This is a genomic window from Caulobacter segnis (assembly GCF_023935105.1).
Taxonomy (GTDB): Bacteria; Pseudomonadota; Alphaproteobacteria; order Caulobacterales; family Caulobacteraceae; genus Caulobacter; species Caulobacter segnis_B.
On record NZ_CP096040.1, the window covers coordinates 943,495 to 999,503 of the forward strand.

Consider the following 56,009-nt stretch of genomic DNA (forward strand, 5'->3'; position numbering starts at 1 on the left):
CTCGATGCTGCCGGTCGAAATGTCGGCCGACACCGTTGAGCGTCCCAGCGTCAGGGCGCTGATCGACAACGGCCTGTTGGCCGGGACCCCGCTGGACGATGGCGCGGTCCGCCTGACGCCGACCCCGCAGGCGGCGCGATGGTTTCAGGAGCGGCGCTCCGGAGACGGCCGGCCCGTGGCGCTGGAACTGTGTTACGCCCGTCGCCAGGTCACCCGGGTGTGGAGCGCGGTCGATGGCGCGGGACAGCCGGCCGCCCGGCTGCACTACGCCTTTCGGCTGGTCGATGTCCCGGCCTGGGCGCGTGACGCGCGGATGAGCGCTGCCTTCCCCTTCCTGACGCGCGCCCTGTCGGAGGAGATCACCGCCGATGAGACCGTGCCCTACCGCGACGGCCATTGGGACCTGACCCTGTGGGAGCCGACAATCCGGCTCGAGGGCGACGTCATTGATGGCTTTTTCCCCTGAGCGTGTAGGGGAGGCGCTCCGCGCCCAGGCCGATTTCACGCGGGCGTTCGCCTCTATCGACCAGGGTTAGTGCGGCTGGCCCCACTGCGCCGCGCGCTCGCGGACCAGGTCGCGCATGAACTGGTCGAGATCGGCCAGGCGGCGGTCCATCTCGGCCACCGGCACGCCGTTCCAGACCGCATGGTCATAGGCCGAGCGCGCCTCGCGCAGGCTTTCGCCCGCCTGGTAGCGCTCGGTTATGTAGAGGGTCTCCAGGAGCTTGGTCGGGCGGTCGATCTTCTCGTGCTTCATCGACCAGTAGCTGACCATGTACTCGGTCAGGATCCCATCGTCCGAGGTACTTACCATCGTCCGTCTCCCTTTACGCTGGAGCGGAAATAGGAAGACCGGACGATGGTTCCAGAGGCGCGTCCGTCTATTTCCCGCCCGCGTAGTCCTTGATCAGGGCGTAGAGGAAATCGCGGCCGTCATAGAGTGACTTGACCCGCATGCGTTCGTTCAGGCCGTGGATGCCGTCGCCGTCCGAGCTGCTGAAAAGGCCCGAGACGCCATAGGTCGGGATGCCGCCGGCATTGGTGTGGACACCGTCGGTGGCGCCGGTCAGCAGGATCGGCACGACCGGCACGCCGGGCCACAGCTTCGCGGCTTGCTTCTCGATCGGGCCCATGATCGCCGGGGTCAGGGGCGGGGGCGGCGATACGGGGTTTGGCTCGTGCGCCAGGGTCACGGTGACCGGCGCGCCGGCCAGTTCCGCCAGTTTTGCTTTGACCTCTTCTACCGGCGTGCCTGGCAGGATGCGGCAGTTGACGTTGGCGGTGGCGCGCTGGGGCAGGGCGTTGGGCGCGTGGCCGGCGCTGACCATGGTGGCCACGCAGGTAGTGCGCAGCATCGAGTTCCACATCGGGTCGGCCGTGACCGTCTTGAGCGCCGCCGGGTCATTGATATCGGCCACCAGGGCTTTCATCGCCGTCGCCTGCTCGGGCGAGACGCGCGCCTGCATCTTGGTGAAATAGCCGCGCGTGGCGTCGTTGAAGCGCGGCGGGAAGCCATAGGCGCCGATCCGGTCCAGCGCCGCCGACAACTGATAGATGGCGTTGGCCGGCACGGGGCGGCTGGAGTGGCCGCCGGGATTGGTCACGGTCAGGGTGAAGTCCTGATAGACCTTCTCGCCGCCCTGCACCTCCAGCACGACTGGCTTGTCGTGCTCGTCCAGCAGCCCGTCGGCGCCCTCGTTCAGGGCGAACTCGGCGTCGACCAGCGGACGGTGGTTCTTCACCAGGTCCTCGATGCCGTTATAGGCCTCGCTCTCCTCGCCGCAGGTCAGGGCCATCTTGATGTCGCGCTTGGGCTTGAAGCCCGCCTGCTTCAGGCGGACCAGGCTGTCGACCCAGATGGCCGCCTGGGCCTTGTCGTCCGACGTGCCGCGTCCGAAGAAGTAGCCGTTCTCCTCGACCAGCTTGAACGGGTCGCGCGTCCAGTCGGCGCGGTTGGCCTCGACCACGTCGATGTGGGCCAGAAGCAGCATCGGCCTGGATTTCGGATCGGTCCCGTGGAGGATCGCGACGAGAGAGCCCTCCTTGGGGTGGCCGTCGGCGACCACCACCTTGACGTCGGGCTCGGGAAAGCCCGCCGCCTTCAGCCGCGCGCCCATGGCCTCGGCGGCGGCGGTGCAGCTGCCGACCGACAGGGTGGTGTTGATCTCGACCAGCTCCTTGTAGAGGTCGCGGAAGGCCAGTTGGTCCGGGCGGACGGTCTTGGGGGGCTCGGCCGTCTGCGCCGCCGCGCCGGTCGCGAGGGCCATCAAGGCGCCAGCCGTCATCCACACCGCCCGTTTCATCCGTACTCTCCCCAATGAAGCTTGGGCGCGAGGAGAGCTTGCCGATGTCGGTCGCGCAAGGGGCGTCGTTTACCGCTCATTAGCAATACAGGGGCTTTTCCTCGCGGGCGGATCAGACGATGTTGCGAGAACACATGATGAACGCCATTCGTATTCTCGGACTTGATCCAGGCCTCCGCCGCACCGGCTGGGGCGTCGTCAGCGTGCTCGGCTCGCGGGTGACGCACGTGGCCCACGGCGTCATCGCGCCCGACGAGAAGGCCGCCTTTTCCGATCGCCTGCTCTGCCTGTTCGACGGGATTTGCGCGGTGATCGAGCAGTACGCGCCCGACGAGGCGGCGGTCGAGGAGACCTTCGTCAACACCAACGCCCAGTCGACGCTGAAGCTGGGCCACGCTCGCGCCGCCGCCATGATCGCCCCGGCTCGCGCCGGCCTGCTGGTGGCGGAATATTCCAACGCCATGGTCAAGAAGGCGGTGGTCGGGACCGGCGGCGCCGACAAGGCCCAGATCGCCTTCATGATCGCCCGCCTGCTGCCGACCGCCGGCTCGCCGACGGCCGACGCCGCCGACGCCCTGGCGGTCGCCATCGCCCACGCCCACGCCCGCACCGCCCGGAGGGTGGCATGATCGCCAGAACGCTATGATTGGAAGACTGCGCGGCGCCGTCGCCGAGGTCGGCGAGGAAGAGGCCCTGATCGACGTCATGGGCGTCGGCTATGTCGTCCGCTGCGGCCACCGCACGCTGCAGCGCCTGCCAGCGCTGGGCGACGAGACGCTGCTGCACATCGAGAGCCAGTGGAGCGAGAGCGCGGGTCTGCGACTCTACGGTTTCGCCACGCGCGAGGACCGCAAGGCCTTCGTGCTGCTGCAGGCGATCCAGGGCGTGGGTCCCAAGGCCGCCATGGCCGTGCTGGACGTGCTGTCGCCGGCCGAGCTGGCCTCGGCGGTTGCGCGCGAGGACAAGGCCGCCGTCGGCCGCGCCAATGGCGTGGGCCCTAAACTGGCCTTGCGCATCGTCACCGAACTGAAGGACAAGCCGATCACCGACGGGCCCGTGCTGATGGCCGCGCCGAGCTCGGCCGCGTCGCCGTCCGCTCCCGCCAAGCCGGCGCCCACGGGCGACGCGGTCGCCGCCCTGATGGGGCTGGGCGTGGCCGAGGTGAACGCCCGCCGCGTGGTGGAGGCCGCCGCTGACCGCCTCGGCGAGGAGGCCACGGTCCAGGCGCTGATCAAGGCCGGCCTGCAGGAGCTCGGGCGATGACTCGCGTCATCTCCGGCGAGCCCCAGCACGGCGACCTGGCGCCCGCCGATCGCGCCCTGCGGCCCCAGACCCTTGCCGAGTTCGTCGGCCAGGAGCAGGCCAAGGGCAATCTGCGCATCTTCATCGAGGCGGCCAAGGGGCGGGGCGAGTCTCTGGATCACGTGCTGCTGTTCGGTCCGCCGGGGCTGGGCAAGACCACCCTGGCTCAGATCGTCGCCCGCGAGCTGGGCGTGAACTTCCGCGCCACCTCCGGCCCGGTGCTGAACAAGCCCGGCGACCTGGCGGCGATCCTGACCAATCTCGAGCCCAACGACGTCCTGTTCATCGACGAGATCCATCGCCTGTCCTCGAACGTCGAGGAAATCCTCTATCCGGCCATGGAGGACCACGTGCTGGACCTGGTGATCGGCGAGGGGCCCTCGGCGCGCTCGATCCGCATCGACCTGGCGCCGTTCACCCTGGTGGCCGCCACCACGCGGGCCGGCATGCTGGCCACGCCGTTGCGCGACCGGTTCGGCATCCCGATCCGGCTGGAGTTCTACACCCCGGCCGAACTGCGCCACGTGCTGCTGCACGCCGCCCGCAAGATGGGCGCGCCGCTGTCCGACGACGGGGCCGACGAGATCGCCAAGCGCGCCCGCGGCACCCGCGCGTCGCTGGCCGCCTGCTGCGTCGGGTGCGGGACTTCGCCACCGCCGACGGCGCGACCGTCATCGACCGCAAGGCCGCCGGCCTGGCCTTGGCGCGTCTGGAAGTGGACGAGGTCGGTCTCGACAGCCTGGACCGCCGCTACCTGCGGGCCATGATCGAGCACTATGGCGGCGGCCCGGTGGGCGTGGAGACCATCGCCTACGCCATCGCCGAGGCCCGCGACGCCGTCGAGGACGTCATCGAGCCCTATCTGATGCAGCAGGGTTTCATCCAGCGCACCCCGCGCGGCCGCATGGCGTGCGGCAAGGCCTATCTGCATCTGGGCCTGACCCCGCCCGCCGCCCCGCCAGGAACGGCGCAGGGAGGGTTGTTCGACGAGTAGGCACACACACTTGCAATATCGCCAGCGATATCCATAATTCTCTATTATGCGTGTGGTGCTCGACACGTCCGCGATGGTCGCAGCGATCCGAAGCAATCTCGGTGCTTCCAATCGGCTCCTCGCGGCGGCCTTGGAGCGGCGGATGAGTTTGCTGGTCTCGACGCCGTTGTTGCTGGAGTACGAGGCGGTCATGACACGACCGGAACACCTGGTCGCCTCTGGCCTCGATGCGGAGGAGATTGGCGTCCTGCTTGACACGGTTGCCGCGACCGCCGAGCCGGTGCGTCTAGCGTTTCTTTGGCGTCCCGCCTTGCGGGATCCCGATGACGACATGGTGCTGGAGACCGCCGCGAACGGCCAAGCCGACGCCATCGTGACGTTCAATAGGCGAGACTTCGAGCCGGTCGCCAGGCGTTTTGGCTTGGCGCTATGGTCGCCGGGCGAGGCCTTGCAACGATTGGAGGCGGTACGATGAGGAAGAGCAATTTTGCCTTGCGCCTGCAGCCGGCGCTTCTGGATGAAGCCCGTAAGCTTGCCGAGGCCGAAGGCGTGGCCTTGAACCAGTTGATCAATGTCGCGGTGGCGGAGAAGCTTTCGGCCCTGCGGACCGAAGCCTATTTCGCCGAGCGCGCCGCACGGGCCAACGTGCCCAAGGCTCTGGAGATCCTGGGACGCGCCGGAGCGGGCAAGGCTCCGGTCAAGGGTGACGAACGCTGAGCATGACGACCCCGCCCGAACCCACAGCTGGCGTGTTCTCCGGCCGCGAGCACCAGCTGCCCGTGCGGATCTATTACGAGGACACCGACTTCTCGGGGATCGTCTATCACGCCAACTATCTGCGCTATCTGGAGCGGGGGCGCAGCGACTTCTTCCGGCTGGTGGGTATCTCGCACACCGAACTGGCCGAGCAGGACACCGCCTTCGCCATTATCCACATGACGCTGGACTTCAAGCGCTCGGCGCGGGTCGATGACGCCCTGGTGGTGCGCACGACCTACGACCGGGTGAAGGGCCCGCGACTCTATGTGACCCAGAGGATCACGCGCGGCGACGATGTCGTGCTGGAGGCGAAGGGCGAGGCGGTGTGCATCAGCCTGAGCGGCCGTCCGCGCCGTCCGACCGCCGAAATGCTGGCCCAGCTTTCGCCCTGGCTGGCCGAGCAGCCGGGCGCCTGACAGGAAAGCGCGGGCTTTTTTCGGATCCCTCTAGGTTCGTCATAGTTTCACCCAAGCGCCGCTTCATGCCATACGGCGCTTATCCTCTGTTCTGATCAGACGCCCCAACGGAGCCATATCCCGCATGGACGCCTCGGCCGCCGCCCCCAATTTCTCGTTCTTCGCGCTGTTCATGCAGGCCGACTGGGTCGTCAAGGGCGTGATGATCGGCCTGATCCTGGCCTCGCTGGGCTCCTGGGCCGTGATTCTGGACAAGCTGTTCCGCTTCACCACCCTGAACCGCGCCGCCGACCGCTTCGAGGAGCAGGTCACGGGCGGACGGTCGCTGGAAGACGTCGCGGGCGAGGCCGGCGCCAATCCGCCCCACGCCCTGCCGCGCATGCTGCAGGCGGCGCTGAAGGAATGGCGCGACGCCAAGGCCAAGGGCGCGATGAGCGAGAATCAGGCCGCCTTCCTGGTCGCCCGCATCGACCGGATCCTGGACAACCAGATCGCCCGCGAGACCAGCAAGGTCGAGGAAGGCCTGGGCAGCCTGGCCATCGTCGCCACCGCCAGCCCGTTCATCGGCCTGTTCGGCACGGTCTGGGGCATCATGCATGCCTTCCAGAACATCGCCCTGTCGAAGAACACCTCGCTGGCCGTCGTCGCCCCGTCGATCGCCGAGGCCCTGTTCGCCACGGCCGTGGGCCTGATCGCCGCCATCCCGGCCTATATCGCCTACAACAAGTTCTCGACCGACGCGGGCAAGTACGCCGGCCGCCTGGAAGGCTTCGCCGACGACCTGTCGACCGCGATCCAGCGTCGCCTGTCGGAACGGGTCTGATCCCATGTCGATGTCGTCGAGCGACGCCTTCGCCACCAACAGCGGCCGCGGCCGCGGCCGCCGCCGTCGCGGCCGCCGTTCGCGCGGGGCCCTGTCCGAGATCAACGTCACGCCGCTGGTCGACGTGATGCTGGTGCTGCTGATCATCTTCATGATCAGCGCTCCGCTGCTGACCGCCGGCGTGCCGCTGGAGCTGCCCAAGACCGAGGCGGCCGCCCTGCAGAACCAGGACGAGCCGATCACCGTCTCGATCAACCGCGAGGGCAAGATCTTCGTCGGCGAGACCGAGATCCCGTTCGAGAACCTGGCGCCGCGCATCAGCGCGATCGCCGGCGACGGCTATGACAAGCCACTGTTCGTCCGCGCCGACGGCGGGGCGACCTACGCGGTCGTCGCCCAGGTGATGGCGGGGCTGTCGAACGCCGGGTTCAACAAGATCAACCTGATCACCGAGACGGGCGGTCCGTCGTCGGGCGCCCCCTCTTCCAGCGCCGCGCCGCGCGACGCCCAGCCGGAGGGCGCGGGCGGCTCGCGGCCGGCCCAATAGGCGCGGGCATGAGCGCCCGCCGCGAACATCAGGTCTCCCCGGCGCTGCTGGGCTCGATCGCGCTGCACGGCGTCGTGGCGGCGCTGATCGCGTTCGGCCTGCCTTGGAAGTCGTCCAAGCCGATCACCATTGGCGAGTCGGTGCCGGTGACCATCGTCACCAACGGTCCGACCAATGTCCGCCCGGCCGAGGAAGCCCCGGTCGAGCAGACGGCCCAGACGCCGGATCCGACGCCCGAGGCCACGCCGCAGCCGCCGGCCCCGACTCCGGCCCCGACGCCAACCCCGGCCCCCGCGCCGCCGCCCAAGCCGACGCCGGTCCCCAAGCCCGCGCCGACCCCGACGCCGGCCAAGCCGACGCCGCAGAAGAAGAACGACAACGACTTCTTCGCCTCGCTGGAAGCCTCGATCGCCAAGACCAAGAAGGCGACGGGCAAGCCGACGGCCAACGCCCCCAAGGGGCCGGCGCGCGCGGAGACCTCGGTCTCGGCCCGTCCGGCCATGGGCGCGGCCACGGGTCTTTCCGCCGCGGCGCTCGGCCGTCTGCAGGGCGAGGTGCAGGATCGCTGGAACCCCAACTGCGAGGTCGAGGGCGGGGCCAACGTCAATGTCCGCGTGGTGTTCGTGATCGGCCCCGGCGGACGAGTCGTCGGCCAGCCGGAGTCGCCGGGCACGTCCTCGCCCGACCCCGTCGTCAAGGCGGCCTCGGACCGCGCCATCCGCGCGCTGTTCGCCGCCTCGCCGTTCGCCTACCTGCCGTCCGACCTGTACGGTCAGAAAATCGCCCTCAACTTCAACGCAAAACAGGCCTGTTCGCGTTGATGTCGGGATCGAAGGAGAAGGAAACCCGGATGCGCCTGAAAGCCCCAAAGGGTGTGCGAGTTCTGCTGATGGCCGCCGTCGTGCTGCTGGGCGGCGCGGCGTTCGCCGCTCCGGCCGCCGCGCAGATCGAGGTCGATATCAACGCCGGCGCCGTCAAGCCGCTGCCGATCGCCATTCCCGCCTTCTCGGGCGCCACGCGCGGCGCCGAGATCTCGCAGGTCATCTCGGGCAATCTGGAGCGCTCGGGCCTGTTCCAGCCGCTGAACGTCGCGGGCGTCGCCGACAAGCTGCAGGACGTCAACGTCCAGCCGCGCTTTCCCGACTGGCAGGCGACCGGGGCCCAGGCCCTGATCAACGGCCAGGTCACGGTCGGCGCCGACGGCGGCCTGCGGGTCGACTTCCGCCTGTGGGACGTGTTCAGCCAGCAGCAGCTGCTGGGCCTGCAATTCTCCTCGACGCCGGACAACTGGCGTCGGGTGGCCCACAAGATCAGCGACGCCGTCTACGAGCGCCTGACGGGCGAAAAGGGCTATTTCGACACCCGCGTGGCCTTCGTCGCCGAGAGCGGCCCCAAGCTCTCCCGCGTCAAGCGCCTGGCGATCATGGACCAGGACGGCGCCAACCCGCAGTACCTGACCGACGGCTCGTACATCGTGATGACGCCGCGCTTCTCGTCGACCAGCCAGGAACTGACCTACATGGCCCTGCGGCCGACGGGGTCGTCGATCTACCTGCTGAATCTGGAGACGGGCCGCCAGGAGACGATCGGCAAGTTCCCGGGCATGGTGTTCGCGCCGCGCTTCTCGCCGGACGGCAGCAAGGTGGCGTTCTCGGTCGAGAAGGCTGGCAACAGCGACATCTACATGATGGACCTGCGCAGCCGGTCCTCGAACCGCATCACCACCGACCCGGCCATCGACACCTCGCCGTCGTTCTCGCCGGACGGGACCAAGATCGCCTTCAACTCCGACCGCGGCGGTCAGGCCCAGCTCTACGTGATGAACACCGACGGCTCGGGCGTGCGCCGCATCTCGTACGGCGGCGGCCGCTACACGACCCCGGTCTGGAGCCCGCGCGGCGACTTCATCGCCTTCACCAAGCAGACCGGGGGCGAGTTCCACATCGGCGTCATGCGTCCCGACGGCAGCGACGAGCGCCTGCTGACCACCAGCTATCTGGACGAGGGCCCGACCTGGGCCCCCAACGGCCGCGTGCTGATGTTCTTCCGCGAGGGCTCCAGCGGCAATCCCAAGCTCTGGACGGTGGACATCACCGGCCGGATCCTGCGGCCGGCGGCCTATAGCGGCGCGGGGTCCGACCCGGCCTGGTCGCCCCTGCTGGACTGATTGACGCGAAGGCCTGGCAACCTGAGCCTTGCGTGAGCGTTCTTGCCCAGACGACGGCGCCGCCAGCGTGGTGGCGCCGCAAGTGCATCCGCGTGATCTGACGAGCATCTGACATCATTGTGAGGATTGGTCAGACATTTGTAGGGTCCATTCCAGGCGTTGCGCAGGTATGGATCAGGTCCAGAGTTCGTAGATTTCCGTAGATTGAGGAGAAACTGGATGAGCTTCGACACCCAGCGCGCCATTAGACTGGCGCTCGTCGGCGTGGCCGCCGCCTCGCTCGCCGCTTGCGCTTCGCGTCCGAAGCCCCAGCCTGTCGCGCCGGCCGCCCCGGAACCGCCGCCGGCCGCGCCGAGCACGCCCTACACCCCGCCGCCGGCCCCGCCGGTTTCGAGCGGCGTGCTGCCGGGCTCGGTGCAGGACTTCGTCGTCAATGTCGGCGACCGAGTCTATTTCGACACTGACGAATACTCGGTGCGCGCCGACGCCCAGCCGGTCCTGGCCGGTCAGGCCCAGTGGCTGAACCGCTACCCGGCGGTGAAGGTTCGCATCGAAGGCAACGCCGACGAACGCGGCACCCGCGAATACAACCTGGCCCTGGGCGCTCGCCGTTCCAACGCCATCCGCGACTTCCTGATCGGTCAGGGCGTGGCCGCGGCCCGCATCGAGACGATCTCGTTCGGCAAGGAGAAGCCGATCGATCCGGGCACGACCGAGGAGGCCTGGGCCAAGAACCGTAACGGCCACACGGCCATCACGGACGGCGCCCGCTAATCTCGCGCTACAACGGGGCGGCCCTGCGAACGCAAGGCCGCCCTAGTTTTGTCTAGTCCCTATCGGTAGATCACGGTCATGAAGCTGAAATCCGCCCTGCTCGCCGTCCTGTTCGCTTCCAGCGCCGCCGTGGCGATGGCCCAGACCCCGTTGCCGGAAGCCGATCCGTTGGACGACCGTTCGGCCAAGCGCGTCGAGCGCATGGAGAAGGTGGTCCGCGAGCTGCGCGCGATCGTCTTCCAAGGCCGCGACACCGGCAAGCCGGTGGTGGTGCAGCCGGCCGAGACCGATGCCCAGATCGCCGCCCTCAACGACCGGGTCACCGACCTGGAGCAGACGCTGACCAAGCTGAACGGCCAGAACGAGGCCGCCAATTTCGAGTTGACCAAGGCCAACCGGGCCGCAGCCGACCAGAAGGCGCGCGCGGACTCGCTGGAGCAGCGTCTGGCCGCCCTGGAAAAGACCGTGGCGGATCTGCAGGCCGCCGGCGCCGCCCAGGTCGCCGCGCCGTTGGCCGGCGGGACGCCGCCGCCGCCCGCGCCGCCAGCCGACCCGGCGGTGGCCTTCAAGCAAGCCAAGGACCTGCTGCTGGCCGGCGACTACGCCAACGCCGAGCAGGCCTTCTCGGCCTATGTCAACAACTACCCCGACGACGCCAAGACGCCCGAGGCGCGCTACTGGTGGGGCGAGACGCTGTTCGTGCGCGAGTCCTATGCCGACGCCGCCAGCGCCTATATCGGCGCGATCCGCGGCTGGCCGAAGACCAGCTGGGGCCCCGACGCCACCCTGAAGCTGGCCCGCTCGATGGTGGCGCTGAAGAAGACCACCGAGGCTTGCCGTACTCTGGACGAGCTGCCCAAGCGCTATCCCAAGGCGCCGGCCCAGGTCACCTCCCGGGCGGCCTCGACCCGCGTCGCGGCCAAGTGTTCCTAGATCCGGTCCGGGCCGTCCTCGACCGGCGGCTCGACCCGACCTCCGCCGCCCCGCTGGCCGTTGGCTTTTCGGGGGGCGGTGATTCCCTCTTCCTGTTGAAGGCGGCCGTGGACTGGGCGCGGCCACGCGGCCGGCCGGTGCTGGCCCTGGTCGTGGATCACGGCTTGCAGTCGGGCAGCGACCGCTGGACCACCGACGCCGTCGCCAAGGCGCGGACGCTGGGCGCGGAGGCGCGCGCCCTGACCTGGACCGGCGACAAGCCGACCACCGGCCTCCCCGCCGCCGCCCGCCGCGCCCGTCACGCTCTGATGGCCCAGGCCACCCGCGCGGCCGGGGCCAAGGTCCTGCTGCTGGGTCACACCGCCACGGATCTGGCCGAGGGCGTGGCCATGCGGGCCGAGGGCTCGACGGTCCCGGATCCGCGTGCGTGGTCGCCGTCGCCGGTCTGGCCCGAGGGACGAGACGTCTTCCTGCTGCGGCCGTTGCTGTCGCTGACCCGCGAGGCGATCCGCCAGGCCCTGGCCGCCGAGGGCGAGACCTGGCTGGACGACCCCGCCAACGCCGACCTCCGCTACGCCCGGGCGCGAGCCCGTGCGGCCGGGGCGGGCGAGATCCCGTCGCCCGAGACGCCTTGCCTGGCGCCGCCGGTCTTCTCCGTCGACGCCGCCGGAGTCATCCGCTTGCCGCGCGACGTCGCCGCCGCGCATCTGGCCGCCGCCCTGCTGTGCGCCGCCGGAACCGAGCGGCCGCCGCGCGGGGAGCGGCTCGAACGCCTGGTCCAGCGCCTAAGGTCCGGCGAGGCCTTCGCCGCCACCCTGTCGGGCGCGCGGGTCGAGGCTGGGCTGGATGTGCTGGTCTGTCGCGACGCCGGCGAGACCGCGCGGGGCGGTCTTTCGTCGCTGGCGTTGGCGTCCGGCGAAACCGGCGTCTGGGACGGACGTTGGGAGATCACCGCGGGCGACGCGCCGCTGACCATCATGGCGTTGAAGGGCGCGCCGCGGGCTTGTCCCCGGACCAGCGCTTACGGCTGACGGGGGTTGCGGCCCCCGCGCGCCCGGCCTCGCCGCTGGTTTCGCGACAAGGCGTCGCTCCGGTCACGCCCGTGCTTGACGGCTCGGACCTTGCAGTTGAAGGAGGAGCGCGCGCGCGCTTGCTCGTTCCGGATCGTTTCAGGGCCGCGATCGGCCTTTGTGACCAAGAATCCGTGACCTGATGTCACGTGCATGGCGTAAGCGCTCGCGACCCCTTATCTTGGTGGGTCGAGACCTATCGTTGGGAAGACGAAGCGTATGAATTTCCGGAACCTGGCCATCTGGCTGGTGATCATCGCGGTGTTGGCGGGCGTCTTCGTCGTCAGCCAGAACCAGCGCACGCGCAATGGCGGCGAGATCAGCTATTCGCAGCTCCTCAAGGACGTCGACGCCGGCAAGGTCAAGTCGGCCGAAATCGCAGGCCAGACGGTCGTCGCCAAGACGGCCGACAACAAGGTGCTGACGGTCAACGCGCCCATGAACTCGGACGAGCTGGTCAACCGCATGGTGGCCAAGAACGCCGACGTGAAGTTCAAGAGCGGCTCGATCAGCTTCCTGGCCATCCTGGTCCAGCTGCTGCCGATCCTGCTGGTCGTGGGCGTGTGGCTGTTCTTCATGCGTCAGATGCAGGGCGGAGCGAAGGGCGCCATGGGCTTCGGCAAGTCCAAGGCCCGCCTGCTGACCGAGAACAAGAACCGCATCACGTTTGAAGACGTCGCGGGCGTCGACGAGGCCAAGGAAGAACTGCAGGAGGTCGTCGACTTCCTGAAGGATCCGGCCAAGTTCCAGCGCCTGGGTGGCAAGATCCCCAAGGGCGCCCTGCTGGTCGGCCCTCCCGGCACCGGTAAGACCCTGATCGCGCGCGCCGTCGCGGGCGAGGCGGGCGTGCCGTTCTTCACCATCTCGGGTTCGGACTTCGTCGAAATGTTCGTCGGCGTCGGCGCCAGCCGCGTCCGCGACATGTTCGAGCAGGCCAAGAAGAACGCCCCCTGCATCATCTTCATCGACGAAATCGACGCCGTCGGTCGCCATCGCGGCGCCGGCCTGGGCGGCGGCAACGACGAGCGCGAGCAGACCCTCAACCAGCTGCTGGTCGAGATGGACGGCTTTGAGGCCAATGAAGGCATCATCCTGATCGCCGCCACCAACCGTCCCGACGTGCTGGACCCCGCGCTGCTGCGTCCGGGCCGCTTCGACCGTCAGGTCGTGGTGCCGAACCCCGACGTCGCCGGCCGCGAGAAGATCATCCGCGTGCACATGAAGAACGTGCCGCTGGCGGCCGATGTCGACGTCAAGACGCTGGCCCGCGGCACCCCGGGCTTCTCGGGCGCCGACCTGGCCAACCTGGTCAACGAGGCCGCCCTGACGGCCGCCCGCAAAAACCGTCGCATGGTCACGATGCACGACTTCGAGCACGCCAAGGACAAGGTCATGATGGGCGCCGAGCGCCGCTCGATGGCCATGAGCGACGCCGAGAAGAAGCTGACCGCCTATCATGAGGGCGGCCACGCCCTGGTGGCCCTTCGGGTTCCGGTCGCCGATCCGGTCCACAAGGCCACGATCGTGCCGCGCGGCCGCGCCCTTGGCATGGTCATGCAGCTGCCCGAGGGCGACCGCTACTCGATGAGCTACGACATGATGACCTCGCGCCTGGCCATCATGATGGCCGGCCGTGTGGCCGAGGAGCTGATCTTCGGCAAGGAGAAGATCACCTCGGGCGCGTCCAGCGACATCAGCGCCGCCACCAGCCTGGCTCGCAACATGGTCACCCGCTGGGGCTTCTCCGACCAGCTGGGCACCGTGGCCTATGGCGATAACCAGGACGAGGTGTTCCTGGGTCACTCGGTCGCCCGCACCCAGAACGTCTCGCCCGAGACGATGATCACCATCGACGCCGAAGTGCGTCGCCTGGTGAAGGGCGGTGAGGACGAGGCTCGCCGGATCCTGACCGAGGAGCTGGACCACCTGCACTCGGTGGCCAAGGCCTTGCTGGAATACGAGACCCTCTCGGGTGACGAGATCATCGGCGTGATGAAGGGCGAGCTGCCCAAGCGCGACGAGGAAGAGACCAAGGAAACGATCGCGGCGCCCTCCCTGGTGCCGCTCTCTCCGGGCGCCGGCGCTAGCGTCACGGCCTAGAAACTCCGCATTCAAAGGATCAAGCCGGCTCGCGAGAGCCGGCTTTTTTCTTGGTGGGAACTCTAGTGGCGATCGCGACTTTCCCCAAGCTGGACGGGCAACCCCGAAGCGGGTCGATCGTTCAAGCTTGGCTGAATGCGCGGGTCTGGGGGCTCTGCTATTGGAAACCATGACCACCGCCGACGAGTCTTCGGGCTCGCATCCCAAATCGCTTTCCATCCCCGCGTTCCTGATGGGCGGCGGGGAGATGGGCGCGGTTGTGGCGGCGCGGGACTGGTCCGACACGGCGCTCGGCGCGCCGGAGGCATGGCCGTCGGCGTTGAAGGTGGCCATTGGCATGACCCTGGCCTCGCCGATCTCCTCCTTCCTGGCCTGGGGAACGGATGGCGCGCTGCTGTTCAACGACGCGGCCCGCGCCCTGCTCGGCGCCGACACCGCGCCTGGCGCGCGGTTCGCCGACGTCTTTCCGATCGCCCCTGGCCTGCCGATGCTGGCCCGCGCCCAGGCGGGCGAGAGCGTCGTGCGCGAATATGTCGGCTTCACCCGCGCCAGCGGCGAGGCGGCTTGGTGCAATCTGATGTTCTCGCCGGTGCGTGACGAGACCGGCGCGGTCGCCGGGGTTCACGTGCTGTGCAACGACATCACCGAGCGCGTCCGCCGCGAGCAGGCTCACCACGAGGACGAGCGTCGCTATCGCGCCCTGTTCGAGTCGATGGACGAGGGCTTCTGCGTCATCGAATTCTTCGACGGTCCCCACGGGCCGCTCAGCGACTACGTCCACGTCATGGCCAACGCCGCCTATGAGCGCCATGCCGGCATTCCGAACGTCGTCGGCCAGAAGCTGCGCGAGATGGTGCCCGACGAGGCCGACGCCTGGGTGGCGCGCTACGGCGCGGTGCTGCGAACGGGCCAGTCGATCCGCTTCGAGCAGGAACTGGTGGCCACTGGCCGGCATCTGGCGCTGTCGTCGTTCCGCATCGAGCCGCCCGAGCTGCGCCAGGTCGCCGTGCTGTTCCAAGACGTCACCGCCCGCAAGCAGGCCGAGGCCGAGCTGAGGCTGCTGAACGAGACGCTCGAGGCTCGGGTCACCCAGGCCCTGGCCGAGCGCCGCCTGCTGGCCGACATCGTCGAGGGCACGAACATCTTCGTCCAGGTCGCCGACATGGAGCTAAACTGGCTGGCCATCAATGGCGCGTCGGCCGGTGAGTTCGAGCGGATCTTCGGTGTGCGCCCCCAGGTGGGCGATAACATGAGGGCGCTGCTGGCCGATCAACCCGAGCACATGGCGGCCGTGCTGGCGGTCTGGGAGCGAGCGCTTTCGGGCGAATCTTTCGTCGAGGTTGAGGAATTTGGCGATCCCCTGCGGGAACGGCGTTTCTACGAGATGCGCTTCCACCCGCTGTACGACGCCGAGGGCCAGCAGATCGGCGCCTATCAGTTCGTCTACGACGTCACCGAGCGCCTGGCCGAGCAGGAGCGTCTCTTGGAGACGGAAGAGGCTCTGCGCCAGGCCCAGAAGATGGAGGCCGTCGGTCAGCTGACGGGCGGACTGGCCCACGACTTCAACAACCTTCTGGCCGGCATTTCGGGTTCGTTCGAGATGATCGGCGCCCGGCTGGCCCAGGGGCGCTCGGCCGATGTCGAACGCTATCTGGCGGCCGGCCAGGGCGCGGCGCGGCGGGCGGCGGCCTTGACCCATCGCCTGCTGGCCTTCTCGCGTCGCCAGACCCTGGCGCCCAAGTCCCTGGTCATCAACCGGCTGATGGCCGACTTCGTCGAACTGGTGCGCCGTACGGTCGGCCCGGGCGTCCAGGTCGAGAACATCGCCGCTGCGGGTCTTTGGCCAACCCTGGTCGACGCCAACCAGCTGGAAAACGCGCTTCTCAACCTGTGCATCAACGCCCGCGACGCCATGCCGAACGGCGGCACGGTGACCATCGAGACTGGGAATCGCTGGCTGGACGCCCGCACCGCCCGCGACCATGGCCTGGAGCCGGGGCAGTACGTCTCGGTCTGCGTCAGCGACACCGGCACGGGCATCGACAAGGCGACGCTGGAGCGGGTGTTCGATCCGTTCTTCACCACCAAGCCGATCGGCCAGGGCACCGGCTTGGGCCTGTCGATGGTCTACGGCTTCGCGCGGCAGTCCAACGGCCACGTGCGGATCTATTCGGAGGTCGGGCAGGGGACCATGGTCTGCCTCTATCTGCCTCGCTATCTGGGTGAGGAGGAGGTCGAGGCGCCCGATCACGTTCTGGGCCCGGCCCCGATCAAGGCGGACAAGACCGTGCTGGTGGTCGATGACGAGCCCACCGTGCGGATGCTGGTCGTCGACGCCCTGGCCGAGCTGGGCTACGCGTGCCTGGAGGCCCAGGACGGCTCGACCGGCCTGCGGATTCTGCAGTCGAACGGCGACGTCGACCTGCTGATCACCGATGTCGGCCTTCCGGGCGGGTTGAATGGCCGCCAGGTGGCCGACGCCGCCCGCGCGCTGAGGCCCGAGCTGAAGGTGCTGTTCATCACCGGCTACGCCGAGAACGCCGTGCTGAACCACGGCCACATCGAGCACGGCATGGAGGTGCTGACCAAGCCCTTCGCGGTTAGCGACCTGGCCGGCCGGGTCGACCGGATGCTGCGCGAGGGCTAGAAGCCGGGGATGTCCCAGGTCCAGCGCCGCCCCAAGGTGATGGGGATCGTCAATGTCACGCCCGACAGCTTCTCGGACGGCGGTCAGTTCGTGTCGACAGCCGACGGGATCGAGCACGCGCGCCGGCTGATCGCCCAGGGCGCCGACATCCTGGACATCGGCGGCGAGAGCACCCGGCCAGGCGCGGCCCAGGTCTCGGAATTCGACGAGATCCTGCGCGTGGTCCCGCTGATCGAGGCGATCCGCGCGGTCAGCGACATTCCGATCTCGATCGACACCATGAAGCCCGGCGTGGCCCGTGCGGCGGTTAAGGCCGGGGCGACGATCTGGAACGACGTGGCGGCCCTGCGCTTCTCGCCTCAGGCGCCCGAGGTCGCGGCCGAGCTGGGCTGCGAGGTCGTGCTGATGCACATGCTGGGCCAGCCGGGGACCATGCAGGACGCCCCGCGCTACGACGACGTCGTGGCCGAGGTCGAGGCGTTCCTACTTGCCAGGGCCTTCACGGCCATGGCTGCCGGCGTGGCCAAGGAAAGGATCTGGCTGGACCCGGGCATCGGCTTCGGCAAGACGGTGGCGCACAATCTGGCTCTGCTGGCCGCTCTGCCCCGGTTCGTGGCGCTCGGCTATCCGATCCTGCTCGGGGCCAGCCGCAAGCGCTTCATCGCCGGGGTGGATCTCTCCGCCGGCGAGGCGACGGATCGGCTGGGCGGCTCGCTGGCCGCGCATCTGCAAGGCGGAGTTGCGGGCGTGGCGGCGGTTCGCGTTCACGATGTTCGCGAGACGGTCCAGGCGCTGGACGTACAAGCCGCGATTTTAGGCGCCTGAGCCAAACCCTTGTCGTGTCACCATTATGTGCGGTTGCGCGCGTTTCTGGGTTGAATTTGCTTGCCAGTCTCGCTTGCGAGGTGGAGAATCAGTGCGTTTAGATGTCCGGGTCAGTTTTTCGAAAGCGTTTAACGATGCCCCCGCGCCATGCCCTCATCATCGAAGACGAGATCCTGATCGCCATCGAGATCGAGGCGCTGCTGAAGTCGCAAGGCTTCACCAGCGTCGCCATCGCCGAAAGCCCCACGGACGCCTTGGACAGCGCCCTGAAACGCAAGCCGGACCTGATCACCGCCGACTACCGCATCGTCGACGGCACTGGTGTCGAGGCGGTGAAGATGATCATGGCTCACCTCGGGCCCATACCGGTCGTCTATATCACCGGCAACGCCACGGCGCTGGACGAGCAGGGCGGCCTCATCGTCCAGAAGCCGATCCGGCCCTACATCCTGGCCGGCGCCTGGCAGAACGCCCTTCAGCCGGCCTAGTCGGCCTCTCCCCTTCGCTCCGATTCCCGCCTAAACACCGGGAATGTCCAGCACCTCCAAAGGCCGTGTCCTCGTCATCGCCGGATCCGATTCCGGTGGCGGCGCGGGGATTCAGGCCGACATCAAGACCATCACCGCCCTGGGCGGCTACGCGGCCACCGCCATCACCGCCGTCACCGTGCAGAACACCCTGGGCGTCACCGGCGTCCATCCGATCCCGCTCGAGGTGATCGCCGCCCAGGCTCGGGCGGTGCTGGACGACATCGGCGCCGACGCGCTCAAGACCGGCATGCTGGGCGACGCGGCCGTGGTCGAGACCGTGGCCGCCGCCATCGATCATGCCGGCAAGATCCCGGCGGTCGTCGACCCGGTGATGATCGCCAAGGGCGGCGCGCCTCTGTTGGCGGAAGCCGCGATCGGCGCGGTCAAGAGCCTGATGATTCCGCGCGCGGCCCTGCTGACCCCCAATGCGCCCGAGGCCGCCGCCCTGACGGGCGTGGCGGTCGAGACCACCGATGACCTGCGGCGCGCCGGCGAGGCCCTGCTGGCCATGGGCGCCCAGGCGGTGCTGATGAAGGGCGGGCATGTGGCCGGTGACCGTGTCGTCGATGTCCTGATGACCGCCGACGGCGAGACCACCTTCGAGGGCGAGCGGATCGAGACCCGCCATACCCACGGCACCGGCTGCACGCTGGCCTCGGCCTGCGCCACGGGACTGGCCCAGGGCCTGTCTCTGGAGGAAGCCGTCGCTCGCGCCTGGAACTATGTCCACGAGGCGATGCTGCGCGCCCCGGGCTTCGGCGCGGGCCATGGTCCCCTCGACCATGGCTGGACCCTGCGCGCATGACCAACACGCTCGAAACCCGCCTGATCGAGATCGTTCGCGCCACGCCCACGACCTGGGCGGTGCTCGAAACAGTCCGCGACCTGGATCTGCCCGACTGGATGATCTTCTCGGGCGCGGTCTATCAGCCGGTCTGGAACCACCTGACCGGTCGCGACCTGACCTACGGCATCAAGGACTACGACGTCGCCTATCATGACGACAGCGACACCTCGTATGAGGCCGAGGACGTCGTCATCCAGCGCGTGGCGGCCGCCTTCGAGCCGCCGCTGCGCGATCTCGTCGAGGTCCGCAACCAGGCCCGCGTCCATCTCTGGTTCGAGAAGAAGTTCGGCGCCGACGAGCCCTATCCGCCGCTGGAGGACAGCGCCGCGGCCCTGAAGCGCTTCGTGGCCACGGCCTTCTGCGTCGGGGTGCGGTTGGAGAAGGACGATAGCCTGAACGTCTGGGCGCCGTTCGGCCTGGAGGACCTTTTCGACCTGCGCCTGCGGCCCAACCCGCTGCGGGTGAAGGGGGCGGGCGGCTGGGCGCGCACGACCGGCTCGGCAAAGGCCCGCTGGCCCGAGATCTCGATCGAGCCCTGATTGTAACGGGGACAATATAGGCTTTGCACCCGACGCGGCGGGCGCATAACAGCGATGACCATTGGACTTTCGGGGAGCTTCCCATGCGCCAGTGGACCATCGACGCCTTCGCCAGCGGCCCGTTCAAGGGCAATCCGGCCTGTGTGCTCGAACCCTTCGACACCTGGCCCTCGGACGCCTGGATGCAGGCGCTCGCCGCCGAGAACAACCAGGCCGAGACGGCCTATCTGCTGAGGACCGCCGATCCGGCCCGCTTCGGCCTGCGCTGGTTCACGCCGACGCGGGAAGCGCCGCTGTGCGGCCACGCCACCCTGGCGGCCGCCCACGCGCTGTTCGTCGAAATGGGCGCGGATGTTCCCCTGCTGACCTTCGACACCTTGTCGGGGCCTCTCACCGTGCGCCGGGACGGCGAGCGGCTGGAGATGGACTTTCCGGCCGATCCGCCGCGCCAGACCTCGGTTCCCGCGGGGCTGGCCGCCGCGCTGGGCGTCGAGCCGATCGAGATGTGGGCCGGCGCCTATCTGATCGCGGTGCTGAAGGACGAGGCGACGGTGCGCGCCCTCCAGCCGGACCTGGCGGCGCTGAAGGTCATCGCGGGCGAGGCCAAGGACGGGGCGGGCCAGACTGTCGTCGTGGCCCGGGCCGACGCCGGCCAGCCTTACCAGGTGGTCAGCCGCTTCTTCGCGCCGGCCGCCGGGATCCCGGAGGATCCCACCACGGGTTCGGCCCACTGCATCCTGATGCCGCTGTACGGCGACAAGCTGGGCGAGGGCGTCCTGAAGTTCCATCAGGCCTATCCCGGCCGGGGCGGGGACCTGGAATGCGAAAACCGCGGCGCGCGCGTTCTGTTGCGCGGCCGCGGCTTCACGGTGTTGGAGAGCCGGCTCCGGGTGGAGCCGGCTTAGAAGCTAGTCGTTACCAGCGGCGGTCCGGACCACGGTGGTCGCCGTAGCCGTAACCATAGTCACGGTCGTGGCGCTCGTAGCGGATCTGGGCGCTGATGCGGTCGAAGCGACGATCCAGGTCGGCGCGTTCCCAGCCGCTCAGGCCACCGCGACGATAGCGGGATTCCAGGCGGGCGGTTTCGCGCAGCTCGGCGCGCAGGCGGTAGGCTTCACCACGGGTCAGCGTACCGTTGCGCTGGCCCATGTCGATGCGGCGTTCCAGCTGGTCCTGGCGCTGGTTGATCGACTGCGCCGAGGCCACGGCGGGGACGGTGGCGGCCGCCAGGGCCGAGACCGCAACGATCGGGATCAGGATCTTTTTCATCGTTCGGTTCCTCTTCGAATTGCTCCATCGCGTCCCGTTGGGGAGGGGTGGGAAGCGACGTTGAGCTAAGAGAAACACACTCAGCCTGAAGCGGTTCTGAGCCGCCCGTTATGTTCGGTTCATGTTCAGGTGGTCGGCGACGGAGGCTCAGGCCGCCTGCGCCAGCCGGGCCGCCGTCATGGCCGCTTCGATGGCGGCGTAGAGCTTGGTGACTTCGATCGGCTTGGCCACATGGCCGTCCATGCCGGCGGCCAGATAGCCCTCGACCTGATGGGCCAGGGCGTTGGCGGTCACGGCCACGATCGGGGTGCGCGGACGGTCTTCGGCGGCTTCCAGGGCGCGGATCGCCTGGGCGGCCTCGACGCCGTCCATGCCGGGCATGTGGATGTCCATCAGCACGATGTCGAACTTCGACTCTTTCCAGGCCTGGATGCAGGCCTCGCCGTCGGCGACCAGCACGACTTCGGCGTGCAGCGGGGCGAGGACGGCCTGGACTACCTTCTGGTTGGTCGGATTGTCGTCGGCCGCCAGCACGCGCAAGCGAGAGGGTTCGGCTGGCGCCGTCTTGGCTTCGGCTTCGGGCATGGCCGGGGTCTCCGCCGCTTCGACCGCGGGGACATGGCCATCGTCGATATAGTGGATGTCGGTGATCGCCTCTTCGCGGGGCAGGGCGACCAGGACGGTGAAGGTGGAGCCGCGGCCCTCGCGGCTTTGAACCTTGATCGAGCCGTCCATCAGATTGGCCAGTTCGCGGCAGATGGCCAGGCCCAGGCCCGAGCCGCCGAAGCGGCGGGTGGTCGAGCTGTCGGCCTGGACGAACTTGTCGAACAGGCGCGGCAGGATGTCGGGCGACATGCCGATACCGGTGTCGGCCACGTCGATGCGCAGACCGTCGCCATCCTCGGCCGAGGCGAAGCGAACGGCGACGGCGCCTTCCAGCGTGAACTTCAGGGCGTTGGCGATCAGGTTGCCCAGGATTTGGCGCAGGCGGTCCACGTCGCCGCGCCATAGTCCTTGGGCCTCCGGCGCGATGGCGACCTCGAAGGCCAGGCCTCTGTCGCGGGCCTGGGGCGCGTAGGTCTCGCGGATACTCTGGGCCAGCTGGGCGATGTCGAACGGGCGGTCCTGGATCTCCAGGCGGCCGGCCTCGATCTTCGACAGGTCCAGCACGTCGTTCAGCACGCCAAGCAGCACGGCGCCGGACTCGCGGATCACCGACAGGCGCTCGCGCTGGGTCGGGGCCAGGTCGTCCATGGCCATGACCTCGGCCATGGCCAGAACGCCGTTCAGGGGCGTGCGGATCTCGTGGCTCATATTTGCCAGGAAATGCGACTTCAGCACGTTGGCGGCGTTGGCGTCGTCGCGCGCCTTGACCAGTTCGGCCATGGCGCCCCGCAGGTCGTGGTCGTTGGCCTCCAGGCGCGTCACCAGATGGTTGAAGCTGGCGGTCAGGCTCTGGAAGACGTCGTCGTCGGCGGTGTGCTCGACGACCTTGAACCGGCCGCCCAAGGCGGTCTCGTGCATGGCCTCTGACAGGCGCTCCATCGGGCGGGCCAGGCGTCGGGCCAGGCTGTTGGCCAGCAGGATCGCCAGGCCGGCCGCGCCGAAGAACAGGGCTCCGGTCAGGGCCAGGTCGCGGGCCAGGGTCTGGCCCAGGCCCGGGTGCTGGGCGACCAGAACCAGGGAGCCGACGGTCTGGGAGGACAGCTTGATCGGGCGCGTCAGCGTGTCGGCGTCGGTGGGACTGGCCTCACCCAGCTGGGCGACGGTGCGGCCCTTGGTGTCGATGATTCGCACGGAGGCGACGCTGGGCGCCTTGGCGACGGCCTCCAGGGCCCGATAGACGCCGACCATGTTGTGGTCGGCCAGCGGCGCGGCGGCGCCGGCGGCGGCCATCTGGGCCAGGATCTCGTGATTGGCGCGCGCTTCCTGCCGCGCGACGCTCCACTGCTGCAGCATGAAGCACAGGCACGCGGCCACGAGCGCGAGCACGGTCGTGGCCAGGGCCACGCCCGCGATTCGCGCCTGGAGGGGCGCGTGCGTCGGCGCGCTGCTCGCGCTGTCGTTGTGCTGTTCGCCCATTAGCGTCCAGGAACTCAATCGTCACGACAGTGTGCCTGAAGGTTCCTAACGCTTCGCTTCCAAGGTCATTCGGAGATACGCGGCAAAACAACGCTAAGGCGCATTTTTGCGTTGCTTTCGCTTTAACATTCTATTTACCCTTTCCATTAGTGTTTCGTTAACGGAGGCGGGCGTGGAAAAGGTTTTTGTTGCGAAGCGTGTGGCCAGCAAGCTGTACGCAACCGAAGCGGCGGTGGACGCGGCTATGGTCGAAGTCGCCGAGATGATGGCCGAGTTGGTGCAGGCTCGTAAGGACCTGAACCTGGCGGCCACGGTTGGTCACGGCGTTAGCGCCAAGCTCGTGGAAGCCATGCAGGCGCTGTCGAGCGCGCGCACGGCCGTCGTCGAGGCGCATGGCGGATTGGATGAGACGCGTCTGCGGCTTGGCATGCGCACGCGCATGGGCGGCGCTCTGTACCCTGAGAAAGAACAGTCTGGCACGACCGGCCTGCGCGAGGCCGTCTAAGGTCTCGGCAAAAACACATTGCAATAGTTTAATACCTTTGGGCCTCTAATTTGTATTAGAGGCCCAAAGCATGTTTGCGTATCTGCAACTGTTGTTCTTGGTTGATTGGCTGCTGATCGCGGTGGCCTGCTTCGGCGCGTGGCGATGGGGCGCGCGGCAGGAACGTCATGCCGCGGCGCTGGTTCTGGCGATCTTCGTCGGTTTCATCCTGGCCAGCCTTATCCGCGACAAGGAATTCATCCGGGGCGTCTATCTGACGTTGGACGGCCTGCTGGCGCTGGGTCTGCTGTTGCTGTCGCTACGCTACGCCACGCGCTGGCTAGGCGTCACCGTCTTGTTGCAAGGGGTGCAGTTCAGTCTTCACGCCTATTACCTCGTCGCGGCCAGGCGATATGACAACTTCTATATCCTGGTGAACAATCTGGTCAGTCTGGGCGTGTTGATCTGCTTGCTGACAGGCGTCGCGCTGGCCTGGCGCGCGAGACGGCGCGCCGCAAAATAATTGCCGCGACCGGACGATTTGTCCGACGTGTCGCAAAATCTCTCCTTGCTTTTCCCGGCCGAACAGGGTTTCTCGCCGGCGGGCCACGCCCTCCCAACGGGGCGCAGTCCATCTGTAAGGATGGGAGACATCGCTATGACCACGACCCTCGCCAAGCCGGCGATCCGCCCGGCTCGCCCCGAGTTCTCTTCCGGCCCCTGCGCCAAGCGCCCCGGCTGGACCCCCGAAAATCTCCGGAACGCCGTCCTCGGCCGTTCGCACCGCTCGAAGCTGGGCAAGGCGCGCCTGAAGGCCGCCATCGACCAGACGCGCGAAGTTCTGGAAGTGCCGGCCGACTTCCTGATCGGCATCGTCGCCGGTTCGGACACCGGCGCCGTCGAGATGGCCATGTGGTCGATGCTCGGCGCCCGCCCCGTACAACTGATGGCCTTCGAGTCCTTCGGCAAGGACTGGGTCACGGACGTCACCAAGCAACTGAAGCTGCCCGACGTCGAGGTGCTGAGCGCCCCGTACGGCCAGCTGCCCGACACGACCAAGGTCGATCCCGCCAAGGATCTGGTTTTCACCTGGAACGGCACGACCTCGGGCGTGCGTGTCCCGAACGCCGACTTCATCTCGGCCGATCGTGAAGGCATCACCATCTGCGACGCCACCAGCGCCGCCTTCGCCCAGGACCTGGACTGGGACAAGCTGGATGTCGTGACCTTCTCCTGGCAGAAGGCGCTGGGCGGCGAAGGCGCGCACGGGATCCTGATCCTGTCGCCGCGCGCCGTGGCCCGTCTGGAAAGCTACACGCCGGCCTGGCCGATGCCGAAGCTGTTCCGCATGACGAAAGCCGGCAAGATCGCCGCCGACATCTTCGAGGGCGCGACGATCAACACGCCGTCGATGCTGTGCGTGGAAGACGCCCTGGACGCCCTGAAGTGGGCCGCCTCGATCGGCGGTCTGCAGGCCATGCAGGCCCGCGCCGACCAGAACCTGGCGGTGCTGGCCGACTGGGTCGCCAAGACCCCGTGGGTGGACTTCCTGGCCGCGACGCCGGACATCCGCTCCAACACCTCGGTGTGCCTGAAGGTCGTCGATCCCACGATCGCGGCCTTGCCGGAAGACGCCCAGGCCGACTTCGCCAAGAAGCTGGCCAGCCTGCTCGAGAAGGAGGGCGCGGCCCTCGATATTGGCGGCTATCGCGACGCCCCGGCCGGCCTGCGCATCTGGTGCGGCGCCACGGTGGAAGCTTCCGACCTGGAAGCCCTGACGCCTTGGCTCGACTGGGCCTTCGCCACCGTCTCGGCCGAACTGGCCGCCGCTTAATTCGCGCCCTCCTTCCCCCTCGATGGGGGAGGGACGAGCGGCCCAGCCGCTTCAGACCACACCCCAATTCCGTCCTTCCCGCAGCCGGAAGGCCCGAAAATCAGAGAGCTCCCATGACCGCTCCTCGCGTTCTCATCGCTGACAAGCTCAGCCCCGCCGCCGTCGACATCTTCAAGAACCGCGGCGTCGCCTTCGACATCAAGGTCGGCCTGTCCAAGGACGAGCTGATCGCCGTGATCGGCGACTATGACGGCGTCGCCATCCGCTCGGGCGCCAAGCTCGACAAGGACGTGATCGCCGCCGCCCACAAGCTGCGCGTCATCGCTCGCGCCGGCATCGGCGTCGACAATGTCGACATCCCGGCCGCCACGGCCAAGGGCATCGTCGTGATGAACACGCCCTTCGGCAACTCGATCACCACGGCCGAGCACGCCATCGCCATGATGTTCGCCCTGGCCCGCCAGATCCCCGCCGCCGACGCCTCGACCCAGGCCGGCAAGTGGGAGAAGAACCGCTTCATGGGCGTGGAGCTGTACGCCAAGACCCTGGGCCTGATCGGGGCCGGCAACATCGGCGGCATCGTCGCCGACCGCGCCCTGGGCCTGAAGATGAAGGTCGTGGCCTACGACCCCTTCCTGTCGCCGGAACGCGCCGTCGAGATCGGCGTCGAGAAGGTCGAGCTGGAGGACCTGCTGGCCCGCGCCGATGTCATCACCCTGCACACCCCGCTGACCGACAAGACCCGCAACATCCTGTCGGCCGAGAACCTGGCCAAGACCAAGAAGGGCGTGCTGATCGTCAACTGCGCTCGCGGCGGCCTGGTCGACGAAGCCGCCCTGCGCAAGCTGCTGGACGAAGGCCATGTCGGCGGCGCGGCCTTCGACGTGTTCGTCACCGAGCCGGCTAAGGAAAACCCGCTGTTCGGCAGCGACAAGGTCGTGGCCACCCCGCACCTGGGCGCCAGCACCAGCGAAGCGCAAGAGAACGTGGCCCTGCAGGTCGCCGAGCAGGTCAGCGACTATCTGCTGACCGGCGCGGTCACCAACGCCCTGAACAGCCCGTCGATCACGGCCGAGGAAGCCCCGAAGCTGAAGCCGTTCGTGGCCTTGGCCGAGAAGATCGGCGCCCTGGCCGGCCAGATGGTCGACTTCGGCATCAAGGCCATCGACATCGCCTTCGAGGGCGAGGTCAGCAAGCTGAACGTCAAGCCGATGACCTCGGCCGCCCTGGCTGGCGTGCTGAAGCCGATGCTGGCGGAGATCAACATGGTCTCGGCTCCGGCCATCGCCAAGGATCGCGGCGTCACCGTCTCGGAAAGCCGCCAGGACGTCAGCCCCACCTATGACAGCCTGATGCGCGTGACCATCACCACCGAGAAGGGCAAGCGCGCCTTCGCCGGTACGGTGATCGCCGGCGCCCCGCGCATCGTCGAGGTCAAGGGCATGGAGCTGGACGCGGGCTTCTCGCCGGCCATGCTGTACATCAACAACCTGGACAAGCCGGGCTTCATTGGCGCCCTGGGCATGCTGCTGGGCGAGGCGGGCGTCAACATCGCCACCTTCAACCTGGGCCGCCTCTCCGCCGACGAAGACGCGATCGCCCTGGTCGGCGTCGACCAGGCTCCCGCCGCCGAACTGCTGGCCAAGATCCAGGCCCTTCCGCACGTGAAGGAAGCGCGCGCGCTGACGTTCTGATCTGATGTTCCTTCTCCCCTTGCGGGAGAAGGTGTCATCCGAAGGATGACGGATGAGGGGTTGCGCGGCATCGCCGGTGCGACCCCTCACCCGACCCTTCGGGCCACCCTCTCCCACAAGGGGAGAGGGATGCAGATAGGCTTTCCATGTCCATGCTCGTTCCCCGCAAGATCAGCTGGCCGGGTCTGCTGGTCTTCATCGCCGCCTCGATCTTCACCCTCTACGCGGCCCTGGCGCCGGGAGACGACACCGCCGGCCTGATCCCGTGGGACAAGGCCAAGCACTTCATCGTCTTCTACGGCCTGACCTTCCTGGCGACCCTGGCCCTGCCCAGGAGCCGCTTCTGGAAGATCGGCGGGGTGTTGCTGGCCTTCGGGATCGCCATCGAGATCCTGCAGGGCCTGCCGATCGTCGGGCGCGACGCCGACATCTTCGACGTCGTGGCGGATACTCTGGGTATCGGCTTCTTCTTCGGTCCGATCGTGGTGCGAGGCTGGCTGGACCGGAACGCCCGCGCCTAGGATCCCTCAGGCGTATTGCAGGTGCTCGGGGCGGAAGTAGAACAGCCACGCCAGCTTCAGCACGTTCTGCAGCTCGCGGAAGCTGGGCGGCTCGTAGCGCGACACCACGTGCAGCGGCACGCCGCGGATCTTCAGGACCTCGACCAGCAGCACCAGCGAGGTGTCGACCGAGGCGATCCGCGCGGCCCGCTCGATCACCGTGCTCCAGTCGACCAGGCTGTAGCCCTCGACGAAGCGCAGGCGCACCTCCTTCTCGGGCGCCCTGTACGGGAAGGGCATGGTGCGGGTGCTGCAGGTCTCGTTGACCAGGCAGTAGGGGACGCCGTCGTCCAGGCCCAGCTCGCGGAACAGGTGCTCTTCCTTCTCGCGGTCGCGCTTCAGCTCGACGTGGTCGGACCAGTCCTCCATCGGCACGCCGGCGACCTGGTACTTCAGATCCATGGTCTGCTCGGGGGCGTATCGCCAGGAGAAGAACAGCGACAGATAGGTGTAGTTCGGCCCCTCGATCGGGCTCATCGCGATCTTGTCGGCCAGGAACATGACCTCGTCGCGGAAGTCGAACTCCTCCGTATCGAGGATCGGCGTCTCGACGTTCGCGGGCATGACCAGGGTGTCATAGACCCAGCTGTGCTTCTGGAGCACGGGCATGATCACCCGGCGGCCGGTCGCGGCATAGGTCTTGACGATCTTCTGGATGAAGAACAGGTCGCCGACCATGCCGGGCTGAAAGATGATGACCGGCTTCATGCCGCTCCGCCGAATCTCTTGGACGCGTCAGTGTTGCATGACTTGGCGGCTTAGGCAGAGCGCCCGGTGTGGCCGTACGCCGCGGCGCTTGGTCACTCCGCCCTCAGAAGCTGTCGACGCGCGCTTGCCACGGACGGCTCAAGCCCGCCGCGGCGTCCAGTCCGCCGATCACCCAGCGCCGCGTGTCGGCCGGGTCGATGACGGCGTCGATCTCGAGGGCCGCGGCCATGCTGGTCGCCTTGCCGGCCGCGTACAGCCGGGCGACCAACTGGTCGTAGAGCGCCTTCTGCGTGACCGGATCCGTCTCGGCCTCGAGCTCCTTGCGGTAACCCAGCTTGACCGCCCCTTCGAGGCCCATGCCGCCGAACTCGCCGGTCGGCCAGGCGGCGATGAAGGCCGGGGCATGGAAGGACCCTCCCGCCATGGCCTGGGCGCCCAGGCCGTAGCCCTTGCGGGTCACCACGGTGAACAGCGGGCTGCGCAGCTTGGCCCCGGCGATGAACTGGCGGCTGACGCGGCGCACGGCGGCGGCGTCCTCGCTGCCCGGTCCCACCATGAAGCCGGGCGTGTCGCACAGGCTCAGGACCGGCAGGGCGAAGGCGTCGCACAGCTGCAGGAACCGCGCGGCCTTCTCGGCTCCCTCGCAGTCGATGGCGCCGCCCAGGTGGCGCGGGTCGTTGGCGATCAGCCCCATAGGCCGGCCCTCGAGGCGGATGAGGCCGGTGACCATGCCCGCCGCGAAGCCGCCGCGCAGCTCTAGGAACGCACCCTCGTCGACCAGGCCGGTGATCAGGGCGCGCACGTCGTAGACGCGCAGGCGGTTCTCCGGAGTGGCGTTGCGCAGCCGCCGCTGGTCGGGCGCGGTCCAGGTCGAGAGCGCCCCCTGGAAGTACGATAGCGCCTGCTTGGCCAGTCGGGTGGCGTGGGCTTCGTCGTCGGCCAGGATGTCGATGACGCCATTCTTCCACTGGTGCGCCGACGGACCGATCTGCTCGGGCCGGAACACGCCCAGCCCGCCGCCCTCGATCATCGCTGGCCCACCCATGCCGAGGTTACTGTCGCGGGTGGCGATGATGATCTCGGACAGGCCCGCGATGGCGGCGTTGCCGGCGAAGCAGCGGCCGGCGACGATGGCGATCTTGGGAACCACGCCCGACAGCTGGGCGAAGCTTCGGAACGTCGGCACGTCCAGCCCGGCCACCGCCGTGGTGTCGGTGTCGCCCGGCCGTCCGCCGCCACCCTCAGCGAACCAGACCACCGGCAGGCGCTGCTCGGCGATCACGCTCATCAGCCGGTCTGACTTCCTATGATTCATCGCCCCCTGCGTGCCCGCCAGCACCGTGAAGTCGTAGGCCAGGGCCGCCGTCCGCGCCTTGTCGGGCGGGAACAGGGCGCCGTTGACCGTCCCGATCCCGGTGATCAGCCCGTCGGCCGGCGTGTTGGCGATCAGGTCCTCGACCGAGCGCCGCCGCTTCTGGGCCGCGATGGCCAGGGCGCCGTATTCCAGGAAGCTGCCGGGATCGACCAGGTCGTCGATGTTCTCGCGCGCCGTGCGGTGGCCGGTCTTGCGGCGCTTGGCGACGGCGTCGGGGCGAGCCTCGTCCAGGGTGTGGCGATGGCGGGCGATGACCTCGGCCAGGTCGGGGCGAATGGCGTCGAGATCTTCTTCGCGGCGCTCGACGGTTTCGCCGCCCGCGACGTCCATCGGCTCCAGGAACACCAGCGGCTGGCCCTCGGCGACGGTGGCGCCGGGCTGGGCGGCGATCCTCAGCACCCGGCCACCCGTGGCGGCGTGGACCAGGTGCTCCATCTTCATCGCCTCCAGCACGGCCAAGGCCTGGCCAGGCCGGACGAGGTCGCCCTCGCCGACGGCGATCGAGCCCACCGTGGCGGCCAGCGGCGCGGCGACGACCGCCGAGCCGTCCAGGGTCTCGAAGGCCTGGATGCCGTCCGCCGGCAGTTCTGCGACCAGTTCGGCGGCGTGATCCTCGATGAAGCGCGTGGTCGGGGTTTCGGGCGCGGCCGCCAGGATCGCCCGGACCAGCGGCGCGGTGGTCGCGACGCCGGCGATGGCGAGCTCCGCCAGCGCCCGGTCCAGGCGCGCCGAGGCCTCTTCGTAGGTTCGTCCGCGCGCGATGACCTTGGCCAGCAGGCTGTCATAGGCCGCCCCAACCGAGGTTCCGACCGTGACGCCCGCGTCGACCCGCACGCCCGGACCGCCCGGCGGGCTCCAGGCGCCGATCGTGCCGCTGGACGGCTTCACCTGGCCCTCGGCGGTCAGGGTCTCGGCGTTGATCCGCGCCTGGATGGCGACGCCGAAGGTCGCCGGTGCTTCGAGATCCAGAGGCTTTCCCGCCGCCAGGTCGAACTGCAGCCGCACCAGGTCGAGGCCCGTGACCTCTTCGGTGACCGTGTGCTCGACCTGCAGGCGCGGATTGACCTCCAGGAAGAAGGCGTCCCCGCCGTCCGCGTCGACCAGGAACTCGACGGTGGCCAGGCCCCGGTAGCCGGCGCACAGGGTCTCGGCGTATGTCCAGAGGTGCGCCCGTAATCGATCGGGCAAGGCGGCCGGCGCGATCTCGACCAGCTTCTGGTTCCGGCGTTGCAGCGAGCAGTCACGATCGCCCAGCGCCAGCACGCGGGTCCCGTCGCCGGCGACCTGCACCTCGACATGCCGGGCGCGCTCGATCCGCTTCTCGGCATAGAGGCCGCCGTCGCCGAACGCCGCGAGGGCCTCGCGCTCACAGGCGGAGAAGGCCGCGTCCAGTTCGCCGGGATCCAGCACCGCCCGCAGGCCGCGCCCGCCGCCGCCGGCCCGGGCCTTCAGCATGATCGCGCCGTGCTCGGCCTGGAACGCCCGCGCGCCCTCCGGCGAGATCGCGCCCGTGCCCGGGATCAGCGGCAGGCCCCGCTCGGCCGCCAGCGCCCGCGCCGAGGCCTTGTCGCCGAAGGTCTCCAGGTGCTCGGGCGCGGGGCCGACGAAGACGATCCCGGCCGCCGCGCAGGTCCGCGCCAAGGCCGGGTTCTCCGACAGGAAGCCGTAGCCGGGATGCAGGGCGTCGCAACCCTCGGCCCGGGCGGCGGCGATCACGGCGTCGATGTCTAGATAGGCCCTGGCCCCCGCGCCAGGCAGGGCGACCGCGTGGTCGGCGGCGGCCACGTGCGGGCTTCCCGCGTCATCTGTCGCGTGGATCGCCACGCTGTGGATCCCGGCCTCTGCCGCCGCGCGGGCGATGCGGATGGCGATCTCGCCGCGATTGGCGATCAGGACGCGCGTAAGGGACATGGGCATTCCTTGGCGGTCTCCCCGAAATGGGCGGGCTTCATACGGCCGTTTGACGCACCATCGCCTGTCCCGCTTGACTCTCCAAGCCTGGAAGATCAGAACAAAAGTAGAACATGGAGTTGGGAATGGCCGGATCGCGCGAGGCGCGTCTTGCGGCCCTGAGAGGCCGGATCGCCGCGATCGAAGCGGGGACTCGGACTCCGACTCCGGTCCTGCCGTTCGGCGATCCGGCCATCGACGGCTGCTTTCCGGGTGGCGGTCTGCCGCTGGGCGGCTGGCACGAAGTGACGGGCGCGGGGCTGGAGGACGAGACCGGCGCGACCCCCGCCGCCTTCGTCGGCCTGCTGCTGCGATCCTTGGTCGTCACGGGGGTCAAGACCGGCGCGATCGTCTGGGTCGCTCGCCGCGGCGACCTGTTCGCGCCCGGTCTGTTCGGCCTCGGCTTTCCGGCCGAGCGGCTGATCCAGGTGCGGACCCGCGACGAGGCCGAGACCCTGTCGGTGCTGGAGGACGCTCTGTCGACGCAGGGGGTCGCGGCCGCCGTCGGCGAGGCCGAGGCCCCGGACCTGACCGCCGGCCGCCGCCTGCAGCTGGCCTGCGAGAAGCGCGGCGGTTTCGGCGTGCTGCTGCATCGGCGGCCCTATGGCGGCCGCGCGGGGGCGGCGAGGATGGTGTCCGGCTCGGCCTCGTTCAGCCGCTGGCGGATCGGCCCCGCGCCCAGTCCGCCGCCGCCGGACGACATCGGCCTGGGCCCGCCGTGCTGGCGGGTGGAACTCGAACGCTGCCGGGGCGGACGTCCCGGCGGCTGGATCTTGCAAGCACAGGAGGCCGGCCATGGCCCGCATCCTTTCCGTCTGGTGTCCCAACTGGCCGATCACGACGTGGCGGCGGCGGAACTCCTGCGGCGGGTCGGGTGAGGCCGATAAATCCTCCCCCCAGCGGGGGAGGTGGTCCGAAGGACCGGAGGGGGAAGAGACAAGCGCGGCAGGACTTCCCCCTCCGTCCGCTGCGCGGACACCTCCCCCGCTGGGGGGAGGATTTGCGCCTACGCCGCCCTTCGCCCTGCTGATCTCCGAACACGGAACCCGCCGCCTCGCCGCCATCGACGAGCGCGCCCGCGCCCTCGGCCTGTCCGCCGGCCAGAAGGCCGCCGACGCCCTGGCCCTGGTTCCCGACCTGGTCACCGCCGACCACGATCCCGCCGGCGACCGCGCGGCGCTGGAGGCCTTAAGCGACTGGTGCGTCCGCTTCTCGCCGGCCGTGGCCATCGACGGGACGGATGGCCTGTTCCTCGACATCACCGGGACCGACCACCTGTGGGGCGGCGAGGCGGCCATGCTGGTCGATCTCGTCGGGCGGCTGGCGCGCTGGGGCGTGCCGGCGCGGGCGGCGATCGCCGACACGGCCGGGGCGGCCTGGGCGCTCGCCCGTCATGGCGACGATCTGGCCATCGCCCCGCCAGGCCAGCAGCGGGCGGCGATCCAGGACCTGCCGGTCGCGGCCCTGCGCCTGGAGGACGCCGCCGAGGCCCAGTTGCCGCGCCTGGGCCTACACCGCGTCGGCCAGCTCCTGGCCTTGCCGCGCGCCCAGCTGGCCAAGCGCTTTGGCCTCTTCACGACCCTGCGGCTCGACCAGGCCCTGGGCCAGTCGGCCGAGGCCCTGACCTTCCGCCGGCCGGCCACGCCGTGGTTCGATCGCCTGGCCTTCTTCGAGCCGATCAGCGCGCCCGAGGACCTGGCCCGCGTGACCGGCGACGCGCTGGATCTGATCTGCAAGCGGCTGGAGGCCGAGGGGCGCGGCGCCAAGCGCTTCGAGGTCGTGTTCCATCGGCTGGACGGCCGGGCCTTCCCCGTGCGCGCCGGCCTGGCCCGCATCGGCCGCGACGCCCGGCGGCTGACCCGGCTGATCGTCCCCAAGCTGGACAGGGTCGACTCCGGCTTCGGGATCGAGGTCGTCACCGTCCACGCCAATGCGGTCGAGCCCTTGGCCGCGGCCCAGGACCGCCTCGACGCCGAAAGCGGAACCAGCCTGGACGAGACCCTGGCCCCGCTGATCGATCGCCTGGTCAACCGCCTGGGCGAGAACCGGGTCTGGCGGGCGGATCCGCATCAGAGCCATGTGCCCGAGCGCTCGGTGGTCCGCGTCGCACCGCTGGATCCGCCGGCCGCCAGCGGCTGGGACCCCGATCGCCCGCGTCCGGTGCGCCTGTTCAAGCGGCCCGAGGCGATCACCGCCCTGGCCAAGGTGCCTGACGACCCGCCGATCCAGTTCACCTGGCGGGGCCGTTCGCACCGCGTCCGTCGCGCCGAGGGCCCCGAACGCATCGGCCAGGAATGGTGGCGCGCCGGCGTCGGCGAGACCGACACGGGCCCGGGCAAGATTCGCGACTACTACCGCGTCGAGGACGACGCCGGCGGCCGGTTCTGGATCTTTCGGCAGGGGCTGTTCGGCGGTGACGAGGCGCCCAAGTGGTGGATCCATGGCCTGTTCGGTTAGCGCTGCTGGCCCCCACCTGACCTGCTCCGCAGGTCGTCCGCCCCCAGAGGGAGCGGAAGGAGAAAAGCCTTCCTCCCCCTCTGGGGGAGGGGGACCGGCGAACGCCGGTGGAGGGGGCTTGCCATGAAGGCCCCCGCCTACGCCGAGCTCCAAGCCACCACCAACTTCTCGTTCCTGCGCGGCGCCTCGCACGCGGAGGAGCTGGCGATCGCGGCCGAGGCCCTGGGTCTGGCCGCCATCGGCGTCACCGACCGCAACAGCCTGGCCGGGATCGTGCGCGGCTGGACGGCGGCCAAGACGCGGAACGTCAGGGTCCTGAGCGGCTGTCGCCTGGACTTCATGGACGGGACGCCCAGCCTGCTGTGCTACCCGACCGATCGCGAGGCGTTCGGCCGATTGACGCGCCTGTTGACCGTGGGCCAGCGCCGGGCCGAGAAGGGCGAGTGCCACCTGACCTGGCGGGATTTCCTGGACCACGCCGACGGCCAGATCGGCCTGATCGTCCCGCCCAGGATCCTCGACGAGGCCTTCGCGCGCGACCTGGCCCGCATGGCCGGCGACCTCTCTGGCCGATCCTGGCTGGCGGCCAGCCGCGCCTACGCCGCCCAGGACCTGAAACGCCTGGCGCGCCTGGATGCGCTGGGCCGCGAGGCCGGCGCGCCGATCGTGGCGACCAACGACGTGCTCTATCACGGTCCCGAGCGGCGGCCGCTGCAGGACGTCATCACCTGCGTGCGCGAGCACTGCACGATCCACGAGGCGGGCTTTCGCCTGGAGGCCAACGCCGAGCGGCACATCAAGTCGCCGGTCGAGATGGCCCGCCTGTTCGAGCGTTGGCCGCGCGCGGTGGAGCGCACGGTCGAGATCGTCGAACGGATCGGTTTCGACCTGGGCGACCTCAAGGAAGCGTATCCCGACGAGCCCGTACCGCCCGGCAAGACGGCCATGCAGCACCTGACCGACCTGACCTGGAGCGGCGCGGCCTGGCGCTATCCGGCCGGCGTGCCCGAGAAGGTGAAGGCGCAGCTGACCGAGGAGCTGCGGCTGATCGGCAAGATGGACTATCCCAACTACTTCATCACCGTGCACGACATCGTGCGCGAGGCCCGCAGCATGGGCATCCTGTGCCAGGGGCGCGGCTCGGCAGCCAATTCCTCGGTCTGCTACTGCCTGGGCGTGACGGCGATCGACCCGACCGAGCACCGGCTGCTGTTCACCCGCTTCATCTCCGAGAACCGCGGCGAGCCGCCCGACATCGACGTCGACTTCGAGCACGAGCGGCGCGAGGAGGTGATGCAGTACGTCTATCGCCGCTATGGCCGGGAATACGCCGCCATCTGCGGCACGGTCATCCACTACCGACCGCGCAGCGCCATCCGCGACGTCGGCAAGGCCCTGGGCCTGACCGAGGACGTCACGTCCCTGCTGGCCGGCACGGTCTGGGGCAGCTGGGGCGACGGCCTGCCCGAGGAGCACCTGCGCAACGCGGGCCTGGATCCCGAGGCGCCGGAGATCGCCCGCGCCGTGGCCCTGGCCACCGAACTGATGGGCTTCCCGCGCCACCTGTCGCAGCACGTCGGCGGCTTCGTCCTGACCAAGCGGAGGCTGGACGAGACCGTGCCGATCGGCAACGCGGCCATGGCCGACCGCACCTTCATCGAGTGGGACAAGGACGACATCGACAGCCTGGGCCTGATGAAGGTCGACGTCCTGGCCCTGGGCATGCTGACGGCGATCCAGCGTGCGTTCGGCATGCTGCGGAACGACCACGGCGAGGCCATCGTCGACCTGGCCGACGTGCCCAAGGAGCTGCCGGGCGTCTACGACATGCTGTGCGTCGCCGACAGCGTCGGGGTGTTCCAGGTCGAGAGCCGAGCCCAGATGTCGATGCTGCCCCGGCTGAAGCCCCGGCGGTTCTACGACCTGGTCATCGAGGTGGCGATCGTCCGCCCCGGCCCGATCCAGGGCGACATGGTGCATCCGTACCTGAAGCGGCGGAATGGGATCGAGCCTGTGGATATGCCCGCGCCGTCACCAGAGCATGGGCCGGAAGACGAGCTTGAGCAGATCCTCGGCAACACCTACGGCGTGCCGCTCTTCCAGGAACAGGCCATGAGCCTGGCCATCGAGGCGGCCAAGTTCACGCCCGACGAGGCCGACGGCCTGCGCAAGGCCATGGCCACCTTCCGCAACCTGGGCACGCCGGATGAATATCGCGACCGCTTCGTCGAGGGCATGGTGCGGCGTGGCTACCAGCGCGACTTCGCCGAACGCTGCTTCAAGCAGATCGAGGGCTTCGGCCACTACGGTTTCCCGGAAAGCCACGCGGCCAGCTTCGCCAAGCTCGTTTATGTCTCGGCCTGGATCAAATGGGCCTGGCCCGACGTGTTCTGCGCGGCCCTGATCAATTCCCAGCCGATGGGCTTCTATCAGCCGGCCCAGCTGGTCCGCGACGCGCGCGAGCATGGGGTCGAGGTGCTGCCGCCCGACATCCTGGCCAGCGACTGGGACTGCACGCTGCAGGCGGGGGAGGCGGCTCGGCCCTTCAGGCCGCGTTCCGACAAGGTCGCCGACTACGCCAACCGCCATCGCTGGAAGGCCGTCCGCCTGGGCTTCCGCCAGATCAAGGGGCTGAAGGCGAAGATCGACATTCCGCCGCTGCTGAAGGCCCGCGCCGAGGGGGCCCGCACGCCGGCCGAGTTCGCCCAAGGCGGTGTTCCCCAACGCGCGCTGGAACTCCTGGCCGAGGCCGACGCCTTCGCCTGCGTGGGCCTCACGCGGCGCGAGGCGCTGTGGGCGGTCAAGGGGCTGAAGGGCGAGCACAAGGCCCCGGTCCAGGCCCCGCTGCTGGCCGGCCTGCCGCTGTTCGAAGACAAGGTCGACCTGCCCGGCATGCCTCAAACCCAGGAGGTGGCTGAGGACTATCGCACCACCAGCCTGTCGCTGAAGGCCCACCCGGTGGGCTTCTACCGGCCGATGCTGACGCGGCGCGGGGTGATCACCGCCGAGCAGCTGCTGGGCCTGAAGGACGGCCGCAAGGTCTCGGTGGCGGGCCTCGTCCTGATCCGCCAGCGACCGGGCACGGCCAAGGGCGTGGTGTTCGTGACCCTGGAGGACGAGACCGGCGTCGCCAACGCGGTGGTCTGGAAGGATCGCTTCGAGGCCGACCGCAATGTGGTGATGACCGCCTCGTTCCTGGTCGTCCACGGCCGGGTGCAGCGCGCCGAAAACGTGATCCACATCGTCGCCGAGGGCTTCACGGACCTCTCGGCCCACCTGTCGACCCTGCGCGACGAGCCCGGCGCCCCGGCCCCCCGCGTGCGCCAGAAGGTGTCGGGACGGCTGTTACGGAGCCGGGATTTCCACTGAGGCGAGGGGGCCAACGTCCGCGCGGCGGTGGTCCGGACGGCGTGGGTGAGGCGGTCCAGCAGCCGCGCGGACAGTCGCGAGCGCTGCCAGTAGAGCGAGACCGAGACGCGGCGTCCGGGCGGCAGCTCGACCAGTCGGCCGGCGGCCAAGTGCGGCGCGGCCAGAACCTCGGGCGTCGTCGCCCAGCCAAGCCCCGCCAGGGTCATGTCCAGCATCCCCGGCGTCGACGGCGCCCAGTGCGTCGGCGGCGAGATTTCGACGTTCCAGGCTTCCCGCGCCCACCGGGCCTGCAATTGGTCACGTCGGTCGAAGCGCAGGATGGGCGCCGTTCGGAAAGTTTCCGCGTCCATACCGTTGGCGAAGACGCGCGCCATATAGGCCGGGCTGGCCGTCGCCAGATAGTCGATCGCGCCCAGCGGATAGGTCTTGCAGCCAGGCACGGGCGCGGGATCGGCGGTCACGGCCGCCAGCACGTCGCCCGACCGCAGGCGATCGGCGGTATGGGCCTCGTCCTCGAGGACCAGATCCAGCATCGCCCCGGTCTCGGCCGCGAAGACGGCGGCGGCTTGCGGGAACCAGGTGCTGACGCTGTCGGCGTTGACCGCGACCCGCACGGTCGAGGGCTCCAGGGCCGGACCGGCCAAGCCCGGCAGATCGCCGATGACCTCGCTTTCCAGGAGCCGGACCTGTTCGACGTGGGCGCAGAGCTTGATCCCGATCTCGGTAGGCCGGCAAGGAACGCCACGGGTCAGCAGGATCGCGCCGACGCGCTCCTCCAATCCCTTGACGCGCTGCGACACGGCCGAGGGCGTGACACCCAGAACGGTGGCGGCGCGCTCGAAGCTGCCTTCGCGGGCGACAGCGGCCACGGCGGCGAGCGAGGCGTAGTCCAGCATTAGGTTTCCTAAATCGGGCTTAGAAACCTGAGTTAGCCTACATGCGGTGGCGCGGGCATCAAGTCGCTCATGATTGAAACGCTCCTTCCCGCCTTCACCCAGGGTTTCCTCCTGTCAGGAGGGCTGATCATCGCCATCGGCGCCCAAAACATGTTCGTGCTGCGCCAAGGTCTGAAGCGCGAGCATGTCGTCCCCATCGTGATCTTCTGCGCCCTAGCCGACGCGACCCTCATCTGGGCGGGGGTGAGCGGCCTGGGCGCAATCCTGGCGTTGGTCCCAGGTCTGTCTTTAATCCTGAGCCTGGGTGGCGCGGCCTTCCTGGTTTGGTACGGGGTCTCGGCCCTGCGTCGGGCGGCCAGGCCGACCGCCCTGGTCGTGAGCGGCGAGGCGGGTCTGACCCTTGGCGCGGCCCTGGCGGGGACGGCGGCCTTCACCTTCCTGAACCCGCACGTCTATATCGACACGGTGATGCTGATGGGCGCGGTCGGGACCAGCATGCCGCCCATGGAGCGGCCGCTGTTCATTGCCGGCGCGGCGCTGGCCAGTCTGTCTTGGTTCTCGTCTCTGGGCTTCGGGGCGCGGTTCCTGGCGCCGCTGTTCGCCAAGCCGGGGGCGTGGAAGGCGCTCGATCTTGCTATCGGCGTCATGATGCTCGCCCTTGCCGCCAGCCTGGTCCACGGCGCGCTGACCGCTTGAGTGGGGGAGCCGGGCTGGTGAAGGGCTCGAGGCGACTGAGCCCCAAGATCTAGGCCGCCTCTCGCCCCCACACCCGCCGCAGCCCCCAATAGACCGCGCCCGCGACGAGGAAGCTGGGAAGGGTCGCGCCGAGGTCTGGCGCGAGGCGGCTCAGGGCCTGATAGGCGACGATGCCGGTGGCCCAGGCCAGCAGGGCGGGGAGGTAGAGGCCGGCGCGGGCCTCGGTCGTCGCGCGGCGGCGCATGACGAAGTGGTCGGTCAGTAGCACCCCGAACAGCGGCGCGAACACCGAGCCGATCAGCAGCAGGAAACTCTCGTAACGGCCGATCGGGGCGAACAGGGCGATCGTCGTGCAGACGGCGCCGAAGATCAGGGCCAGGTTGGCGGGCTTGGCTGGGAGCAGGGTGGCGGTCGAGACGGCGGCCGAGTGGATGTCGGCGAAGGTGTTGTCGGTCTCGTCGATGACGATCAGCAGCAGGGCGATCCCGCCGCCACTGGCGGCCAGGGCCGACAGCAGCAGGGTCTCGCCGCCATTCCCCCCATTGGCGCCCGACGCCAGGGCATAGGCCGCGCCCAGGCTCATGAACCAGATGTTGGCTAGGCCGTAGCCCAGGGCGCTGCCCCGGAACATGCCGCCGCTGGTGCGGCCGAAGCGTGTGTAGTCGGCGATCAGTGGCAACCAGGACAGGGGCATGGCGATCACCAGGTCGACGCCGGCGCCGAAGCTGATCTCGCCCGTGCCGGCCTTGGCCAGCAGGGCGGCCAGGTCGTGCTCGGCCAGCAGCCGCCAGCTCAGCCAGCCGGCGCCGGCCAGCAGCAGCCACAGGCCGAAGGCGCGCAGGAAGCGGCGGACGAACGACACCGGCCCGACGATGGCCAGCCAGGTCGCCAGCAGGCCGAAAGCCAGGGTCCAGATCATCGGATTGGACAGGCCGAAGGTCTGGCGGGTCAGGGCGTCGGCGGCGTCGCGCATGGCGATGATCTCGAACGCGCCCCAGCCAACCAGCTGCACGGCATTCAGCGTCGCCGGGACCGCCGCGCCGCGCGCGCCCAGGGTCAGGCGCAGGGCGCCCATGGCCGAGAGGCCGGTGTCAGAGCCCACCACCCCGGCGGCGGCCAGCAGCAGGGCGCCCAGGACCGAACCGGTGACGATCGCCGCCAGGGCCGCGCCCAGGCTCAGGCCCGGAACCAGGAAGGCGCCGGCCTGCAGGACCAGCAGGCCGATGCCCAGGCTGAACCACAGCGAGAAGGCGTCGCGGGCCTCGAACGTGCGCCGCTCCGGGGGCACGGGCGTCAGGGGCGCGTAGGTGTCGTCGAGCGGGGCCATCAATCTGGTTTAGCAGGCGCTAGAGCGCGTTAGGGTTAGGTGTACGCGGGTAACCCGCTCTAACGCGCTCTAAATGTAAGAATTGGGGCACGGAAAAGCCCCGCGCCTTGCGACGCGGGGCTTTCGATAGATCGTCAGTACGCGCTGATAATCAGGCGATCTTTTCGACCTGGTTGTATTCCAGCTCCACCGGGGTGGCGCGGCCGAAGATCGAGACGGTGACGCGCAGGCGGGCCTTTTCCTCGTCGACATATTCGACCGAGCCGTTGAAGCTGGCGAACGGGCCGTCGGTGACGCGGACGTTCTCGCCCACTTCGTACAGGACCACGGCCTTGGGGGCGGCGACGCCTTCCTCGATCGTGCCGATGATGCGCTGGACTTCCTTTTCGGAGACCGGCATCGGCTTGGAGCCGCTGCCCAGGAAGCCCGTGACCTTCGGGGTGTTCTTGATCAGGTGGTAGGCCTCGTCCGAGAGGTTCATCTTCACCAGGACGTAGCCCGGGAAGAACTTGCGCTCGGCGTTGACCTTACGGCCGCGGCGGATCTCGACGACCTCTTCGGTCGGCACGAGAATCTCGGAGAAGTTCTCCTCCAGGCCCTGGTTCTTGGCCTGCTCGCGGATGCTCTCGGCCACCTTCTTCTCGAAGTTCGAGTAGGCGTGGACGATGTACCACTTGTGGTTCGGGTTGGACGCGGTTTCGGTGCTCATCGTCTCTATCTTATCCCGAGGTGGCCAGCTTCAGAAGCTGGTTGATCGCGAAGCCGATACCGCCGTCGACGGCGGTGAAGAACAGCGACGCCAACACCACCATGATGAAGACCATCACCGAGGTGATCCAGGTCTCCTTGCGGGACGTCCAGGTGATCTTGCGGGCTTCGGCGCGGACCTCGCGGGCGAACTGGGCCGGGCTGGTGCGCTTCTTGGGGGCGGCGGGAGCGGCGGCCGAGGTCGCGCCAGCGCCGGCGGGCGCCATCGCCGCTGCCGTTTTCGCGGCGCGGTTCTTCATCGCGGTCGGGCTGGATCCCGGTTTCCTGGCCATGCTCTTGAGGCTCACGACTTCCTAGAATGCGGGCCATCACGCGACCCGTCGGAAACATATAGTGGCAGGAGTGGGGGGACTCGAACCCACGACTTTCGGTTTTGGAGACCGACGCTCTACCAGCTGAGCTACACTCCTGCGGACCGACCGCCCTTTCGGGCTGACGGACACCCGGAGACAGGCAGCGCGCCGGGAGGCTTTGAAGCCTCGGCGCGCCATGTCCTGTCGCCAGAGCCGCGCCATTTAGCAGGGTCGCATGCGGCGGGCAAGCGGGGCGCAACGGTTTGACGGGTTTGGGCGCCTTCAACCCCGCGCTTCAAGGGGCGGCGAGGGCGCGAAAAGGGGATCGGAAGCCCTCGTTGCGGCGTTATTTCGCCATGCCCACGATCTCGTCGCCCCAACCGCAACCCTCATCGTCCGGCCGTCCGTCGAATCGGGAGGTCGAGCACGAAAACCAACGTCCCGCGCCTCGGGACGGCCAACCACCCAGGCCGGCCACCGAGCCGCGCGGCGCGGCCGACAGCACCCGTTCGCCGAAGACCCGGACCGATCCGGGCTCCGGCGAGGGGTCATGACAGGGTCCTGAGCGCGACGGACGTTTCTATCGTCACGCCCTGGACGGGATCAGCCGGCCTTTTCCTTGGCCTTGCCGGTCTTGCTGGCGTCGTTGGACGCGCTGGACGGCAAGGTCGCGCCGCACTGGATGCCCAGGTAGGACCACTTCACGTCCGTCAGCTGACGGCCGCACTGGGTGTTCTTCCCAAGATCCTTGCCCTGCAGCGACACCGCCACGCCCTTGGATAGATCCGGGGCGGGACTGGCGGTGCTGATATCATAGTAACCGCCGCCTCGGCCCTTCACGACCAGGCAATTGGTGTTCTCGACGGGCCTCACGCAGCCCGAAGCGGTGACAGGGGTGCCTTCCACGACGACTTGCTGGGCCTGCGCGACTTTCGTCTTCGCGCCGCCTTCGCTGCAGCCGGCCAAACCAAACGCTAACAGACCAGCCGCCGCGGCGGCCCCTACGAACCAAACCCGCATACGTTCCTCCGTATCGTTGGCTCCGCGAACGAAGCAAAAGGAAGTCTGCGCTTCGTTCGAGAGACCGGCAATCACATTTTTGACGTTTTCGAAAAACCGGTGCGGCTGTTTCGCGGAATAGGAAAAAGATTGTCCTTAACCGGACGACTCGCGCACGGCCTCGCGAAACTGAGCCTGGTCAAGCGCAATCCCATGCCGGTTGAGCTTGATACCTCTTCTCATCTGAACAACTGTTCGCGAACCGAGACGCCGCTTTCTGAACCTCGATGAATACTGCGACTGATCTTTCGGATCGTCGACACAAGGGGCGGCTGTCGAGGCGGCTGGCGAAGTTTTTCCAAAGCCGGCTTTAGACAACCGGCGTTGACATGGAGACGGCGCTGCTCAAATGAGACAGCCAGCCGCCTCAGGGCCGTGGTGGCGTCGAACCCGCGCCGCGCCGACCGGCGCACCCGCTCTCTCCGCGCCGTGCGCGCCAAGGATTCAAAGAGTTCAGATGACGGCCACCGCGACCGCTCCTGTCCCCGCATCGCCCCCCGTGAAGGAAGCGCCTTACTTCGTCGAGAAGGTGCTGTGGGTGAAGCACTGGACCGACCGCCTGTTCAGCTTCGCCATCACCCGCCCGGCCAGCTTCCGCTTCCGCTCGGGCGAGTTCGTGATGATCGGCCTGCCGCCCCGCGAGGACCTGGGCGAGAAGAAGCCGATCCTGCGCGCCTATTCGATCGGCTCGCCGCACTTCGCCGAGGAGCTGGAGTTCTTCTCGATCAAGGTTCCGGACGGTCCGCTGACCTCGCGCCTGCAACAGATCAAGGAAGGCGACGAGATCCTGCTGGGCAAGAAGCCGACCGGCACCCTGGTGCTGGACGCCGTCCGCCCGGGCAAGCGGCTCTTCCTGTTCGGCACCGGCACGGGCCTGGCCCCGTGGTTGTCGGTCGCCCGCGACCCCGACGCCTACAGCCGCTTCGAACGGGTCATCGTCGCCCACGGCGTGCGCGAGGTGAAGGAGCTGGCCTATCGCGACCTGTTCACTCGCGAGATCCACGACGATCCGCTGGTCGGCGACGAGGCCAAGGCCCAGCTGACCTACTATCCGACCGTGACCCGCGAGCCGTTCGAGCGCCAGGGCCGCTTCACCGACCTGATCGAGAGCGGCAAGCTGTTCGCCGATCTGGGCCTGGACCAGGTCAAGTTCGATCCCGAGCACGATCGCGCCATGCTGTGCGGCTCGATGGCCATGATCAAGGACACCGCCGCCCTGCTGGAGGCCCATGGCCTGAAGGAAGGCTCGAACGCCGAGCCGGGCGACTTCGTGATCGAGCGGGCGTTCGTCGGGTAGGCATCGCCTCCTCGAAAGCACACAAAACCTGCCTTCCTAGGCCTTGTGCCTAGGACCCATGGCCGAGCCAGGCGCGGGCGGTCTAGAAAGAGCACCGTCCGTGTGGGCGGGCTACGATCGCGCTCAATACGAGCCGGACGCTGGGTCCTAGGCACGAGGCCTAGGAAGGCGGATTCGTTTTGGGGCTAGGTGCGTGGCTAATCTTCCCAACCTCAAGAACCTCACGGTCGAAGACGCCCGCGCCCGGATCCTGGACGGCGCCGCCCGCCTGGGCGTCGAGACCGTTTCGCTGACCGACAGCCTGGGCCGCATCCTGGCCGAACCGGTCGTCGCCGACCGCCATCAGCCGCCGTTCGACGCCTCGGCCATGGACGGCTGGGCGATCCGCCGGGCCGACTATGCGCCGGGCGAGGCTTTCGCCGTCGCCGGCGAGAGCGCGGCGGGCAGGGCGTTCGGACGCGAGATCCAGGCGGGCGAGGCCGTGCGCATCTTCACCGGCGCCCCGGTTCCGGCCGGCGCCGATCTGGTCGTTATTCAGGAAGAGGCCGTCCGCGAGGGCGATACGGTGCGCTTCGAGGCCGGTCAGGATCCCAAGTCCAACATCCGAGCCGCCGGCGGCGACTTCCAGGCGGGCGACGTCCTGCTGGAGGCCGGCCTCGTCATCGATCCCTGGCGGCTGTGCCTGGTCGCCTCGGCCGGCCTGGCCCGCGTCCCGGTCGCCCGTCGGCCGCGCGTGGCGATCCTGGCCACCGGCGATGAGCTGGTCCCGCCAGGTCGCGCGCCACGTCCCGACCAGATCTATGAGAGCGGCTCGTTCAGCCTGGCGGCCCTGATCGGCGCCTGGGGCGGCGAGGCCGTCCGGCTGACCGCCCAGGCCGACGACGCACGGGCGATCGCGGCGGCGGTGGCGCCGGTGGAGGCCGACCTGATCGTCACCATCGGCGGCGCCTCGGTCGGCGACCACGACCTGGTCAAGCCGGCTCTGAAGACGCTGGGCCTGGAGCTCGCCGTCGAGACGATCGCCGTGCGTCCCGGCAAGCCGACCTGGTTCGGCCGTCTAGACGCCCCCAAAGGTCAGGATGACCGCAGGGTTCTGGGCCTGCCCGGCAATCCGGCTTCGGCGCTGGTCTGCGCCGAGCTGTTCCTGCGCCCGTTGCTGGCGGCCCTGGCCGGCGGCGATCCCGAGGTCCGTATGGTCCCCGCGCGACTGGCCGCGCCGCTGCCCGCCGGCGGCCCGCGCGAGCACTGGATGCGCGCGGCGCTGTCGGTCGATTCCGAGGGCCGGACCGTCGCCACGGCCTTTCCCGATCAGGATTCTTCCCTGGTCGGGGTGTTCGCGCGGGCCGACGCCCTGCTGCGCCGACGGGCCGGCGCGCCGGCCATTTCGGCGAACGACGTCATCGAGGTTCTGCCCCTTCGCCGCGGCTGAAACCGCGACGGCGACGAATTGGCGTGCTACTTCGGGTCCGACTCTCGTCCGGGCGCACCCCGGCCTTCAGGCTCAAGAGGTTTGTTTCATGGGGCATGCAGGCAAGATCGCGACACACGTCCTGCTGGCCTTCCTGGCCCTGCTGCTGGGCCGCTACCTCGTCATCGACATGCCCTTCACGCCGGATACGCTCCTGCAGGCGGGCTACTACGCCCTGGCCGCGCTGCTGGTCGAGCTGGCGTTCCGGGTCGAGCGCGCGCCCTGGCGCTTCGTGTCGGCCAGCGACCACCTGCGCCTGTTCCGTTCGGCGGTGCTGACCGCCGCGACCTTCATGGTCATCACCCGCTTCGCCCATCCCGGCATCGACGGCGGCCTGCGCACCGTGGCGGGCGCGGCCCTGTTCCAGGGCACCTTCCTGTCGGCCCTGCGCGTGATCCGCCGCAGCCTGCATGAACGCCAGCTGCTGGAGTCGGTCCTGCGCCTCGGGCCGGCGTCGATGCACCCGGCCTTGCCGCGCCTGCTGATCGTCGGCTCGGCGACCGAGGCCGAGGCCTTCCTGCGCGCCCCGGCCGGCCTGGGCGAGCGTTACGCCCCGATCGGCGTCGTCTCCCCGCTGGACCGCGAGACCGGCGACGAACTGCGCGGGGTCTGCGTGCTGGGCGCGATCGCCGATTTCGACCGCGTGCTGGCCCGCCTGCGCGACAGCGGCCTGCCGCCGTCGGCCATCCTGTTTCTGACCGACAGCGCCATGAGCACCTTCGGCGCCGAGCGCCTGGGCCGGCTGAAGACCGAGGGCGTACGCCTCCTGCGCCGCCATGGCGTGGTCGAGATGGGCGTGGCGGCGGCCAATGCCGGTCCGGTCCTGCGCGAAATCAGCCTGGAGGAACTGCTGAGCCGTCCGCCCGTGCGCCTGGATCCCGAGCCGGTCCGCGCCCTGGTCTCGGGCCGCCGCGTGCTAGTCACCGGGGCCGGTGGCAGCATCGGCTCGGAACTGTGCCGCCAGATCGCCGCCAGCGGCTGCGCCCAGCTGACCATGGTCGACGCCTCGGAATACAATCTGTTCCACATCGACCGCGAGATCGCCGACAGCCACCCGCTGCTGCCGCGCCGCGAGGTGCTGTGCGACGTGCGCGACACCGCCCGCGTCCACCGGGTTTTCGCCGAACAGGCGCCGGACATCGTCTTCCACGCCGCGGCGCTGAAGCACGTCACCCTGGTCGAGAACCATCCCTGCGAGGGTGTGCGCACCAACGTGCTGGGCACGCGCAACGTCGCCACGGCCGCCAAGGCCTGCGGCGCGGCGCACCTGGCCTTGATCTCGACCGACAAGGCCGTGGCCCCGACCAGCGTGATGGGCGCGGCCAAGCGCGTGGCCGAGGCCGTGGCCCGCCAGTACGGCGGTGGCGGCGACATGCGCGTCAGCATCGTGCGGTTCGGCAACGTGCTGGGCTCGGCCGGTTCGGTCGTGCCGATCTTCCAGCAGCAGATCGCCCGCGGCGGCCCGGTCACCCTGACCGACGCGGCGGTCGAGCGCTACTTCATGACCATTCCCGAGGCCGTGCAGCTGGTGCTGCGGGCCGTGGCCCTGTCGATGATCGCCTCCGAGCCCGAGGCTGGCGTCCTGACCCTGGAGATGGGCGAGCCGGTCAAGATCATCGACCTGGCCCGGCGGATGATCGAGCTGCAAGGCCTGGCGCCCGGCCGCGACATCGACATCAAGATCACCGGCCTGCGCCCCGGCGAGAAACTGACCGAGACCCTGGTCGACGTGAACGAGGTCGCCCGCCCCAAGGCCCCCGGCATCATGGAGGCCCTGCGCCTCTCGGCCGCTCCGGTCATCGAGGACGCCCGTCTCGACACCCTGGACGCCCTGGCCGCGGCCGGCGACGAGGCCGCCGTCCGCGCCCAGCTGTTCGACCTGGTCGAGGACCTGCGCCAGGTGGGCCCGTCCAAGGTGGTCAAGATCCGGGCGTCTTAGGCGAGGGCAGGTCGGGTTGCGACCCGCTTCCGCCCTTTAGGTAGCCTGCTTTCGGGCGGGGCGTTTAAGCGATCTAGACCCCTCGCTCGCGATTTGGACACAAAGCGGAAAAGAAGCAGGAGCACTCTCGGAGGCTGCAATTCCGATGAGGCGTCCGATGGCGCGACCATCAAGGTGGCCCTGTATCGCTTTTGCGACCATCGGCTTTGCCGTAGCGGCGGCATCTCCGCCCGCGCGAACCTCTGTCGTCAGTTCGGTAACTCACAAACCTGAGCGCCAGGGCCAATGCTTTTCTACCCGGATCAAGCAAGTGACCTTCCGGTTATTCGACGAGACCAAGAAGCGCCCTGTTCCTGGCACCGGCAGCAAGATCTACTTCGCCGACGGGCATGAGAACGTCGAATACAATCAGGTCGCAGAGATGGATGCATCTCGGTCCGGCGATCCTGTGCAGTTGTGTGTGCACCTGCTGCCGGCGGGGCCGCCGAGTTGCCCGGCCGACGATACGCGTGGGATCGTCTACTGGGTGAAGAACCTGCGGACCGGTAAATCCTGGGAAAGCTCCGACGCTCCGCATAACTGCGGCGGCGCTTAACAAGGTCTGCCAGTCGGTGATTGGAGGGGCAGAGCTTTCCACTCATGTCGGATGTTCGAATGGTCCGCTGGGCGATGGGGCGTTCAAAAGCTAAGTTGGCACCATGACTTGGCGCCACCTGACAACCCGCGATCCTATTCGCCTAAAGAGCGCCGACGACGCTCCTTGTTGGCTTCCGGCGACTAGAGAGATCGATGCTCGTGTCGTGGTAATTTTGGGCGAAGAAGACGATGCGCCCATCGTAGTCCAATTGCATACGCCGTCCATTGTCGGGCTCGACGAAGCCATTGGTCTCCACCTCACGCTCGTTGAAGCCGGAGCGCAATGGCAGGACGCCGGTGTCGTAGAAGTAAGGCGGTTTCAGTTCCCTCTGGGCTCCCCATCATTGCGCGAAGGAACCGTAAGCTCTTTTGTCGAAGGGCAACTGACCTACGAGCGGTGGCCATTCGATCTTGCTGAGGTCTTTGCTGAAGCCGACGGCGGCGGCGGTTCAAGAATGATCAGCAGCGTCGAGTTATCCCAGCTCGTCGATTACGCCAGGACGCACGACGCGGCAGTGACGTCCGTCGAGGCCTACGAATTGAGGGGCGCTTTAGAAATTCCCCGGGTCGACCTTAGTATCTACGGCCTTGATGGAAACGACGAGGGATTGTCGGACACTCAGCGCATCGACTTGGCCGCAGGATATGTGAGCGAGATGCTGGCTCTGGCCGAGAAGACGGGTCACCGCTTCGGCTATCGAGTTTGGGTATGGCCGAACGCTGACCGCTAACGTCTACAATCCACCCATCTCCGCCCCAACCAAATCCCGCGCCTCGGGCCACACCCCGGCCACCGCCCCTAGACTCCGTTCCCCCCGCCTGCTACACGCCCCGCCTCGCTCCCGGACCCTGGTCCTGGGGCGCGCTTGTCGTTTGGGCCTCGGCTCCGGCGGCTTGATCAAATCCGTGGAAGGGCCGCCAAGCCCGCACCACGGCTCACCAGCGAGGGCTTCGGCCTTCACGAGAGGACACTATGGCTAAGAAGATCCTGGGCTACATCAAGCTCCAGGTGAAGGCTGGCTCGGCCACGCCTTCGCCCCCCATCGGCCCGGCTCTGGGTCAGCGCGGCGTCAACATCATGGGCTTCTGCAAGGAGTTCAACGCGCGCACCGAGAACGTCGAAAAGGGCACCCCCCTGCCGACCGTCATCACGGTCTATCAGGACAAGTCGTTCACCTTCGTCACCAAGACGCCCCCGGCGACGCACTTCCTGAAGCAGATCACCGGCCTGAAGTCGGGCGCCAAGCTGACCGGTCGCGAGACCGTCGGCGAGGTCACCCGCACCCAGCTGCGCGAGATCGCCGAAAAGAAGATGAAGGACCTGAACGCCAACGACATCGAGGCCGCGGCCAAGATCATCGAAGGCTCCGCCAAGGCCATGGGCCTGAAGATCGTGGAGGCCTAATCCAATGGCTACGCAACCCAAGCGCATCAAGGCCTGGACCGGCGACCGCGACGCGGCCCACTCGGTCGAAGCCGCCATCAAGCTGGTCAAGGAAAACGCCAAGGCCAAGTTCGACGAGACCATCGAGATCTCGGTGAACCTGGGCGTCGACCCGCGTCACGCCGACCAACAGGTCCGTGGCGTCGTCAACCTGCCGTCGGGCACCGGCCGTGACGTCCGCGTCGCCGTGTTCGCCAAGGACGCCAAGGCGGCCGAAGCGACCGCCGCGGGCGCCGAGCACGTCGGCGCCGACGACCTGTACGAAAAGATCGCCGGCGGCTTCATGGACTTCGATCGCGTCATCGCGACCCCGGACATGATGGCCCTGGTCGGTCGCCTCGGTAAGGTGCTGGGCCCGCGCGGCCTGATGCCGAACCCGAAGGTCGGCACCGTGACCCCGAACGTCGGTCAGGCCGTCAAGGACGCCAAGGGCGGCGCCGTGGAGTTCCGCGTCGAAAAGGCCGGTATCGTTCACGCCGGCATCGGCAAGGCCTCGTTCACCGAGGAAGCCCTGCTGGTCAACGTCAAGGCTCTGATCGAAGCCCTGAACCGCGCGAAGCCGTCGGGCGCCAAGGGCGTCTTCGTGAAGCGCGTTGGTCTGTCGTCGACGATGGGCCCGGGCTTCAAGGTCGACATCACCTCGATCAACGGCTGATTTCAGCCGCTTGAAGCGACGAAATGAGAAGGGCGGGGCCTTGCGGCTCCGCCCTTTTTCTTTGATCCAAGGGCGATGAGCCAAGACGACCAGATCCTCGATGTCGCCGTGATCGGCGGCGGGCCGGCCGGGCTGATGGCGGCCGAGACGATCGCCCGAAGCTTCGGAAATGGGGCCGGCAAGTCCGTGGCCGTGTTCGAGAAGATGCCGACCTTCGGGCGCAAGTTCCTGATGGCCGGACGCGGCGGGCTCAATCTCACCCACGCCGAGGATTTCGACCTGTTCGTGGACCGCTACGGCGCGCGCGCCGAGACGCTGGCGCCGATGCTGGAGGCGTTCGCCCCCGCGGACCTAGTCGCCTGGGCCCAGGACCTGGGCCAGCCGACCTTCGTCGGGGCCAGCGGCCGAGTGTTTCCCAAGGCGATGAAGGCCTCGCCGCTGCTGCGGGCCTGGCTGGCGCGGCTGGAGGGGCTGGGCGTCCAACTGCGGACGCGGGCCGAGTGGACCGGCTGGAGCGCCGACGGCGGTCTCCTGATCAACGGTGAGGTCGTGCGCGCCCGGACGGTGGTCCTGGCCCTGGGTGGGGCCAGCTGGCCCCGGCTCGGCTCGGACGCGGCCTGGGTCGGGGCGCTCGAAGGGCAAGGCTGCGCCGTCGCCCCGTTCCGCGCCGCCAACTGCGGCTTCGACGTCGCCTGGAGCACCGTGTTCCGCGAGCGCTTCGCCGGCGAGCCGCTGAAGAACATCGGCCTACGCCATGGCGAGAAGGGCGCGCGCGGCGACGCCATGGTCGCCGGCTATGGCCTGGAGGGCGGGGCGGTCTACGCCCTGGCCGCTCCGCTGCGCGACGCCATCGAGGCTGACGGCCGGGCGGTTCTGACCATCGACCTGCGCCCCGACATCCCGGTCGAGACCCTGGAGCGCCGGCTGCACGCGCCGCGCGGCGGCCAGAGCCTGGCCAATTTCCTGCGCAAGGCGGTCAAGCTGTCGCCGGTCGAGGTCAACCTGCTGCGCGAGGCCCACGGCCTGGATCTGCCCGTCGCGCCCGCGGCCCTGGCGGCCGCGATCAAGGCCGCGCCCATCGTGCTGACCGATGTCCAGCCCCTGGACCGCGCCATTTCGGCCGCCGGCGGCGCCCGGTTCGAGAGCCTTGACGGCCTGGCGCTGAAGGACCGCCCGGAGGTGATCCTGGCCGGCGAGATGCTGGACTGGGAGGCCCCGACCGGCGGCTATCTGCTGCAGGCCTGCTTCGCCAGCGGCGTGGCGGCCGGGAAGCAGGCGCTGGCGCGGCTGGGTTAGGGCTTCATCGCCGCGCGGATCCTCGCGGCCATCGCCTCCAGGTCTTTCGGATCGGCGGGCGCGTTCTCGACCAGATAGGCCGGCTTGCCGGCGACGCGCGGGATCACGTGGACGTGCAGGTGCGGCACGCTCTGGCCGATCCCGTTGTTCTGGATCAGCATGAAGCCCTCCAGGCCCAGGGCGTCGACCTCGGCCTGGCCGACCTTCTGGGCGACCGCCATGACCTTGGCGAGGTCCTCGGGATCGATCTCCAGCAGGGTGCGGGCCTTGGAGGTCTTGGAGATCACCAGCACGTGGCCGGGCTCCATCGGCGCGCGGTCCATGAAGGCCAGGACGTCGGCGTCCTCGTAGACCTTGTAGGCGGGCAGCTCGCCGCGAATGATCCGGGCGAAGACGTTGTTGTCGTCATAGGCGGCCCGCAGCGGGATCCGCGTTCCGACCGTCGCCGCGCTCTGGGGATCGAACCGGGCCAGCCAGCGGATCACCTCGCTCTCCAGCGCGATGCGGGCGTCCGAGAAGCTGTGGTCGGTGGCCAGATAGGTCTCGGTCAGGTCCTTGGCGCCGGCCGCGCGGGCGGCGGCGGCCAACTTGCGCGTGGTGGGCGCGCCGGCGAACTCGGCGCCGATCATCAGCACCGGACGATCGGCGATGCGGGCGGAGAGCCGCTCAAGGTCCAGCTTGGCGGCGTCGCGCTCGATCTCGGCCACCAGGGCCTCGGGCGTCGTGGCCAAGGGCGCGGTGTCTGGGCGCATGCCCTCGATGGCGGTCTTGCGGGTCTGGTCGCTGGTGACGCCGGCCTTTTCCTTGCCGATGTCCCAGGAGTCGATCAGCACGGTCCCGGCCACGTCCCGCCGCGCGGTCGAGGCGCTGGCGGCCATGAAGCCGCCCATGCTGTGGCCCGCGACGACGATGCGCTTGGGGTCGATGTGGTACTTGGCGATGTTGGCGGGATCGGTCAGCCAGGCCACCGCCGCCTCGCCGTCGGCGCGGGCGTTCTCGAAGCTGAACCTGCCCTGGCTGCCCCACGAGCCGCGATAGTTGATCCGCATGGCGTTCCAGCCGGCGCGCCGCACCGCCTGCAGCAGGTCGATATTGGTCTCGTTGCCGGGGAAGCCGTGCAGGAACAGCAGGGTCGGATGCGGCTGCTCGCCCGAGGCCGTGTACAGGATGGCGTTGATCTTCGAGCCGGCGACGTCGACCTGGAAGGCCGCCATGTCGGCCGGGTGCTCCTTGTCGCGCGCGGGATCGGCGACCACGGCGCGCGGCGTCGGCGCGACCTTGGGCTCGGCCAGGACGGGCGCGGCGACCAGCGCCCCCAGGAGCAGGGCGCACGCCCCGGCGATCAGCTTGCGAGTCATGGACGTCCCGTCTCCCATCCAACCGGCTCCTGCCAGTTCTCGGTCGGGGACGCTGCTATCTCCTGGCTCAAACGGCAAGGGAGGACGGCATGGCTTCGATCCACAAGGACATCCTGATCGACGCGAGTCCGGAGACGGTCTGGGACGCCGTGCGCGACGTCGGCGCGATCCACGAGCGGCTATGCCCGGGCTTCGTCGTCGATACCGAGATGGTCGACGACGGCGCGGCCCGCATGGTCACCTTCGGCAACGGCATGGTGGTCAAGGAAGTGATCGTCGACCTCGACGACGCCCGCCGCCGCCTGGTCTGGAGCGTTCGGAGCGAACGCCTCGCGCACCACAACGGCGTCATGCGCGTCGAGGACGCCGGCGAGGGCCGTTCGCGGGCCGTCTGGACCGCCGACGTCCTGCCGCACGCGGCGGCCGAAAGCGTGGGGCCGATGATGGAGATGGGACTGGCGGCGATGAAGGCGCGGCTGGAAGCGTGAGGGAAGGGGGCGGGTGTTGATATCCCCCCGAACTTCGTCTATACGGCGCGTCTTCTCCGACGGACTCCGGTCCGCCGAAGAACCTGTTTGAGAACAACGGGGCGTGGGGTCACCAACGCCGTAATCGAGGAAGAGCCCTTCCTCGCCGTCGGGAGACAGGGATAGAGACGCCAAGTCTTCCTGCTCGTGACCACCCCTTCTTCGCGTTGGGCCGGTCCGGGACCGGAACGCGGCCGACTTTCCTTGGAACAGGCAAATGCGACTCGCACGCGGGAGCAATTCCGCATGGGACCGCATCTGGCTGCCGGAATGGTCCGGCTGCTGTTATTGAGTAGGAGACCGCAATGGACCGCGCTCAAAAGCAGGAATCGATCGAGTCGCTGAAAAGCGTCTTCGCCGATGCCGGCGCTGTCGTCGTGACCCACTATACGGGTCTGACCGTTGCGGAAATGACCGACCTTCGTCTTCGCCTCCGCAAGGAAGGCGCCGCGATCAAGGTTGTGAAGAACACCCTGGCCCTCAAGGCTCTGGACGGCAAGCTCGGTGACAAGGGCGACAAGCTCTTCACCGGTCCGGTCGCCATCGCCTACGGCCCGGACGCTGTCTCGGCCGCGAAGATCGCGGTGCAGTTCGCCAAGGAAAACGACAAGCTCAAGGTTGTCGGTGGCGTCCTGGACCAGACCAACGTGCTGGACGAGAACGCGGTGCGCGCTCTGGCGACCCTGCCGTCGCTGGACGAACTGCGTGGCAAGCTTATCGGCCTCATCCAGGCTCCGGCGACCAAGATCGCTGGCGTCCTGCAGGCTCCGGCCGGCCAGCTGGCTCGCGTCTTCAACGCCTACGCGACCAAAGACGCCGCGTAACGGTCATCCCCGCAAATCTATCCCAATCTCTCTAAGGAACTGACACATGTCGAAGCTCGAAAAGCTGGTCGAAGAACTGTCCACCCTGTCGGTGCTGGAAGCCGCTGAACTGTCGAAGCTGCTGGAAGAAAAGTGGGGCGTCTCGGCCGCCGCTCCGGTCGCCGTCGCCGCCGCTGGTGGCGCCGCCGCCGCTCCGGCCGAAGCCGCTGAAGAGCAAACCGAGTTCACCGTCGTCCTGGTCGACGGCGGCGACAAGAAGATCAACGTGATCAAGGAAGTCCGCGGCGTCCGTCCGGACCTCGGCCTGAAGGAAGCCAAGGACCTGGTCGAAGGCGCTCCGCAGAACGTCGTCGAGAACGTCTCGAAGCAACAAGCCGAAGAGATCTCGAAGAAGCTCACGGAAGCCGGCGCCAAGATCCAAATCAAGTAATCTGGCCCCCGCTTTCGCGGGGACTGGGTTCCTTTGGAACTGCCGAGCGGCCTCGGAGGGAAACCTCCGGGGCCGTTTTCTTTGGGCTGTGAGCGCCTCGTGTCTGTGATGGGCGGGAAGCGGTCCGTGGAATCCCTCTCTCTATGAGAGATGGCTTTGGCGCGAGGGCCGCTACGGGGGAGTACCTGGGGACCGGTTTCAAGGCGGGCGGCGCCGGCGCGAACCTACCTCGCCAGGCCAGCCAATAGGCCGTCAATGTAGGCCGCGCGTCACGCCCTTCTCGGCGGCGACGCCCGCGCGCCATTCCCCCGGAGAAACGCCGGCCCAGTCCCGGAAAGCACGGTAGAAGGACGTGGCGTCCTGATAGCCGAGCAGGTAGGTGACCTCGTCGATATGGATGTCCGGGTCGGCCAGCAATTGCTGGCTGAGTTCGCGTCGCGCATCGGAAAGGAGGGCCCGGAACGTCGTGGCCTCACCGGTTATTCGTCTCTGCAGCGTGCGCTCGCTCATGCCCAGATCTCGCGCCACGTGAGCGACCTCGGGACGACCGCTGGCGAGAGACCGCTTCAGCACCGATTTCACCCGGTCGGCGATCGCGTCGCTCTCCTCGATCTCCGCGAAGGCCGCCGCCAGTCCCGGCGTCACGAGGTCCAGAAACTCCGGGCTGTGGCCAGGGAAAGGCGCGGCCAGATCGTCGAGGTGGAAGGTCATGGCGTTCCGTGAGGCTCCAAACGCCAAGGGCGCCCCGTAATAGGCCTCGAGCTCCGGCGTCACGGGCCCGGGCCGGCGGTATTCAATCCGCGCCGGCGTGATGCGCCTGCCGGCGCCCCGGCGTCCCAGCTCCAGCAGGAACATGAAGCTGAGATCGACCGAGATCGCCGGCTCGGCCTCCGTCGCGAAGGGCCACGCCTTGGTGATGGTCCACCGACCGTTCGCCGCCTCGGTCGTGAACACCTCGCAGGCGCCCATCCGTTTGAAGCGCTCGATCCTCTGGATGGCGTCCCGGAAGTCGGCGGCGTAGAGCGCGGAAATGAAGGCCGGCTGGTGGCCGGAGAGGTCGGCCGCCCGAAGCAGGCGCAGCGCCATGGCGGGGTCGTCCGCGATCGTCTCGACCGCCTTCCAGATCGCGAACAGTTGCGTCGTGGAGAATGTCGCCGAGGCGTCGAGGTGCAGGCTCGACGGCAGCCCCGCCAAGCGCAGCACCTTGGGGGGCTCAAGGCCGGCGGCGCGTAGGGCGCGCCACAGCGTCGGCGGGAACCGGCCCCTGTCCACCACGGGCGAAGTCATCTGAATCGCTTCCTTTCTGCGCGTGCGCGGATGCTGGCCATCCTCGAGAGAATGGCCAGGAACGCTGGGTTTCGCTAGCGCGGGTCGACGCGCGCCTGCGACGAGGCATGGGCCCGCAACGCGGCGCAGGCGGCGGCCCAGGGGCGACCATCGTCATCCAGGGCAGAGCGCAGGTAGGCCCAGGTCATGCGCAGGACGATCTCCAGCCGATCGGGATCCTCGTCGTCGGTCTCGCGGGCGTCGTAGCCCGAAATGCCGCCCAGCCCGTGCTTGGCGCCGAGCACGGTCATCAGCGCCTCGGCGCCGGGGCTCTCGTGGAACGGGTCGGCATGCCAGGCCGGCCCGCGCACGGTGAGGTGAGCCGAGGCGTCGTCGCTGCCGATGACGACCAGGCTCCTGGTGGTCATGTGCGAAAAGTCGGGATTGAAGAAGGTGTAGTTGCTGGCCGCCA

Annotated in this window: 51 protein-coding genes, 1 tRNA gene and 4 pseudogenes (2 of these 56 only partly in view); 41 read left to right on the top strand and 15 right to left on the bottom strand. The window is 68.7% G+C overall.

Going from position 1 to position 56,009, the window contains the following annotated elements:
* Window positions 1-466: the 3' portion of a hypothetical protein gene (locus tag MZV50_RS04725; RefSeq protein ID WP_252633245.1), read on the top strand. Its footprint begins 179 nt before the window's first position; only the last 466 of its 645 coding nucleotides appear in the window; its start codon lies off the left edge, out of view; its stop codon occupies window positions 464-466.
* A gap of 66 nt (window positions 467-532) precedes the next feature.
* Here MZV50_RS04725 and MZV50_RS04730 read toward each other — a convergent pair whose 3' ends face one another.
* Both MZV50_RS04730 and MZV50_RS04735 read right to left on the bottom strand, forming a co-directional pair.
* Complete coding sequence (locus MZV50_RS04730; protein WP_252633246.1) at window positions 533-814, bottom strand: hypothetical protein; 282 nt, start codon at window positions 812-814, stop codon at window positions 533-535.
* A 67-nt stretch (window positions 815-881) separates the two neighbouring features.
* On the bottom strand, window positions 882-2,303 hold the full coding sequence (locus tag MZV50_RS04735; RefSeq protein ID WP_252633247.1) for a M20/M25/M40 family metallo-hydrolase: 1,422 nt from the start codon (window positions 2,301-2,303) through the stop codon (window positions 882-884).
* A gap of 122 nt (window positions 2,304-2,425) precedes the next feature.
* Between MZV50_RS04735 and ruvC the strand changes: the two genes are divergently transcribed.
* From ruvC to MZV50_RS04835, 20 genes and pseudogenes are all read left to right on the top strand, one after another.
* Window positions 2,426-2,932, top strand: coding sequence for a crossover junction endodeoxyribonuclease RuvC (gene ruvC / locus MZV50_RS04740; RefSeq protein ID WP_252635179.1), 507 nt, complete (start codon window positions 2,426-2,428; stop codon window positions 2,930-2,932).
* Between the two features lie 13 nt (window positions 2,933-2,945).
* Entirely contained in the window at window positions 2,946-3,566 is a 621-nt protein-coding gene (gene ruvA / locus MZV50_RS04745; protein WP_252633248.1) for a Holliday junction branch migration protein RuvA, read from the top strand.
* Window positions 3,563-4,599: pseudogene (gene ruvB / locus MZV50_RS04750) on the top strand (Holliday junction branch migration DNA helicase RuvB). Before ruvA ends, ruvB begins: the two are co-directional and overlap by 4 nt.
* Window positions 4,600-4,645: 46 nt before the next feature.
* The gene (locus MZV50_RS04755) at window positions 4,646-5,074 is read left to right on the top strand and encodes a putative toxin-antitoxin system toxin component, PIN family (protein WP_252633249.1); all 429 of its coding nucleotides are present in this window, start codon (window positions 4,646-4,648) and stop codon (window positions 5,072-5,074) included.
* Window positions 5,071-5,316 carry a toxin-antitoxin system HicB family antitoxin gene (locus MZV50_RS04760; RefSeq protein WP_252633250.1) on the top strand — a complete coding sequence of 82 codons (246 nt, stop codon included), beginning with the start codon at window positions 5,071-5,073 and terminating at the stop codon, window positions 5,314-5,316. The genes MZV50_RS04755 and MZV50_RS04760 overlap by 4 nt, the downstream gene beginning before the upstream one ends.
* Window positions 5,317-5,318: 2 nt before the next feature.
* On the top strand, window positions 5,319-5,774 hold the full coding sequence (locus MZV50_RS04765) for a YbgC/FadM family acyl-CoA thioesterase (protein ID WP_252633251.1): 456 nt from the start codon (window positions 5,319-5,321) through the stop codon (window positions 5,772-5,774).
* A 124-nt stretch (window positions 5,775-5,898) separates the two neighbouring features.
* On the top strand, window positions 5,899-6,597 hold the full coding sequence (gene tolQ, locus MZV50_RS04770) for a protein TolQ (protein ID WP_252633252.1): 699 nt from the start codon (window positions 5,899-5,901) through the stop codon (window positions 6,595-6,597).
* A 4-nt stretch (window positions 6,598-6,601) separates the two neighbouring features.
* On the top strand, window positions 6,602-7,144 hold the full coding sequence (locus tag MZV50_RS04775; protein WP_252633253.1) for an ExbD/TolR family protein: 543 nt from the start codon (window positions 6,602-6,604) through the stop codon (window positions 7,142-7,144).
* An 8-nt stretch (window positions 7,145-7,152) separates the two neighbouring features.
* Complete coding sequence (gene tolA, locus MZV50_RS04780; RefSeq protein ID WP_252633254.1) at window positions 7,153-7,965, top strand: cell envelope integrity protein TolA; 813 nt, start codon at window positions 7,153-7,155, stop codon at window positions 7,963-7,965.
* Window positions 7,966-7,994: 29 nt separating this feature from the next.
* Window positions 7,995-9,311: a Tol-Pal system beta propeller repeat protein TolB gene (gene tolB / locus MZV50_RS04785; protein ID WP_252633255.1), complete on the top strand. Its 1,317-nt coding sequence runs from the start codon at window positions 7,995-7,997 to the stop codon at window positions 9,309-9,311.
* Between the two features lie 204 nt (window positions 9,312-9,515).
* The gene (gene pal, locus MZV50_RS04790) at window positions 9,516-10,085 is read left to right on the top strand and encodes a peptidoglycan-associated lipoprotein Pal (protein WP_252633256.1); all 570 of its coding nucleotides are present in this window, start codon (window positions 9,516-9,518) and stop codon (window positions 10,083-10,085) included.
* Between the two features lie 78 nt (window positions 10,086-10,163).
* On the top strand, window positions 10,164-11,018 hold the full coding sequence (gene ybgF, locus MZV50_RS04795; RefSeq protein ID WP_252633257.1) for a tol-pal system protein YbgF: 855 nt from the start codon (window positions 10,164-10,166) through the stop codon (window positions 11,016-11,018).
* Window positions 11,009-12,231 (top strand): annotated as a pseudogene (gene tilS, locus MZV50_RS04800) (tRNA lysidine(34) synthetase TilS). The gene ybgF and the pseudogene tilS overlap by 10 nt, the downstream one beginning before the upstream one ends.
* A 76-nt stretch (window positions 12,232-12,307) precedes the next feature.
* Window positions 12,308-14,188 carry an ATP-dependent zinc metalloprotease FtsH gene (ftsH, locus tag MZV50_RS04805; protein WP_252633258.1) on the top strand — a complete coding sequence of 627 codons (1,881 nt, stop codon included), beginning with the start codon at window positions 12,308-12,310 and terminating at the stop codon, window positions 14,186-14,188.
* Between the two features lie 169 nt (window positions 14,189-14,357).
* Entirely contained in the window at window positions 14,358-16,835 is a 2,478-nt protein-coding gene (locus MZV50_RS04810) for a PAS domain-containing protein (RefSeq protein ID WP_252633260.1), read from the top strand.
* A gap of 9 nt (window positions 16,836-16,844) precedes the next feature.
* Window positions 16,845-17,660 (top strand): dihydropteroate synthase, encoded by an 816-nt coding sequence (gene folP / locus MZV50_RS04815; RefSeq protein WP_252633262.1) that lies wholly within the window; start codon window positions 16,845-16,847, stop codon window positions 17,658-17,660.
* Between the two features lie 134 nt (window positions 17,661-17,794).
* Window positions 17,795-18,148, top strand: a complete 354-nt coding sequence (locus tag MZV50_RS04820; RefSeq protein ID WP_252633263.1) for a response regulator — start codon at window positions 17,795-17,797, stop codon at window positions 18,146-18,148.
* A gap of 43 nt (window positions 18,149-18,191) precedes the next feature.
* Window positions 18,192-18,995 (top strand): bifunctional hydroxymethylpyrimidine kinase/phosphomethylpyrimidine kinase, encoded by an 804-nt coding sequence (gene thiD / locus MZV50_RS04825; protein WP_252633265.1) that lies wholly within the window; start codon window positions 18,192-18,194, stop codon window positions 18,993-18,995.
* Complete coding sequence (locus tag MZV50_RS04830; RefSeq protein ID WP_252633266.1) at window positions 18,992-19,576, top strand: nucleotidyltransferase family protein; 585 nt, start codon at window positions 18,992-18,994, stop codon at window positions 19,574-19,576. Before thiD ends, MZV50_RS04830 begins: the two co-directional genes overlap by 4 nt.
* 83 nt (window positions 19,577-19,659) lie before the next feature.
* On the top strand, window positions 19,660-20,481 hold the full coding sequence (locus tag MZV50_RS04835; RefSeq protein WP_252633267.1) for a PhzF family phenazine biosynthesis protein: 822 nt from the start codon (window positions 19,660-19,662) through the stop codon (window positions 20,479-20,481).
* Window positions 20,482-20,491: 10 nt separating this feature from the next.
* On the opposite strand, the gene MZV50_RS04840 is transcribed toward MZV50_RS04835, so the two are convergent.
* Both MZV50_RS04840 and MZV50_RS04845 read right to left on the bottom strand, forming a co-directional pair.
* A complete protein-coding gene (locus tag MZV50_RS04840; protein WP_252633269.1) occupies window positions 20,492-20,845 on the bottom strand; it encodes a hypothetical protein in 354 nt (117 codons plus the stop codon).
* 147 nt (window positions 20,846-20,992) lie between these two features.
* Window positions 20,993-23,018 (bottom strand): annotated as a pseudogene (locus tag MZV50_RS04845) (ATP-binding protein).
* Between the two features lie 81 nt (window positions 23,019-23,099).
* Here MZV50_RS04845 and MZV50_RS04850 point away from each other — a divergent pair.
* The 5 genes from MZV50_RS04850 (at window position 23,100) to MZV50_RS04870 (ending at window position 27,460) form a co-directional block, all read left to right on the top strand.
* On the top strand, window positions 23,100-23,432 hold the full coding sequence (locus MZV50_RS04850; RefSeq protein WP_252633270.1) for a hypothetical protein: 333 nt from the start codon (window positions 23,100-23,102) through the stop codon (window positions 23,430-23,432).
* A 70-nt stretch (window positions 23,433-23,502) separates the two neighbouring features.
* Complete coding sequence (locus MZV50_RS04855; RefSeq protein WP_252633271.1) at window positions 23,503-23,934, top strand: hypothetical protein; 432 nt, start codon at window positions 23,503-23,505, stop codon at window positions 23,932-23,934.
* A 135-nt stretch (window positions 23,935-24,069) separates the two neighbouring features.
* Window positions 24,070-25,245, top strand: coding sequence for a phosphoserine transaminase (locus MZV50_RS04860; protein ID WP_252633273.1), 1,176 nt, complete (start codon window positions 24,070-24,072; stop codon window positions 25,243-25,245).
* 113 nt (window positions 25,246-25,358) lie between these two features.
* Window positions 25,359-26,939, top strand: coding sequence for a phosphoglycerate dehydrogenase (serA, locus tag MZV50_RS04865; protein WP_252633275.1), 1,581 nt, complete (start codon window positions 25,359-25,361; stop codon window positions 26,937-26,939).
* A gap of 146 nt (window positions 26,940-27,085) precedes the next feature.
* Window positions 27,086-27,460 (top strand): hypothetical protein, encoded by a 375-nt coding sequence (locus tag MZV50_RS04870; protein WP_252633276.1) that lies wholly within the window; start codon window positions 27,086-27,088, stop codon window positions 27,458-27,460.
* A 6-nt stretch (window positions 27,461-27,466) separates the two neighbouring features.
* Here MZV50_RS04870 and MZV50_RS04875 read toward each other — a convergent pair whose 3' ends face one another.
* Both MZV50_RS04875 and MZV50_RS04880 read right to left on the bottom strand, forming a co-directional pair.
* Window positions 27,467-28,207 (bottom strand): hypothetical protein, encoded by a 741-nt coding sequence (locus MZV50_RS04875; protein WP_252633278.1) that lies wholly within the window; start codon window positions 28,205-28,207, stop codon window positions 27,467-27,469.
* A gap of 103 nt (window positions 28,208-28,310) precedes the next feature.
* Window positions 28,311-31,493, bottom strand: coding sequence for an acetyl-CoA carboxylase family protein (locus MZV50_RS04880; RefSeq protein ID WP_252633280.1), 3,183 nt, complete (start codon window positions 31,491-31,493; stop codon window positions 28,311-28,313).
* A gap of 113 nt (window positions 31,494-31,606) precedes the next feature.
* Between MZV50_RS04880 and MZV50_RS04885 the strand changes: the two genes are divergently transcribed.
* The 3 genes from MZV50_RS04885 to MZV50_RS04895 all read left to right on the top strand — a co-directional run bounded on the left by MZV50_RS04885 (window position 31,607) and on the right by MZV50_RS04895 (window position 37,358).
* Complete coding sequence (locus tag MZV50_RS04885; protein WP_252633281.1) at window positions 31,607-32,410, top strand: ImuA family protein; 804 nt, start codon at window positions 31,607-31,609, stop codon at window positions 32,408-32,410.
* Window positions 32,328-33,989 (top strand): Y-family DNA polymerase, encoded by a 1,662-nt coding sequence (locus MZV50_RS04890; RefSeq protein ID WP_252633282.1) that lies wholly within the window; start codon window positions 32,328-32,330, stop codon window positions 33,987-33,989. Before MZV50_RS04885 ends, MZV50_RS04890 begins: the two co-directional genes overlap by 83 nt.
* Window positions 33,990-34,112: 123 nt before the next feature.
* A complete protein-coding gene (locus MZV50_RS04895) occupies window positions 34,113-37,358 on the top strand; it encodes an error-prone DNA polymerase (protein ID WP_252633283.1) in 3,246 nt (1,081 codons plus the stop codon).
* A gap of 20 nt (window positions 37,359-37,378) precedes the next feature.
* Here the strand turns inward: MZV50_RS04895 and MZV50_RS04900 are convergent.
* Window positions 37,379-38,254: pseudogene (locus MZV50_RS04900) on the bottom strand (LysR family transcriptional regulator ArgP); the annotation flags it as partial.
* A 69-nt stretch (window positions 38,255-38,323) separates the two neighbouring features.
* On the opposite strand from MZV50_RS04900, the gene MZV50_RS04905 reads away from it, so the two are divergent.
* Window positions 38,324-38,950 (top strand): LysE/ArgO family amino acid transporter, encoded by a 627-nt coding sequence (locus MZV50_RS04905; protein WP_252633284.1) that lies wholly within the window; start codon window positions 38,324-38,326, stop codon window positions 38,948-38,950.
* Between the two features lie 49 nt (window positions 38,951-38,999).
* On the opposite strand, the gene cytX is transcribed toward MZV50_RS04905, so the two are convergent.
* The 5 genes from cytX to MZV50_RS04935 form a co-directional block, all read right to left on the bottom strand.
* Window positions 39,000-40,277, bottom strand: a complete 1,278-nt coding sequence (gene cytX, locus MZV50_RS04910) for a putative hydroxymethylpyrimidine transporter CytX (RefSeq protein ID WP_252633285.1) — start codon at window positions 40,275-40,277, stop codon at window positions 39,000-39,002.
* A gap of 151 nt (window positions 40,278-40,428) precedes the next feature.
* Window positions 40,429-40,986 carry a transcription termination/antitermination protein NusG gene (gene nusG, locus MZV50_RS04915; protein WP_223393135.1) on the bottom strand — a complete coding sequence of 186 codons (558 nt, stop codon included), beginning with the start codon at window positions 40,984-40,986 and terminating at the stop codon, window positions 40,429-40,431.
* Window positions 40,987-40,996: 10 nt separating this feature from the next.
* Complete coding sequence (secE, locus tag MZV50_RS04920; protein ID WP_252635180.1) at window positions 40,997-41,317, bottom strand: preprotein translocase subunit SecE; 321 nt, start codon at window positions 41,315-41,317, stop codon at window positions 40,997-40,999.
* A 62-nt stretch (window positions 41,318-41,379) separates the two neighbouring features.
* Window positions 41,380-41,455: transfer RNA gene (locus MZV50_RS04925), tRNA-Trp, on the bottom strand.
* Window positions 41,456-41,941: 486 nt separating this feature from the next.
* A complete protein-coding gene (locus tag MZV50_RS04935) occupies window positions 41,942-42,358 on the bottom strand; it encodes a hypothetical protein (RefSeq protein ID WP_252633286.1) in 417 nt (138 codons plus the stop codon).
* A gap of 388 nt (window positions 42,359-42,746) precedes the next feature.
* Between MZV50_RS04935 and MZV50_RS04940 the strand changes: the two genes are divergently transcribed.
* From MZV50_RS04940 to MZV50_RS04975, 8 genes are all read left to right on the top strand, one after another.
* Entirely contained in the window at window positions 42,747-43,694 is a 948-nt protein-coding gene (locus MZV50_RS04940) for a ferredoxin--NADP reductase (RefSeq protein WP_436792207.1), read from the top strand.
* A 193-nt stretch (window positions 43,695-43,887) separates the two neighbouring features.
* A complete protein-coding gene (locus MZV50_RS04945; protein ID WP_252633288.1) occupies window positions 43,888-45,123 on the top strand; it encodes a molybdopterin molybdotransferase MoeA in 1,236 nt (411 codons plus the stop codon).
* An 88-nt stretch (window positions 45,124-45,211) separates the two neighbouring features.
* Window positions 45,212-47,101: a nucleoside-diphosphate sugar epimerase/dehydratase gene (locus tag MZV50_RS04950; RefSeq protein ID WP_252633290.1), complete on the top strand. Its 1,890-nt coding sequence runs from the start codon at window positions 45,212-45,214 to the stop codon at window positions 47,099-47,101.
* A 157-nt stretch (window positions 47,102-47,258) separates the two neighbouring features.
* Window positions 47,259-47,696, top strand: coding sequence for a hypothetical protein (locus MZV50_RS04955; RefSeq protein ID WP_252633292.1), 438 nt, complete (start codon window positions 47,259-47,261; stop codon window positions 47,694-47,696).
* Between the two features lie 103 nt (window positions 47,697-47,799).
* On the top strand, window positions 47,800-48,468 hold the full coding sequence (locus tag MZV50_RS04960) for a hypothetical protein (protein ID WP_252633294.1): 669 nt from the start codon (window positions 47,800-47,802) through the stop codon (window positions 48,466-48,468).
* 242 nt (window positions 48,469-48,710) lie between these two features.
* Entirely contained in the window at window positions 48,711-49,142 is a 432-nt protein-coding gene (gene rplK, locus MZV50_RS04965; protein ID WP_056046604.1) for a 50S ribosomal protein L11, read from the top strand.
* A gap of 4 nt (window positions 49,143-49,146) precedes the next feature.
* The gene (gene rplA / locus MZV50_RS04970) at window positions 49,147-49,836 is read left to right on the top strand and encodes a 50S ribosomal protein L1 (protein ID WP_252633295.1); all 690 of its coding nucleotides are present in this window, start codon (window positions 49,147-49,149) and stop codon (window positions 49,834-49,836) included.
* Between the two features lie 75 nt (window positions 49,837-49,911).
* The gene (locus tag MZV50_RS04975; RefSeq protein ID WP_252633296.1) at window positions 49,912-51,132 is read left to right on the top strand and encodes a TIGR03862 family flavoprotein; all 1,221 of its coding nucleotides are present in this window, start codon (window positions 49,912-49,914) and stop codon (window positions 51,130-51,132) included.
* On the opposite strand, the gene MZV50_RS04980 is transcribed toward MZV50_RS04975, so the two are convergent.
* A complete protein-coding gene (locus MZV50_RS04980) occupies window positions 51,129-52,490 on the bottom strand; it encodes an alpha/beta fold hydrolase (RefSeq protein WP_252633298.1) in 1,362 nt (453 codons plus the stop codon). The two genes, MZV50_RS04975 and MZV50_RS04980, sit on opposite strands and share 4 nt — an antisense overlap.
* 89 nt (window positions 52,491-52,579) lie before the next feature.
* Between MZV50_RS04980 and MZV50_RS04985 the strand changes: the two genes are divergently transcribed.
* The 3 genes from MZV50_RS04985 (at window position 52,580) to rplL (ending at window position 54,271) form a co-directional block, all read left to right on the top strand.
* Window positions 52,580-52,978 (top strand): SRPBCC family protein, encoded by a 399-nt coding sequence (locus tag MZV50_RS04985; protein WP_252633299.1) that lies wholly within the window; start codon window positions 52,580-52,582, stop codon window positions 52,976-52,978.
* 344 nt (window positions 52,979-53,322) lie between these two features.
* The gene (gene rplJ / locus MZV50_RS04990) at window positions 53,323-53,841 is read left to right on the top strand and encodes a 50S ribosomal protein L10 (RefSeq protein WP_252633302.1); all 519 of its coding nucleotides are present in this window, start codon (window positions 53,323-53,325) and stop codon (window positions 53,839-53,841) included.
* 46 nt (window positions 53,842-53,887) lie between these two features.
* Window positions 53,888-54,271 carry a 50S ribosomal protein L7/L12 gene (gene rplL, locus MZV50_RS04995; protein ID WP_010918385.1) on the top strand — a complete coding sequence of 128 codons (384 nt, stop codon included), beginning with the start codon at window positions 53,888-53,890 and terminating at the stop codon, window positions 54,269-54,271.
* Window positions 54,272-54,523: 252 nt separating this feature from the next.
* Here rplL and MZV50_RS05000 read toward each other — a convergent pair whose 3' ends face one another.
* Together MZV50_RS05000 and MZV50_RS05005 are read right to left on the bottom strand one after the other, a co-directional pair.
* Window positions 54,524-55,558, bottom strand: a complete 1,035-nt coding sequence (locus MZV50_RS05000; RefSeq protein WP_252633303.1) for an AraC family transcriptional regulator — start codon at window positions 55,556-55,558, stop codon at window positions 54,524-54,526.
* A gap of 74 nt (window positions 55,559-55,632) precedes the next feature.
* Window positions 55,633-56,009, bottom strand: partial view of an alpha/beta hydrolase family protein gene (locus MZV50_RS05005; protein WP_252633304.1) — the 3' portion only. 592 nt of this gene lie beyond the right edge of the window; 377 of the gene's 969 nt are visible here — the last part of the coding sequence; the start codon falls outside the window, past its right edge — the gene reads right to left on this strand; its stop codon occupies window positions 55,633-55,635.

Coding starts and splice junctions, on each gene's coding strand:
- MZV50_RS04730 (WP_252633246.1), bottom strand. CDS start 814: ATGGTAAGTACCTCGGACGATGGGATCCTGACCGAGTACATGGTCAGC.
- rplA (WP_252633295.1), top strand. CDS start 49,147: ATGGCTACGCAACCCAAGCGCATCAAGGCCTGGACCGGCGACCGCGAC.
- MZV50_RS04985 (WP_252633299.1), top strand. CDS start 52,580: ATGGCTTCGATCCACAAGGACATCCTGATCGACGCGAGTCCGGAGACG.
- ybgF (WP_252633257.1), top strand. CDS start 10,164: ATGAAGCTGAAATCCGCCCTGCTCGCCGTCCTGTTCGCTTCCAGCGCC.
- secE (WP_252635180.1), bottom strand. CDS start 41,317: ATGGCCAGGAAACCGGGATCCAGCCCGACCGCGATGAAGAACCGCGCC.
- rplJ (WP_252633302.1), top strand. CDS start 53,323: ATGGACCGCGCTCAAAAGCAGGAATCGATCGAGTCGCTGAAAAGCGTC.
- MZV50_RS04760 (WP_252633250.1), top strand. CDS start 5,071: ATGAGGAAGAGCAATTTTGCCTTGCGCCTGCAGCCGGCGCTTCTGGAT.
- nusG (WP_223393135.1), bottom strand. CDS start 40,986: ATGAGCACCGAAACCGCGTCCAACCCGAACCACAAGTGGTACATCGTC.
- MZV50_RS04835 (WP_252633267.1), top strand. CDS start 19,660: ATGCGCCAGTGGACCATCGACGCCTTCGCCAGCGGCCCGTTCAAGGGC.
- rplL (WP_010918385.1), top strand. CDS start 53,888: ATGTCGAAGCTCGAAAAGCTGGTCGAAGAACTGTCCACCCTGTCGGTG.
- tolA (WP_252633254.1), top strand. CDS start 7,153: ATGAGCGCCCGCCGCGAACATCAGGTCTCCCCGGCGCTGCTGGGCTCG.
- MZV50_RS04905 (WP_252633284.1), top strand. CDS start 38,324: ATGATTGAAACGCTCCTTCCCGCCTTCACCCAGGGTTTCCTCCTGTCA.
- MZV50_RS04875 (WP_252633278.1), bottom strand. CDS start 28,207: ATGAAGCCGGTCATCATCTTTCAGCCCGGCATGGTCGGCGACCTGTTC.
- MZV50_RS04880 (WP_252633280.1), bottom strand. CDS start 31,493: ATGTCCCTTACGCGCGTCCTGATCGCCAATCGCGGCGAGATCGCCATC.
- MZV50_RS04890 (WP_252633282.1), top strand. CDS start 32,328: ATGGCCCGCATCCTTTCCGTCTGGTGTCCCAACTGGCCGATCACGACG.
- rplK (WP_056046604.1), top strand. CDS start 48,711: ATGGCTAAGAAGATCCTGGGCTACATCAAGCTCCAGGTGAAGGCTGGC.
- MZV50_RS04855 (WP_252633271.1), top strand. CDS start 23,503: ATGTTTGCGTATCTGCAACTGTTGTTCTTGGTTGATTGGCTGCTGATC.
- MZV50_RS04840 (WP_252633269.1), bottom strand. CDS start 20,845: ATGAAAAAGATCCTGATCCCGATCGTTGCGGTCTCGGCCCTGGCGGCC.
- MZV50_RS04810 (WP_252633260.1), top strand. CDS start 14,358: ATGACCACCGCCGACGAGTCTTCGGGCTCGCATCCCAAATCGCTTTCC.
- tolQ (WP_252633252.1), top strand. CDS start 5,899: ATGGACGCCTCGGCCGCCGCCCCCAATTTCTCGTTCTTCGCGCTGTTC.
- MZV50_RS04960 (WP_252633294.1), top strand. CDS start 47,800: ATGACTTGGCGCCACCTGACAACCCGCGATCCTATTCGCCTAAAGAGC.
- MZV50_RS04950 (WP_252633290.1), top strand. CDS start 45,212: ATGGGGCATGCAGGCAAGATCGCGACACACGTCCTGCTGGCCTTCCTG.
- MZV50_RS04820 (WP_252633263.1), top strand. CDS start 17,795: ATGCCCCCGCGCCATGCCCTCATCATCGAAGACGAGATCCTGATCGCC.
- MZV50_RS04895 (WP_252633283.1), top strand. CDS start 34,113: ATGAAGGCCCCCGCCTACGCCGAGCTCCAAGCCACCACCAACTTCTCG.
- ftsH (WP_252633258.1), top strand. CDS start 12,308: ATGAATTTCCGGAACCTGGCCATCTGGCTGGTGATCATCGCGGTGTTG.
- MZV50_RS04870 (WP_252633276.1), top strand. CDS start 27,086: ATGTCCATGCTCGTTCCCCGCAAGATCAGCTGGCCGGGTCTGCTGGTC.
- cytX (WP_252633285.1), bottom strand. CDS start 40,277: ATGGCCCCGCTCGACGACACCTACGCGCCCCTGACGCCCGTGCCCCCG.
- ruvA (WP_252633248.1), top strand. CDS start 2,946: ATGATTGGAAGACTGCGCGGCGCCGTCGCCGAGGTCGGCGAGGAAGAG.
- serA (WP_252633275.1), top strand. CDS start 25,359: ATGACCGCTCCTCGCGTTCTCATCGCTGACAAGCTCAGCCCCGCCGCC.
- MZV50_RS04765 (WP_252633251.1), top strand. CDS start 5,319: ATGACGACCCCGCCCGAACCCACAGCTGGCGTGTTCTCCGGCCGCGAG.
- folP (WP_252633262.1), top strand. CDS start 16,845: ATGTCCCAGGTCCAGCGCCGCCCCAAGGTGATGGGGATCGTCAATGTC.
- thiD (WP_252633265.1), top strand. CDS start 18,192: ATGTCCAGCACCTCCAAAGGCCGTGTCCTCGTCATCGCCGGATCCGAT.
- MZV50_RS04755 (WP_252633249.1), top strand. CDS start 4,646: ATGCGTGTGGTGCTCGACACGTCCGCGATGGTCGCAGCGATCCGAAGC.
- MZV50_RS04885 (WP_252633281.1), top strand. CDS start 31,607: ATGGAGTTGGGAATGGCCGGATCGCGCGAGGCGCGTCTTGCGGCCCTG.
- MZV50_RS05000 (WP_252633303.1), bottom strand. CDS start 55,558: ATGACTTCGCCCGTGGTGGACAGGGGCCGGTTCCCGCCGACGCTGTGG.
- tolB (WP_252633255.1), top strand. CDS start 7,995: ATGCGCCTGAAAGCCCCAAAGGGTGTGCGAGTTCTGCTGATGGCCGCC.
- MZV50_RS04980 (WP_252633298.1), bottom strand. CDS start 52,490: ATGACTCGCAAGCTGATCGCCGGGGCGTGCGCCCTGCTCCTGGGGGCG.
- MZV50_RS04775 (WP_252633253.1), top strand. CDS start 6,602: ATGTCGATGTCGTCGAGCGACGCCTTCGCCACCAACAGCGGCCGCGGC.
- MZV50_RS04830 (WP_252633266.1), top strand. CDS start 18,992: ATGACCAACACGCTCGAAACCCGCCTGATCGAGATCGTTCGCGCCACG.
- MZV50_RS04860 (WP_252633273.1), top strand. CDS start 24,070: ATGACCACGACCCTCGCCAAGCCGGCGATCCGCCCGGCTCGCCCCGAG.
- MZV50_RS04975 (WP_252633296.1), top strand. CDS start 49,912: ATGAGCCAAGACGACCAGATCCTCGATGTCGCCGTGATCGGCGGCGGG.
- MZV50_RS04935 (WP_252633286.1), bottom strand. CDS start 42,358: ATGCGGGTTTGGTTCGTAGGGGCCGCCGCGGCGGCTGGTCTGTTAGCG.
- MZV50_RS04940 (WP_436792207.1), top strand. CDS start 42,747: ATGAGACAGCCAGCCGCCTCAGGGCCGTGGTGGCGTCGAACCCGCGCC.
- MZV50_RS04735 (WP_252633247.1), bottom strand. CDS start 2,303: ATGAAACGGGCGGTGTGGATGACGGCTGGCGCCTTGATGGCCCTCGCG.
- MZV50_RS04955 (WP_252633292.1), top strand. CDS start 47,259: ATGGCGCGACCATCAAGGTGGCCCTGTATCGCTTTTGCGACCATCGGC.